The organism is Streptomyces sp. NPDC093795, assembly GCF_044764665.1.
Classification (GTDB): Bacteria; Actinomycetota; Actinomycetes; order Streptomycetales; family Streptomycetaceae; genus Streptomyces.
Genome location: NZ_JBIWIO010000006.1, coordinates 344390 through 401330, shown reverse-complemented (window position 1 = coordinate 401330; position 56941 = coordinate 344390). Strand labels below are relative to the sequence as shown.

At 71.0% G+C, this 56941-nt stretch carries 49 protein-coding genes and 1 pseudogene (2 of these 50 cut by a window edge); 19 read left to right on the top strand and 31 right to left on the bottom strand.

Features of this window, described 5'->3' with window-relative positions; genetic code table 11:
• The 6 genes from ACIRB7_RS19300 to ACIRB7_RS19275 all read right to left on the bottom strand — a co-directional run.
• Positions 1 to 891, bottom strand: the beginning of a protein-coding gene (locus ACIRB7_RS19300) for an FtsX-like permease family protein (protein WP_403599794.1). 1974 nt of this gene lie to the left of the window's left edge; only the first 891 of its 2865 coding nucleotides appear in the window; it begins with the start codon at positions 889 to 891; its stop codon lies off the left edge, out of view.
• On the bottom strand, positions 888 to 1622 hold the full coding sequence (locus ACIRB7_RS19295) for an ABC transporter ATP-binding protein (RefSeq protein WP_403599791.1): 735 nt from the start codon (positions 1620 to 1622) through the stop codon (positions 888 to 890). Before ACIRB7_RS19295 ends, ACIRB7_RS19300 begins: the two co-directional genes overlap by 4 nt.
• A gap of 68 nt (positions 1623 to 1690) precedes the next feature.
• Positions 1691 to 2413 (bottom strand): PadR family transcriptional regulator, encoded by a 723-nt coding sequence (locus ACIRB7_RS19290; protein ID WP_403599788.1) that lies wholly within the window; start codon positions 2411 to 2413, stop codon positions 1691 to 1693.
• A 95-nt stretch (positions 2414 to 2508) separates the two neighbouring features.
• Positions 2509 to 2718, bottom strand: a complete 210-nt coding sequence (locus tag ACIRB7_RS19285; protein WP_403599785.1) for a hypothetical protein — start codon at positions 2716 to 2718, stop codon at positions 2509 to 2511.
• Between the two features lie 103 nt (positions 2719 to 2821).
• Positions 2822 to 3292, bottom strand: a complete 471-nt coding sequence (locus ACIRB7_RS19280; RefSeq protein WP_403599782.1) for a hypothetical protein — start codon at positions 3290 to 3292, stop codon at positions 2822 to 2824.
• 183 nt (positions 3293 to 3475) lie between these two features.
• Positions 3476 to 5134 carry a protein kinase gene (locus ACIRB7_RS19275; protein ID WP_403599780.1) on the bottom strand — a complete coding sequence of 553 codons (1659 nt, stop codon included), beginning with the start codon at positions 5132 to 5134 and terminating at the stop codon, positions 3476 to 3478.
• 263 nt (positions 5135 to 5397) lie between these two features.
• Here ACIRB7_RS19275 and ACIRB7_RS19270 point away from each other — a divergent pair, with 263 nt between their 5' ends.
• Entirely contained in the window at positions 5398 to 7038 is a 1641-nt protein-coding gene (locus ACIRB7_RS19270) for a protein kinase (RefSeq protein ID WP_403599777.1), read from the top strand.
• A gap of 123 nt (positions 7039 to 7161) precedes the next feature.
• Here ACIRB7_RS19270 and ACIRB7_RS19265 read toward each other — a convergent pair whose 3' ends face one another.
• The 3 genes from ACIRB7_RS19265 to ACIRB7_RS19255 all read right to left on the bottom strand — a co-directional run bounded on the left by ACIRB7_RS19265 (position 7162) and on the right by ACIRB7_RS19255 (position 9437).
• Complete coding sequence (locus ACIRB7_RS19265; protein WP_403599774.1) at positions 7162 to 8217, bottom strand: phosphotransferase; 1056 nt, start codon at positions 8215 to 8217, stop codon at positions 7162 to 7164.
• A gap of 15 nt (positions 8218 to 8232) precedes the next feature.
• On the bottom strand, positions 8233 to 8685 hold the full coding sequence (locus tag ACIRB7_RS19260; protein ID WP_403599771.1) for a pyridoxamine 5'-phosphate oxidase family protein: 453 nt from the start codon (positions 8683 to 8685) through the stop codon (positions 8233 to 8235).
• A gap of 92 nt (positions 8686 to 8777) precedes the next feature.
• The gene (locus ACIRB7_RS19255) at positions 8778 to 9437 is read right to left on the bottom strand and encodes a response regulator (RefSeq protein ID WP_403599769.1); all 660 of its coding nucleotides are present in this window, start codon (positions 9435 to 9437) and stop codon (positions 8778 to 8780) included.
• A gap of 339 nt (positions 9438 to 9776) precedes the next feature.
• Here ACIRB7_RS19255 and pdhA point away from each other — a divergent pair, with 339 nt between their 5' ends.
• From pdhA to ACIRB7_RS19230, 5 genes are all read left to right on the top strand, one after another.
• The gene (pdhA, locus tag ACIRB7_RS19250; protein WP_403599766.1) at positions 9777 to 10970 is read left to right on the top strand and encodes a pyruvate dehydrogenase (acetyl-transferring) E1 component subunit alpha; all 1194 of its coding nucleotides are present in this window, start codon (positions 9777 to 9779) and stop codon (positions 10968 to 10970) included.
• A 2-nt stretch (positions 10971 to 10972) separates the two neighbouring features.
• The gene (locus tag ACIRB7_RS19245; RefSeq protein WP_403599763.1) at positions 10973 to 11953 is read left to right on the top strand and encodes an alpha-ketoacid dehydrogenase subunit beta; all 981 of its coding nucleotides are present in this window, start codon (positions 10973 to 10975) and stop codon (positions 11951 to 11953) included.
• 31 nt (positions 11954 to 11984) lie between these two features.
• Positions 11985 to 13415, top strand: coding sequence for a dihydrolipoamide acetyltransferase family protein (locus ACIRB7_RS19240; RefSeq protein WP_403599997.1), 1431 nt, complete (start codon positions 11985 to 11987; stop codon positions 13413 to 13415).
• A gap of 130 nt (positions 13416 to 13545) precedes the next feature.
• Positions 13546 to 14187 (top strand): GntR family transcriptional regulator, encoded by a 642-nt coding sequence (locus ACIRB7_RS19235; RefSeq protein WP_403599760.1) that lies wholly within the window; start codon positions 13546 to 13548, stop codon positions 14185 to 14187.
• Positions 14184 to 15542, top strand: a complete 1359-nt coding sequence (locus tag ACIRB7_RS19230; RefSeq protein ID WP_403599758.1) for a nitrate/nitrite transporter — start codon at positions 14184 to 14186, stop codon at positions 15540 to 15542. The genes ACIRB7_RS19235 and ACIRB7_RS19230 overlap by 4 nt, the downstream gene beginning before the upstream one ends.
• 4 nt (positions 15543 to 15546) lie before the next feature.
• Here ACIRB7_RS19230 and ACIRB7_RS19225 read toward each other — a convergent pair whose 3' ends face one another.
• Positions 15547 to 16374 carry a maleylpyruvate isomerase family mycothiol-dependent enzyme gene (locus ACIRB7_RS19225; RefSeq protein ID WP_403599755.1) on the bottom strand — a complete coding sequence of 276 codons (828 nt, stop codon included), beginning with the start codon at positions 16372 to 16374 and terminating at the stop codon, positions 15547 to 15549.
• A gap of 156 nt (positions 16375 to 16530) precedes the next feature.
• Between ACIRB7_RS19225 and ACIRB7_RS19220 the strand changes: the two genes are divergently transcribed.
• On the top strand, positions 16531 to 17331 hold the full coding sequence (locus ACIRB7_RS19220; RefSeq protein WP_403599752.1) for a carbon-nitrogen family hydrolase: 801 nt from the start codon (positions 16531 to 16533) through the stop codon (positions 17329 to 17331).
• A gap of 90 nt (positions 17332 to 17421) precedes the next feature.
• On the opposite strand, the gene ACIRB7_RS19215 is transcribed toward ACIRB7_RS19220, so the two are convergent.
• Both ACIRB7_RS19215 and ACIRB7_RS19210 read right to left on the bottom strand, forming a co-directional pair.
• Positions 17422 to 18018: a hypothetical protein gene (locus ACIRB7_RS19215; protein WP_403599749.1), complete on the bottom strand. Its 597-nt coding sequence runs from the start codon at positions 18016 to 18018 to the stop codon at positions 17422 to 17424.
• A 29-nt stretch (positions 18019 to 18047) separates the two neighbouring features.
• Positions 18048 to 19745 (bottom strand): aminotransferase class I/II-fold pyridoxal phosphate-dependent enzyme, encoded by a 1698-nt coding sequence (locus ACIRB7_RS19210; RefSeq protein WP_403599746.1) that lies wholly within the window; start codon positions 19743 to 19745, stop codon positions 18048 to 18050.
• A gap of 63 nt (positions 19746 to 19808) precedes the next feature.
• On the opposite strand from ACIRB7_RS19210, the gene ACIRB7_RS19205 reads away from it, so the two are divergent.
• Positions 19809 to 21041, top strand: coding sequence for a trans-sulfuration enzyme family protein (locus ACIRB7_RS19205; RefSeq protein ID WP_403599743.1), 1233 nt, complete (start codon positions 19809 to 19811; stop codon positions 21039 to 21041).
• A 17-nt stretch (positions 21042 to 21058) separates the two neighbouring features.
• Here ACIRB7_RS19205 and ACIRB7_RS19200 read toward each other — a convergent pair whose 3' ends face one another.
• Together ACIRB7_RS19200 and ACIRB7_RS19195 are read right to left on the bottom strand one after the other, a co-directional pair.
• Positions 21059 to 21553, bottom strand: coding sequence for an LURP-one-related/scramblase family protein (locus tag ACIRB7_RS19200; protein WP_403599740.1), 495 nt, complete (start codon positions 21551 to 21553; stop codon positions 21059 to 21061).
• Positions 21554 to 21585: 32 nt separating this feature from the next.
• Positions 21586 to 22335: a hypothetical protein gene (locus ACIRB7_RS19195; RefSeq protein ID WP_403599737.1), complete on the bottom strand. Its 750-nt coding sequence runs from the start codon at positions 22333 to 22335 to the stop codon at positions 21586 to 21588.
• A gap of 1580 nt (positions 22336 to 23915) precedes the next feature.
• Between ACIRB7_RS19195 and ACIRB7_RS19190 the strand changes: the two genes are divergently transcribed.
• A complete protein-coding gene (locus tag ACIRB7_RS19190) occupies positions 23916 to 25460 on the top strand; it encodes a recombinase family protein (protein WP_403599733.1) in 1545 nt (514 codons plus the stop codon).
• A gap of 91 nt (positions 25461 to 25551) precedes the next feature.
• The gene (locus ACIRB7_RS19185; protein ID WP_403599730.1) at positions 25552 to 27357 is read left to right on the top strand and encodes an NHL domain-containing thioredoxin family protein; all 1806 of its coding nucleotides are present in this window, start codon (positions 25552 to 25554) and stop codon (positions 27355 to 27357) included.
• A gap of 8 nt (positions 27358 to 27365) precedes the next feature.
• Here ACIRB7_RS19185 and ACIRB7_RS19180 read toward each other — a convergent pair whose 3' ends face one another.
• The 6 genes from ACIRB7_RS19180 to ACIRB7_RS19155 form a co-directional block, all read right to left on the bottom strand.
• Entirely contained in the window at positions 27366 to 27710 is a 345-nt protein-coding gene (locus ACIRB7_RS19180; protein WP_403599728.1) for a hypothetical protein, read from the bottom strand.
• Between the two features lie 52 nt (positions 27711 to 27762).
• Complete coding sequence (locus ACIRB7_RS19175; RefSeq protein ID WP_403599726.1) at positions 27763 to 30138, bottom strand: hypothetical protein; 2376 nt, start codon at positions 30136 to 30138, stop codon at positions 27763 to 27765.
• 110 nt (positions 30139 to 30248) lie between these two features.
• Positions 30249 to 30836 (bottom strand): hypothetical protein, encoded by a 588-nt coding sequence (locus tag ACIRB7_RS19170; RefSeq protein ID WP_403599723.1) that lies wholly within the window; start codon positions 30834 to 30836, stop codon positions 30249 to 30251.
• Positions 30837 to 31100: 264 nt separating this feature from the next.
• Positions 31101 to 31442, bottom strand: coding sequence for a hypothetical protein (locus ACIRB7_RS19165; RefSeq protein ID WP_403599720.1), 342 nt, complete (start codon positions 31440 to 31442; stop codon positions 31101 to 31103).
• Between the two features lie 149 nt (positions 31443 to 31591).
• Positions 31592 to 32923 carry a M18 family aminopeptidase gene (locus ACIRB7_RS19160; protein ID WP_403599717.1) on the bottom strand — a complete coding sequence of 444 codons (1332 nt, stop codon included), beginning with the start codon at positions 32921 to 32923 and terminating at the stop codon, positions 31592 to 31594.
• Between the two features lie 366 nt (positions 32924 to 33289).
• A complete protein-coding gene (locus ACIRB7_RS19155) occupies positions 33290 to 35119 on the bottom strand; it encodes an acyl-CoA dehydrogenase (RefSeq protein ID WP_403599714.1) in 1830 nt (609 codons plus the stop codon).
• Between the two features lie 196 nt (positions 35120 to 35315).
• On the opposite strand from ACIRB7_RS19155, the gene ACIRB7_RS19150 reads away from it, so the two are divergent.
• The 3 genes from ACIRB7_RS19150 to ACIRB7_RS19140 all read left to right on the top strand — a co-directional run bounded on the left by ACIRB7_RS19150 (position 35316) and on the right by ACIRB7_RS19140 (position 38249).
• Positions 35316 to 35813 (top strand): SseB family protein, encoded by a 498-nt coding sequence (locus ACIRB7_RS19150; protein WP_403599711.1) that lies wholly within the window; start codon positions 35316 to 35318, stop codon positions 35811 to 35813.
• Between the two features lie 170 nt (positions 35814 to 35983).
• Positions 35984 to 36952 (top strand): pirin family protein, encoded by a 969-nt coding sequence (locus ACIRB7_RS19145; protein ID WP_403599708.1) that lies wholly within the window; start codon positions 35984 to 35986, stop codon positions 36950 to 36952.
• 223 nt (positions 36953 to 37175) lie between these two features.
• Positions 37176 to 38249, top strand: coding sequence for an AI-2E family transporter (locus ACIRB7_RS19140; RefSeq protein WP_403599705.1), 1074 nt, complete (start codon positions 37176 to 37178; stop codon positions 38247 to 38249).
• A 43-nt stretch (positions 38250 to 38292) separates the two neighbouring features.
• On the opposite strand, the gene ACIRB7_RS19135 is transcribed toward ACIRB7_RS19140, so the two are convergent.
• Both ACIRB7_RS19135 and ACIRB7_RS19130 read right to left on the bottom strand, forming a co-directional pair.
• Complete coding sequence (locus ACIRB7_RS19135) at positions 38293 to 39111, bottom strand: MBL fold metallo-hydrolase (protein ID WP_403599703.1); 819 nt, start codon at positions 39109 to 39111, stop codon at positions 38293 to 38295.
• Between the two features lie 97 nt (positions 39112 to 39208).
• Complete coding sequence (locus ACIRB7_RS19130; protein ID WP_403599701.1) at positions 39209 to 41473, bottom strand: SpoIIE family protein phosphatase; 2265 nt, start codon at positions 41471 to 41473, stop codon at positions 39209 to 39211.
• Between the two features lie 172 nt (positions 41474 to 41645).
• On the opposite strand from ACIRB7_RS19130, the gene aspS reads away from it, so the two are divergent.
• Positions 41646 to 43475, top strand: coding sequence for an aspartate--tRNA ligase (aspS, locus tag ACIRB7_RS19125; RefSeq protein ID WP_403599698.1), 1830 nt, complete (start codon positions 41646 to 41648; stop codon positions 43473 to 43475).
• Positions 43476 to 43608: 133 nt separating this feature from the next.
• Here the strand turns inward: aspS and ACIRB7_RS19120 are convergent, their stop codons facing one another.
• The 8 genes from ACIRB7_RS19120 to ACIRB7_RS19085 all read right to left on the bottom strand — a co-directional run bounded on the left by ACIRB7_RS19120 (position 43609) and on the right by ACIRB7_RS19085 (position 52423).
• Entirely contained in the window at positions 43609 to 44010 is a 402-nt protein-coding gene (locus ACIRB7_RS19120; protein ID WP_403599695.1) for an Imm50 family immunity protein, read from the bottom strand.
• Positions 43997 to 44500: an Imm50 family immunity protein gene (locus ACIRB7_RS19115; protein ID WP_403599692.1), complete on the bottom strand. Its 504-nt coding sequence runs from the start codon at positions 44498 to 44500 to the stop codon at positions 43997 to 43999. Before ACIRB7_RS19115 ends, ACIRB7_RS19120 begins: the two co-directional genes overlap by 14 nt.
• A complete protein-coding gene (locus ACIRB7_RS19110) occupies positions 44481 to 49127 on the bottom strand; it encodes a putative T7SS-secreted protein (RefSeq protein ID WP_403599689.1) in 4647 nt (1548 codons plus the stop codon). Before ACIRB7_RS19110 ends, ACIRB7_RS19115 begins: the two co-directional genes overlap by 20 nt.
• Complete coding sequence (locus ACIRB7_RS19105) at positions 49127 to 49774, bottom strand: hypothetical protein (protein WP_403599686.1); 648 nt, start codon at positions 49772 to 49774, stop codon at positions 49127 to 49129. Before ACIRB7_RS19105 ends, ACIRB7_RS19110 begins: the two co-directional genes overlap by 1 nt.
• On the bottom strand, positions 49771 to 50328 hold the full coding sequence (locus ACIRB7_RS19100) for an SseB family protein (protein ID WP_403599683.1): 558 nt from the start codon (positions 50326 to 50328) through the stop codon (positions 49771 to 49773). The genes ACIRB7_RS19105 and ACIRB7_RS19100 overlap by 4 nt, the downstream gene beginning before the upstream one ends.
• A 156-nt stretch (positions 50329 to 50484) precedes the next feature.
• Positions 50485 to 50724: a hypothetical protein gene (locus tag ACIRB7_RS19095; RefSeq protein ID WP_403599681.1), complete on the bottom strand. Its 240-nt coding sequence runs from the start codon at positions 50722 to 50724 to the stop codon at positions 50485 to 50487.
• A gap of 108 nt (positions 50725 to 50832) precedes the next feature.
• A complete protein-coding gene (locus tag ACIRB7_RS19090; protein WP_403599678.1) occupies positions 50833 to 51693 on the bottom strand; it encodes a helix-turn-helix domain-containing protein in 861 nt (286 codons plus the stop codon).
• Between the two features lie 298 nt (positions 51694 to 51991).
• Positions 51992 to 52423: an ATP-binding protein gene (locus ACIRB7_RS19085; RefSeq protein ID WP_403599675.1), complete on the bottom strand. Its 432-nt coding sequence runs from the start codon at positions 52421 to 52423 to the stop codon at positions 51992 to 51994.
• A gap of 153 nt (positions 52424 to 52576) precedes the next feature.
• On the opposite strand from ACIRB7_RS19085, the pseudogene ACIRB7_RS19080 reads away from it, so the two are divergent.
• From ACIRB7_RS19080 to ACIRB7_RS19070, 3 genes and pseudogenes are all read left to right on the top strand, one after another.
• Positions 52577 to 53451, top strand: a pseudogene (locus tag ACIRB7_RS19080) (helix-turn-helix domain-containing protein).
• On the top strand, positions 53448 to 53657 hold the full coding sequence (locus ACIRB7_RS19075; RefSeq protein ID WP_403599673.1) for a DUF397 domain-containing protein: 210 nt from the start codon (positions 53448 to 53450) through the stop codon (positions 53655 to 53657). Before ACIRB7_RS19080 ends, ACIRB7_RS19075 begins: the two are co-directional and overlap by 4 nt.
• Positions 53658 to 53822: 165 nt before the next feature.
• Complete coding sequence (locus ACIRB7_RS19070) at positions 53823 to 54173, top strand: DoxX family protein (protein WP_403599670.1); 351 nt, start codon at positions 53823 to 53825, stop codon at positions 54171 to 54173.
• Positions 54174 to 54242: 69 nt separating this feature from the next.
• On the opposite strand, the gene metG is transcribed toward ACIRB7_RS19070, so the two are convergent.
• On the bottom strand, positions 54243 to 55847 hold the full coding sequence (metG, locus tag ACIRB7_RS19065) for a methionine--tRNA ligase (protein WP_403599667.1): 1605 nt from the start codon (positions 55845 to 55847) through the stop codon (positions 54243 to 54245).
• Positions 55848 to 55924: 77 nt separating this feature from the next.
• On the opposite strand from metG, the gene ACIRB7_RS19060 reads away from it, so the two are divergent.
• Together ACIRB7_RS19060 and ACIRB7_RS19055 are read left to right on the top strand one after the other, a co-directional pair.
• Entirely contained in the window at positions 55925 to 56620 is a 696-nt protein-coding gene (locus tag ACIRB7_RS19060; RefSeq protein WP_403599664.1) for a response regulator transcription factor, read from the top strand.
• Positions 56617 to 56941 carry the start of a sensor histidine kinase gene (locus ACIRB7_RS19055; RefSeq protein ID WP_403599662.1) on the top strand. Its footprint extends 791 nt past the window's final position, so the window shows 325 of its 1116 coding nt (coding positions 1-325); its start codon is at positions 56617 to 56619; its stop codon lies beyond the right edge, outside the window. Before ACIRB7_RS19060 ends, ACIRB7_RS19055 begins: the two co-directional genes overlap by 4 nt.

Here is a 56941-nt window from a genome sequence, read left to right as displayed (position 1 = left end):
TTCGGCGACGTTCGCCGCCGAGCTGTCGTTGAAGTTGCCCCAGCCCTCCTTCTGGAAGAGCGGGACCTCGGAGTCGGCCGGCGGGTCGAGCAGCACGGCACGCGAGGCGACGACCACACCCTTGGTGTTGAGCTCCTTGACCATGTTCCACGTGAAACCACCGGGCTTGCGCACCAGATACGTGGTGGAGGCGCCGGGAGCGGGCAGACCGTCCTTCTCGGCGGCCTTCGCGTACGGCGCGAGGAAGGCCCCCGGCAGCGCGTTGACCTGGTCGGCCTTCAGCGAGCCGGGAAGTTCGTAGGAGCCGACGATCCGGTACGGGCGGTCGAAGTTGCGGGCGGAAAGGTTCGAGCCGACCGCCAGGCCACTGGTCTCCAGGAAGTGAGAGGTCGCCATGACCTCGTCGTTCTTCTCCGGGAAACGCCCGTCGAGGAGCGTCATGATGCCGCGGGCGATCGGATCGCCCGCCTTGAGCTCACGGATCTCGGTCATGAGCAGACCGTGAGTCGTCGTCACCTTGGCGGAGCCGCTGCTGTCCGTGAGGATCGTGGAACCCGCCGGGAGGCTCTTGGTGACATCGGTTTCGCCGGTCGGCCAGGCCCCGTCCCCGTAGTCCTTGGCCGTCGTGTTCAACTCGCCGAGCGGATCCTGGAGGATCGGCACCCCGCCGTAGCCGGCGTCCTTGAACTGGGCGTCGGCCGCGCCGATCGTGCGGTCCGCCCGCTCGGCGGGCGACAGCTCGGAGCTGCGGATGGTCAGATCCAGGGCGCTGACACCCAGGATCGGCAGGGCGATCATGGCCAGGACGAGGGCGCTGCGGCCCTTGGAACGCCAGGCGTCACGACGGGCGATGCGTATCGCGGCCCGCCAGGAGTGGAACCAGATCTTCACGCCTCAGCCACCTGGCCCGACAGCAGGGAATCGGCCTCGCTGCGCACGGTCTGGTCGACGATGGCGCCGTCCCGCAGGAACACGACGCGGTCGGCCCAGGCGGCGAACCGCGGCTCGTGGGTGACGAGGACGCCGGCGGCGCCCGCGTCGCAGCGGCTGCGGAGGAGGGCGAGCACGGACTCGCCGGTCTCGGAGTCGAGGGCGCCGGTCGGCTCGTCGGCGAGGACGAGCCTGCGGTCGCCGACGAGGGCGCGGGCGATGGCGACACGCTGCTGCTGGCCGCCGGACATCTCGTCGGGGAAGCGGTCGGCGAGGTGGCCGAGCCCCATCTCCTCCAGAGCGCCCAGGGCCTCGACACGCGCCTTGCGGGCGGAGGTCCCGTCCAGCTCACGGGGCAGGGCCACGTTCTCGGCCGCGGTGAGCGCCGGGATGAGGTTGTAGTCCTGGAAGACGTAACCGATGCTGCGGCGGCGCAGGGCCGCCAGCTCCTTGACGCCGGCGGTGGTGATGTCGGTGTCCTCGACGATGACCCTGCCCGAGGTGGCGGTGTCGAGGCCGCCCGCGATGGTCAGGAGCGTGGACTTGCCGGAGCCGGACGGACCCATGACGGCGACGAGTTCACCGGGGTACACGGCGAGGTCGATGCCGCGCAGGGCATGCACCTCGGTGGCGCCCGCGCCATGGACACGGGTCAGGTTCTGCAGTTGCAGCACGGGCTGCTGTGCGGACATGAGGGGTCCCCCCTTGGACGTACGCGGCGGTCGGCCGGGTACGGGAACGAGCGGTGAAAGGTGGTGCGTCAGTGGTCCCGGGGCCGTGCGGCATCCGTCCGTGCGGTGGCGGATGCGGCGACGGGAGGTGCTGCCTCGGCGGGCGGCGCGTCCGGAGCGGACGCGATCGGCCCGGCCGGTGCGGCCGACGAGCTCGGGGCGGCCGACGGGCTCGGGGCGCCCGGTGCGCTCGGGGTGTTCGCGGCCGTCGCCGACAGGCGGATCAGCCGGGACTCGCAGTGGTCCAGCCAGCGCGCTTCGGCCTCGGTCTGGAAGATCAGCTGCTCCAGGACGAGCAGCCAGGCCACGTCGTCCCGTTCGCGGGCCGCGCTGCTCTCGACGGCGACGAGAGCCTGGGCCTTGAGGCGGGTGTAGTCCTGCATCGCCTTCACGGTGTGCCGGCGCTGGGACTGGATGACGGCGCGGATGTCGACACCGGGGGCGCCCACGGCCATGGCGAGCTTGATGGCCAGCTCGTCACGGGCGGGGCTGGTGCGGTCGACCGGGTTCTCGAACCAGGTCCTGAGCTCGGCGCGGCCGCTGTCGGTGATCGCGTAGAGCGCGTGCCCGGCCGCGTCCTCGCCGCCCTGGGCGACCATGCCGTCGCGCTCCAGCCGGCTCAGGGTCGTGTAGACCTGGCCGACGTTGAGCGGCCAGGTGGAGCCGGTGCGGGACTCGAACTCCGTACGGAGCTGGGAGCCGTACCGAGGGCCGCGTTCGAGGAGGGCGAGAAGCCCGTGACGGATCGACATACTCAGTATGTATACCGGGTATGCCTGCGCGAACAACCGCCCTGAGACGGAAGCGTCAGGTCCGCCTCAAGGGGGACCCCGGCGGGCCGAAGGGCTCAGCGGCGGCGCATCCGTAGCCCGAGAAAACCGATCCCGAGCCCCATCAGGGCCAGCCCCATTCCCAGGGTGAGGACAGGAATCCGCTGGTCGACGAGGGCGGGAGCGGCTTCGGCCGCCCCGCGCGGCGCGGCGGCGGGCCGGCTCGCGGGCGCCACCTCCGTCAGGACGGGGTCCTCCTCGCGTACCGCTTCGGCCTCTTCCTCCACGCCCTCCGGGGCACCCGGGTCTGTTGCCGTTTCGGTACGGGAGTCGTCGGACGAGGGCTCCGTGGCGCTCGGCGGCACGGAGCGGCCGGGCCGGGTCCGCCCCTCACCCGCCGGCCGGCCCGCGAGGGAGGCGGAGCCGCTGGGGGCGGGGGCGTCGCTGGGCTCGGCCCTCGACGCGGACGGGGCCGGCGCCCCGGTGCCGGTCGGCGCGGGCGCTGGGGGCGCGAGCGCCGGGGGTGGGGGCGTACCGGGGCCCCCGGTACGCCCCGGCGAAGCAGAGGCAGGGACAGAAGCGGAGCCGGATGCGGATGCGGAAGAGGAAGCGGACGCGGACGCGGACGCCGAAGGGGAAGAGGAACGGGACGGGCTGACGGTCGCGGACGGCGCGGCAGAGGATGAGGAAGGGGCCCCAGGCGAGGTCGAAGAAGGCGACGGCGCGGGGGTGGTGCGGGCCGCGGGCGGCGGAGCCGTGGTCGCCGCCGACGCGCCGGCGGTCGCCTCCATCCCGTACGCCAGGCCCCGCCCGTACGCCACGCCCTGCCCGTACCCGAGGGGCGCGGCGTACAGGGTGCACGCGCAGGTGAACACGCAGGTGAGCGCGGGGCCGAGAGCCCGCGCGCGCGCCCTGCGGAGTACTGGAGTCACCGGGTGACCCCCTCCCGTACCGAGCAGCCGAGATGGTCGACTCAGCGTCACATGACGGGACGTTTCCGGCATCCGGGACGGGGTCAGCAGGTGTAAGAGGGGGGCGCCAGGACTACTGCGGCGGGTTGCCCGTCGAGATCTTGAGAGTGAACTCGGCGTCCTTGGCGGCGATGTCCTCACCGGCCGGCGGGTACTGCTCCAGGACCGTGCCCTCGCCGTACGTCGCCTCGTCCACCGGGGTCTGGGTCATGATCTTCCATCCGGCGGCCTGGACGCAGTCCTTCACCGACTGGATGTTCTTGTACATGAAGTTGGGGACCTCGAACTTCTCGGGGTCGTCGCTCGACTCCCTCGGCTGGGAGCACTTCTTCGGGTCGATCGTCTTGGTCAGGTCGGGACCCTTGTGGCCCGGCGCCGCGGTCTGGCTCTGCTGTGTCTCCGTGCCGCCGGTGCCGCCCGCCTCCGTGCCCGGGTCGTCGTCCTTCATATTGGTCACCACGAGCACTCCGCCGATCGCGAGCAGCGCGGCGACGATCGCGCCCACCAGCATCGGCGTCCGCCGCGAACCGCCGCCCGTCGAGGCGGGTGCGGGCGTGTGCACCGGCGCGTACGGCGCGGGGCCCGGGGTCTGGTACGACGCCGGGGCCGGGGCGGGGGTCTGGTACGACACCGGCGCGGGCGTCGGCGCCTGCTGCGGGTAGCCGTACGACGGCGCGGGCGCGGGGGTCGCGGGGCCGTACGGTCCCGGCTGGTAGGGCTGGTGCACGCCGTGCGGGCCGGGCTGCGGGGTCGGCGGCGGGGTCTGGCCGACGGGCGGGAAGACCGCCGAGCCGACGCCCGCGCCGCTGCTGACCGGACCGCCGCCCTGGACGATCATCGGAGCGCCGGTCTGGCCTGCCGAGAGCACCCGCAGGCACTCGTCGCGCATCGCCGCCGCGCTCGGGAACCGCTCGTTCGGGTTCTTTCGCAACGCGCGGGCGACGAGCGCGTCCATCGCCGGCGTCACCGCCCGGTTGACGGTGGACGGGGCGACCGGCTCCTCCTGCACGTGCGCGTACGCGATGGCGAGGGCGGAGTCGGCGTCGAAGGGGAGACGGCCCGTGAGGAGCTGGAAGAGCATGATGCCGACCGAGTAGAGGTCGGAGCGGGCGTCCACCGGGCGCCCGAGGGCCTGTTCGGGGGAGAGGTACTGCGGAGTGCCGACGACCATGCCGGTCTGCGTCATCGACGTGACGCCGGACTGCATGGCCCGCGCGATGCCGAAGTCCATGACCTTGACCACGCCGCGCTTGGTCGTCATCACGTTGCCGGGCTTGATGTCGCGGTGGACCAGGCCCATCTCGTGGCTGACCTCGAGGGCGGCCAGCACGTCGGCCGTGACCTTCAGCGCCTTGTCGGCCGGCATCGCGCCGTACTGCCTGACGTCCGAGGCGAGGACCGAGCCGAGCGGCTGCCCCTCCACGTACTCCATGACGATGTACGGCATGACGGCACCGCCGAGGTCGTCCTCGCCGGTGTCGAAGACCGAGACGATGTTGGTGTGCGAAAGCTTCGCGACCGCCTGCGCCTCGCGCCGGAACCGCTCGCGGAACGACTGCTCCCGGCCGAGCTCGGTGTGCAGCGTCTTGATGGCGACCTGCCGGTCGAGCGCGCTGTCGTAGGCCAGGTACACCGACGCCATGCCGCCCTCGCCGAGAAGGTCACGCAGCTGGTACCGGCCGCCCGCGACCGAACCGCCCGCATAGCGGCCCTGTGCGCCGTCCTGGCTCATCTGTGCTTCCCCCTACGCGCGCGTGGCGGCGTTGATCCGGAATTTCCTGGCCAAGTCTGCCCGAGGGCAGTGACACGTCAAGCCGGGTGCCCGTTCCGTGACCCTCCGCACAGGAAGCGTTTCCGTAGCTGCGGAGGAAAGCGTCGAATTTGCACAGGTGTACGCGGAGGGGGTTGGATGGCCCGTCCATCTCGGACCGTGATGTCGTACGGAGCCTGTAGCGTGACGACTGGACACGGCACGACAGACGACGGCGAGGACTGATGGCACCCGAATCCGGATCAGGTGGCGGTGTGCCGGACGCGTCAGCGGAGTCCTGGGGCGTCGGCGGAGTCGTCGGCGACGGGCGTTACCGCCTGACCCACCGTCTGGGCCGCGGCGGCATGGCCGAGGTGTTCGCCGCCGAGGACGTACGGCTCGGCCGCACCGTCGCCGTGAAGCTCCTCCGCGCCGACCTCGCCGAGGACCCGGTCTCCAAGGCACGCTTCACCCGCGAGGCGCAGTCCGTCGCCGGGCTCAACCACCATGCCATCGTCGCCGTGTACGACTCCGGCGAGGACCTCGTGGCCGGCCGGCCCGTGCCGTACATCGTGATGGAGCTGGTCGAGGGCCGCACCATCCGCGACCTGCTGCTCAGCGCCGAGGCCCCCGGGCCCGAGCAGGCCCTCATCATCGTCTCCGGGGTCCTGGAGGCGCTGGCCTACTCGCACCAGCACGGCATCGTGCACCGCGACATCAAGCCGGCGAACGTGATCATCACCCACGGCGGCGCCGTCAAGGTCATGGACTTCGGCATCGCCCGCGCCCTGCACGGCGCGCAGTCGACGATGACCCAGACCGGCATGGTCATGGGCACCCCGCAGTACCTCTCGCCCGAGCAGGCGCTCGGCAAGGCCGTCGACCACCGCTCCGACCTGTACGCGACCGGCTGCCTCCTCTACGAACTTCTCGCGCTGCGGCCCCCGTTCACCGGTGAGACCCCGTTGTCCGTCGTGTACCAGCACGTCCAGGACGCGCCGGTCCCGCCGTCCGACGTCACGCAGTCCGTGCCGCCGGAGCTCGACGGGCTGGTGATGCGCTCGCTCGCGAAGGAGCCGGACGACCGGTTCCAGAGCGCCGAGGAGATGCGCGGCCTCATCCAGTACAGCCTGCAGATGCTCCAGCAGCAGGGCGGCCACACCGGTACGTGGAACACCGGGCCGGTCGAGACGCACGACGGCGGACACACCCCGGTCGGCGGCATGGCCGCGACGACCGCCCTGGGTCACCCGATGCACGGCGAGACCGCGTCGCACGGCCCGATCCTGCCGCCGGTCAACCCGGACGACGGCGGATACGGCTACGACGGCGGTACGGGCGGCACCGGCGGCTACGGCCAGAACGGGGCCTACAACTCGCAGGGCGGCGGGAACGGCAGGCACGGCAAGGTGTGGCTGCTCGCGGCGCTCGCGGTGATCGCGGTCGTCGCCGGAGTCGTCTTCGCGCTCGACAAGACCGGCGGGAAGGGCGGCGAGAAGGGCGTCATCACGCCGACCGTCAGCACCGCGCCGTCGTCGGCCTCCGAGGAGCCCACTCCCTCGCAGGAGACGAGCGAGGAGCCGTCGCAGGACCCGGGCACGACGGGCGGCGGCCAGAGCCAGGCTCCGTGGCCGCCGGAGACGACGTACGACCCGCCGGCCACCACGACCACGCCGCCGTCCCAGGAGCCGACGGGCGAGCCGACGACGACCCCGCCCACCACGACCGAGGGCACGCCGACGCCGACGGGCACGCCGACGGGCGGCGAGACGACGGGCGGCGGCGAGCCCACCGGCGGCGAGACGACGGGCGGCGGCGAGCCCACCGGGGGCAACGGCAACACGGGCACGACGGCACCGCCGGACGCCGGCGCCGAGACCCGCTGACGCGACTGCCGGCGCGTGCTGCCGACGCGTCCTGCCGGTGCGTCCTCCGGCACGTCCGGCGGCCGGGTGACGCGTCCGCTCACGCCGTGAACGAGCGTCCGGCGGCCGGGTTGCGCCGTCCTTTCACGCCGTGAACGCGTCGCGGACCGCCGCGTACTCGCGGGTCCACCAGACCGCCAGGGCCGACACCGCCGGAAACTGCGGGTCGGCCCTTCGGTCGTGCAGCTGGTAGCGCCAGCGCAGGGTCCAGAAGTCGTTGAGCCGCTCCCACCACACCCGGTGCGCCGCCGCCGCCAGCTCGGCGCGGTCGGCGCCCGCCGCCCGCCGGTACGCGCGCGCGTACGCCCGCACCTTCTCCAGGGCCAGCTCACCGCCCGGCCGTACGAAGAAGATCGCGGCGGCCCTGACCGCCTCCTCGGCCCTGGGGCGGACCGCGAGCCGGTCCCAGTCGACGATCGCGGCGGGCTCCGCGCCGCGGTAGAGCAGGTTCAGCGGGTGGAAGTCGCCGTGCACCCAGCCGGCGGCTGCGGCGGGCGGCGGCCGGTGGTGGGCGTGCTGGGCGAGCAGCCGGCGCCGCTCCCTGAGCCGGTGCTCGGCGAGCGCGTCGAAGCTGTCGCGGGGGCGGTGGGCGCGGGCGAGGCGGATCAGTTCGTCGATGGCCCGGAAGGTGTCCTGGAGGTCGGCGCTCGCGCAGACGTCCCCTCCGGCGGCCCCGGACGTCCCGTCCGGCCCCGGCCCCGGGGGCTCCATCACCCGGTCGAGGGCGGTGTGGACCTGCCCGAGGAGGGTGCCGAGGCGCCGGGAGCAGCCGGCGGAGAGCTGGGCGCCGTCGCGGTGGCGGCCGTCGATCCACGGGTGCAGGGCGTAGCAATGGCCGCCGATGACGGCGACCGTGCGGCCGGTGGCGTCGGGCAGCGGTGGGGCGACGGGCAGGCCGAGGGCGTGCAGTCGCTGGGTGGCGCGGTGCTGGCGGGCGATGGTGGCGCGGTCGGCGGTGGGGGCGTCCAGGTGCTGCTTGAGGAAGTAGGTGCCGCGGGTGGTGGAGAGCCGGAAGCCCCGGTTGAGGAGCCCCTCGGCGACGGGCACGCAGGCCAGGGGCTCCCCGGCATGCCGATGGCGACGCAGCAGGGCGCCGAGGGGCGGGTCGGGCGCCGGGAGTGTTTCAGATGAGCGCGGCACCCGCCAGATGTTAGATCACGCTACGTGGTGAAGATGTCGCCGTACGGAGTGGGGGGCGGGCCGGGTCGTCGGCGTCTCGCTCGCGTAGTCGAGCGCGTGCACCGTCACGAACTGCGGTTCGATCCGCATGTAGACCGGCGCGAAGGGCTCACCGTCCGCCTGCTCGGGTGCGGGACCGAAGGCCGCGAGCTCCTCCTCGGTCGGTTCGACGATCTCGGCGGTGCCGGTGAACTGCACGGACCAGAGGTTCTCGGAGCCCGAGTTGAAGTTGTCCGCGCCGTACGCGACGACGCTGCCGTTGCAGGCGCGGTGGTAGCCGAGCCCCTGGTGCATCCGGAGCACGACGCGGCCGTCGGTCACGATGTGCCGGGCGGGGGCGACGAACGGCATCGCCCGCATGCTCGTCGCCACCCGGCCGTACGACACGCGGCCGAGCATCTCGATGGCGCGGATCTCGTCGGTGGACATGGCCTCCACTCTCCGCCACCGGCACCGTGTCGGAAAGGGGCCCCTCGCCCTGCCCCAAGGGGGCCGTAAGTCCCGAATCGCCGACCCCCGGGTCAGCGGCGCTCCGCCTGGAGCCGCGCCACATAGGCCGCGGCCTGCGAGCGTCGCTCCATGCCCAGCTTCGACAGCAGGCTGGAGACGTAGTTCTTGATGGTCTTCTCCGCGAGGTGGAGCCGCTCGCCGATGACCCGGTTGGTCAGGCCCTCACCGATCAGGTCCAGGATCTTGCGCTCCTGCTCCGTCAGGTTGGAGAGCTTGTCGTCACGCTTCGGATTGTTCCCGTCGCGCAGCCGCTCCAGGACGCGGGCGGTCGCCACCGGGTCGAGCAGTGACTTGCCCGCCGCCACGTCCCGTACCGCGTTCAGCAGTTCGTTGCCCCGGATGGCCTTGAGCACGTAACCCGAGGCCCCGGCCATGATCGCGTCGAAGAGTGCCTCGTCGTCCGCGTACGAGGTCAGCATCAGGCATGTGATGCTCTCGTCCCGCGATCGGATCTCGCGGCAGACCTCCACCCCGCTGCCGTCGGGCAGGCGCACGTCGAGCACGGCCACGTCGGGACGGGTCGCGGGGATCCTGACCAGGGCATCCGCCGCCGTGCCGGCCTCGCCGACCACCTCGATGTCGTCCTCCACGGAGAGCAACTCGTGGACGCCGCGCCGGACCACTTCGTGGTCGTCCAGCAGAAATACCCGGATTTTTCCTTCTTCGCGCACGCGGTCAGTCTCACATATTGGCTCTTCCCGCGCCCGGGGTGCGCGGGATAACGTGCCGCTTGTTCCGACGACGGTGTCGGGCCGTTGTCCACGCCCTGACCAGGGCGGAGTCCCCGCTTTTCTCGATTTACTTGGAAATCCAAGCAAAATCGCAGGTCAGGTGGGGTTTCGCGGGAATGCCGCACTGTGGGTAACGTGCCTATGACGGCGTTCGTCGGGGCACCTGTCACGCCTGACCCCGACCGCGTCGCACCCACCCCGTGCGAAGGTACGGACAAGGCGGAGCCGCACTGGCCCACCCGGCGAACCCGGAGGCCGGACCGACGGAGGAGCACGCACGTGACCGTGGAGAGCACTGCCGCGCGCAAGACGACGCGACGCAGCAGCGGCACCAAGCGCACCGCAAGCGCGAGCACGAGCACCACCAAGAAGACGAGCACGCGCGCCTCGGCGGGAGCGACGGAGCCCGAGCTCGTCCAGCTGCTGACGCCCGAGGGAGAGCGCGTCCAGCACCCCGATTACGACATCGACCTGAGCGCCGATGAGCTGCGCGGTCTCTACCGCGACATGGTGCTCACCCGTCGCTTCGACGCCGAGGCCACCTCGCTGCAGCGCCAGGGCGAGCTGGGCCTGTGGGCCTCGCTGCTCGGCCAGGAGGCGGCCCAGATCGGTTCCGGCCGGGCCCTTCGGGACGACGACTACGTCTTTCCCACCTATCGCGAGCACGGTGTCGCGTGGGTCCGTGGCGTCGACCCGACGAATCTGCTGGGAATGTTCCGTGGTGTGAACCACGGTGGCTGGGATCCCAACAGCAACAATTTCCACCTGTACACGATCGTTCTCGGTTCGCAGACCCTGCACGCCACCGGCTATGCCATGGGTATCGCCAAGGACGGCGCGGATTCCGCCGTGCTCGCGTACTTCGGTGACGGCGCCTCCAGCCAGGGTGACGTCAACGAGTCGTTCGTCTTCTCCGCGGTCTACAACGCCCCCGTCGTGTTCTTCTGCCAGAACAACCAGTGGGCCATTTCCGAGCCCATCGAGAAGCAGACGCGCGTCCCGCTCTACCAGCGGGCCAGCGGCTTCGGCTTCCCCGGTGTCCGCGTCGACGGCAACGACGTCCTGGCCTGTCTGGCCGTGACCCGTTCGGCCCTCGAGCGGGCTCGCCGCGGCGAGGGCCCGACCCTCATCGAGGCGTTCACCTACCGCATGGGCGCCCACACCACCTCCGACGACCCGACGCGCTACCGCCGTGACGCGGAGCGCGCGGAGTGGGAGGCCAAGGACCCGATCCTGCGTCTCAAGGCGTACCTGGAGAACGAGGGCCACGCCGACGCGGCCTTCTTCGAGGAGCTGGAGGCGGAGAGCGAGGCGCTCGGCAAGAGCGTCCGCGAGGCCGTCCGCGCCATGCCCGTCCCGGAGCACATGGCGATCTTCGACCACACGTACGCGGACGGGCACGCGCTCGTCGACGAGGAGCGCGCGCAGTTCGCCGCCTACGAGGCGTCCTTCGCGGCCGGAGAGGACGAGTAATCATGGCTGTACAGAATCTTCCTCTCGCGAAGGCGCTCAACGAGTCGCTGCGCAAGGCCCTGGAGACCGACCCCAAGGTCGTCATCATGGGCCTGGACGTCGGCAAGCTCGGCGGAGTCTTCCGGATCACCGACGGCCTGCAGAAGGACTTCGGCGAGGACCGGGTGGTCGACACCCCGCTCGCCGAGTCCGGCATCGTCGGCACCGCGATCGGCCTCGCCCTGCGCGGCTACCGGCCGATCGTGGAGATCCAGTTCGACGGCTTCGTCTTCCCGGCGTACGACCAGATCGTCACGCAGCTGGCGAAGATGCGGGCCCGTTCGCTCGGCACGGTGAAGATGCCGGTCGTCATCCGCATCCCGTACGGCGGCGGCATCGGTGCGGTCGAGCACCACTCCGAGTCCCCCGAGTCGCTCTTCGCGCACGTCGCGGGCCTCAAGGTCGTCACCCCGGCGAACTCCTCCGACGCCTACTGGATGCTCCAGCAGGCGATCCAGAGCGACGACCCGGTCATCTTCTTCGAGCCCAAGCGCCGCTACTGGGACAAGGGTGAGGTCGACACCGAGGCCTTCCCCGGCGAGCTGCACAAGGCCCGTGTCGCTCGCGAGGGCACGGACCTCACCCTCGCCGCCTACGGCCCGATGGTGAAGACCTGCCTGGAGGTGGCCTCCGCCGCGGCCGGGGAGGGCAAGTCGATCGAGGTCGTGGACCTGCGCTCGATCTCCCCGCTCGACTTCGACACCATCCAGGCCTCGGTCGAGAAGACCCGCCGCCTGGTCGTGGTCCACGAGGCGCCCGTCTTCTTCGGCTCCGGCGCGGAGATCGCCGCCCGCATCACCGAGCGCTGCTTCTACCACCTGGAGGCCCCCGTCCTGCGGGTCGGCGGCTACCACGCGCCGTATCCGCCGGCGCGCCTGGAAGAGGAGTACCTGCCGGGTCTCGACCGTGTGCTCGACGCCGTCGACCGCTCGCTGGCGTACTGAGGAGAGCACCGTGACGATCCGCGAATTCAAGATGCCCGATGTGGGCGAGGGCCTCACCGAGGCCGAGATCCTCAAGTGGTACGTGCAGCCCGGTGACACCATCACCGACGGGCAGGTCGTGTGCGAGGTCGAGACGGCCAAGGCCGCGGTCGAGCTGCCGATCCCCTTCGACGGCACGGTCCACGAGCTGTGCTTCCCCGAGGGGACGACGGTCGACGTCGGCCAGGTCATCATCTCGGTGAACGTCGGCGGCGAGGCCGCGCCCGCGCCCGAGGCCCCGGTGGCCCAGGCCGCCCCGGTCGTGGCGGCTCCGGCCGCCCCGGCGGACGAGGACGGCGAGCCCAAGGGCCGTACGCCGGTCCTCGTCGGCTACGGCGTGGCCGCGTCCTCCACCAAGCGCCGCCCGCGCAAGGCGGTCACGGGCACGGCCCAGGCCGCGCCTGCCGCCACCGCACCCGCCGCCGCGCCCGTCGCCGTCTCCGTACCGGAGCAGCTCAACGGGCACGCGTCGGCCGGTGCCGGTGCCCGGCCGCTGGCCAAGCCGCCGGTCCGGAAGCTCGCGAAGGACCTCGGGGTCGACCTCGCGACGGTCACCCCGACCGGCCCGGACGGCATCATCACCCGTGACGACGTGCACGCGGCGGCCGCTCCGGCGCCCGCTCCGGCCGTCGAAGCCCCGGCGCCCGTGGCGGCTCCCGCCCCGGTCGCGGCTCCGGTCGCGGCGCCCGCGCCCGTCGTGCCGGCCGCCGTCTCGGCCGACGCCCGGGAGACCCGTGTGCCCGTCAAGGGCGTACGGAAGGCCACGGCGGCGGCGATGGTCGGTTCGGCCTTCACCGCTCCGCACGTCACCGAGTTCGTGACCTTCGACATCACGCGCACGATGAAGCTGGTCGAGGAGCTCAAGTCCGGCAAGGACATGGCGGGCCTGCGGGTCAATCCGCTGCTCCTCATCGCCAAGGCCGTCCTGGTCGCGGTCAGGCGCAACCCGGAGATCAACGCGGCCTGGGACGAGGCGGCGCAGGAGATCGTCCTCAAGCACTACGTGAACCTGGGCATCGCCGCGGCCACCCCGCGCGGTCTGCTCGTGCCGAACATCAAGGACGCGCACGCGCAGACCCTGCCCGAGCTCTCGGCGTCCCTGAGCGAGCTGATCTCCACCGCCCGCGACGGGAAGACGACCCCGGCGGCCATGCAGGGCGGCACCTTCACCATCACCAACGTCGGCGTCTTCGGCGTCGACACCGGTACGCCCATCCTCAACCCCGGCGAGTCCGCGATCCTCGCGGTCGGTGCGATCAAGCTCCAGCCGTGGGTCCACAAGGGCAAGGTGAAGCCGCGACAGGTCACCACGCTGGCCCTCTCCTTCGACCACCGACTGGTCGACGGCGAGCTCGGCTCCAAGTTCCTGGCGGACGTCGCCGCGATCCTGGAGCAGCCGAAGCGTCTGATCACCTGGAGCTGACCCCGGCCTGGGCATAGTGCGTGCGCGGGTTCGCCCGTTCGGGTTCGCTCGTTTCACGTGAAACATGAGGCCCCGTCCACGATGTGGACGGGGCTCTCTGTTGCACCCCTGTTGTATCTAAGCTGTGTTCATGGCATCCGCTCCCCCCGCAGCCAACCGCGTCTACACGCACGTCAAGCAGGCCGTACTCGACCGGCGCTACGAGGGAGGCACCCTCCTCACCGAGGGCGAACTCGCCCTCGCCGTCGGGGTGTCCAGGACGCCCGTCCGCGAGGCGCTCCTCAAGCTGGAGATGGAAGGGCTGCTCAAGCTCTATCCGAAGAAGGGCGCCCTCGTCCTCGCCGTCTCCGCCCAGGAGATCGCCGACGTCGTCGAGACCCGTCTGCTCGTCGAGGAGTTCGCCGTCCGCCGGGCCGTGCCCGCGCCCGCCTCGCTCGTCGAGCGCCTCGAAGAGCTCCTGGAGGAGCAGAAGCAGCGCGCCGAGGCCGGAGACCTCGCCGAGGTCGCCGTCACCGACCGCTGCTTCCACGCCGAGATCGTCCGGCACGCCGGCAACCAGATACTGTCCCGCCTCTACGACCAGCTCCGCGACCGCCAGTTGCGCATGGGCGTCGCCGTGATGCAGTCGCAGCCCGACCGCGTCGCCAAGAACATCACCGAGCACGCCGAGATCCTCGACCGGATCAAGGCCGGTGACGTGGAGGGCGCCGCGTTCTGCGTCCGCCAGCACCTCAGCTGGGTCAAGGTCCTGGTCAGGGGCGAGGACCGGTGAGCGGCGACAGCCGAAAGGGCAACGGCGGCCGGGACGGCCACGGCGGCCAGAACGCGTACGGCTCCGCAGGCACCCTCCCCGGCGACCCGCCCGGCGGCCGCCGCGCCGCCCTCGTCTGGGGCGTCGGCGTCGCCGTCTACTTCGTCGCCGTCATCTTCCGCACGTCCCTCGGCGTCGCCGGACTCGACGCCGCCGACCGCTTCGACGTCAACGCCTCCGCGCTCTCCACCTTCTCCATACTCCAGCTGCTCGTCTACGCGGGCATGCAGATACCCGTCGGCCTCATGGTCGACCGGCTCGGCACCAAGAAGGTCCTCGCCCTCGGCGTCGTCCTGTTCACCCTCGGCCAGCTGGGCTTCGCGCTCGCCCCCTCGTACGGCACGGCGCTCGCCGCCCGCGCCCTCCTGGGCTGCGGCGACGCCATGACCTTCATCAGCGTCCTGCGCCTCGGCACCCGCTGGTTCCCCGCCCGCCGCGGACCGCTGATCGCCCAGCTCGCCGGTCTCATCGGGATGGCCGGCAACCTCGTCTCCACCGTCTTCATCGCCCGCGCCCTGCACGGCCTCGGCTGGACGACCACCTTCGTCGGCAGCTCCCTCGCGGGCGTCCTCGTCCTCGTCCTGCTGCTGCTCTTCCTCAAGGACCACCCCGAGGGGTACGAGCCCCAGCCCGCCACCCACGCGGGCGCGGCCTACGTCCGCCGCCAGATCGCCGAGTCCTGGCGGGAACCCGGCACCCGCCTCGGCATGTGGGTGCACTTCACCACCCAGTTCCCCGCGATGGTCTTCCTGCTGCTCTGGGGACTGCCCTACCTCGTCGAGGCGCAGGGCCTCTCCCGGTCGGCCGCCGGGGGACTGCTCACCCTGGTCGTCCTCTCGAACATGGTGGTCGGCCTCGCGTACGGGCAGATCATCGCCCGCCACCACAGGGCCCGCGCCCCGCTCGCCCTCGGCACGGTCGCCTCCACCGCCCTGCTGTGGGGCGCCACCCTCGCGTACCCCGGCGACCACGCCCCGATGTGGCTCCTCGTCACCCTCTGCCTGGTCCTCGGCGCCTGCGGACCCGCCTCGATGATCGGCTTCGACTTCGCCCGCCCCGCGAACCCGCCGGAGCGCCAGGGCACCGCGTCCGGCATCGTCAACATGGGCGGGTTCGTGGCCTCGATGACCACGCTGCTCGCCGTCGGCCTGCTCCTCGACGCGACCGGCGACAACTACCGGATCGCGTTCTCGTCCGTCTTCGTCCTGGAAGCCCTCGGCGTCGTCCAGATCCTGCGCCTCAAGGCCCGCACCCACCGCAGGGAGCGCGAACGGCTGGTGGCCAGCCGCGTCGAGGCCGTACACGTGCCGGTCTGAGAGGTCAGTGGGGCGTCACCGCGAAGTTGTCGAGGATCGCGCGGGCCAGCTCCTCGTCGCCCTCCACCTTGACCCGGTCGGCCACATCGGCCGGCCGGACCCGGCCACAGGCGAGGCGTACGAACGTCTCCCAGTCCGTCGCGAGCGTCACCGCCGGGCCCAGCGAGGGCGCCCCGTCGATCGAACCCCGGCCCTCCGCGTCGACCCGGACCGTCCGCAGGAACTCGACCGGCCCGCTCACGTCCACGACCACCGCGGAGGACGCCGGCGCCCCCGCGTCCTTGGCGACCACCTTCGGCAGCGCCTCGAGGAGCACGTCCCGCGTCACGTGCGCGCCCGCCGAGTCCAGGTTGCCCGGCGCGCCGAGCGCCGCCCGCAGGTCCTGCTCGTGCACCCACACGTCGAAGGCGCGCATCCGGTACGCCAGTTCCAGGGACTGCTCGGCGCCGAGGGGCGCGCGGATCAGGTGCTCGGGGGAGCGGTTCTCGTTGCGGAGCTGCCGGGCCCGGCGGATCAGGATGTACTCCAGCTCCGAGGTCATCTCCGGCGCGGTGTGGTGCCGCCGCACGTCGACCTGGACCTCCATGTAGCGCGCGAAGTCACTGCGTACGTGGTACAGATCGCGCGGCAGGGAGTGGATCGGCCGCGGGTCGCCGAGCATCTCCGTCTCCATGCCGATCACATGGGACACGATGTCCCGGACCGACCAGCCTGGGCACGGTGTCGGCCGGTTCCACTCGCCCTCCACGAGCGGCTGCACCAGCTCGGCTATCGCCTCGATGGAATGGGTCCAGGCGTCGGCGTAGTTCTGGAGGCTGGGATGGACGGTCACGGGACCCCTCGGCGGTTCTTCGGTGCGCGGGCTGAATAACACGACTGGGTGGGAGGCTCGGACGCTAAGTTACGCTGCCCGAAGGCACCCCGGCAGTGCTTTCGTGTGACGATCGTAGGCCGGTGTTGACGGCTCGAATGCCAGGACGGTGGTAGTGTGCGCGCCTCGCTGATCCAGATCGCGGTAGACCCGGACGAACCGGTCGACGCCCGTCGCGCCCGCGTGGCGCGCCTCGTACGGGAGGAATCCGGCCGCGCCGACCTCGTCGTCCTGCCGGAACTGTGGCCCACGGGCGCCTTCGCGTACGAGATGTTCGCCGCCGAGTCCGAGCCGCTGAACGGCCCCACGCACCGGGAGATGGCGGCCGCCGCGCGCGACGCCGGAGTCTGGCTGCACGCCGGTTCCTTCGTCGAGGCGGAGGGCGGCGCTCTCTACAACACCTCGCTCGTCCTCTCCCCCGACGGCGAACTCGCCGCCTCCTACCGGAAGATCCACCGCTTCGGCTTCGACAAGGGCGAGGCGGTGATGATGGCCGCGGGGGAGGACCTCGTGACGGTCGACCTGCCGCACCTCACCCTCGGCGTCGGCACCTGTTACGACCTGCGCTTCCCCGAACTCTTCCGCGGCCTCGTCGACGCCGGCGCCCAGGCCTTCGTCGTCCCGGCGGGCTGGCCCGCCCGCCGCCGCGCCCACTGGACCCTCCTCGCCCAGGCACGTGCCGTCGAGAACCAGGCGTACGTCCTCGCCTGCGGTACGGCTGGCACCCACGCGGGCGTCGAGCAGGCCGGTCACTCGATCGTCGTCGACCCCTGGGGCGAGGTCCTCGCCGAGGCGGGCCCGGACGAGGAGATCCTGCGGGTCGACCTCGACCCGGCGAAGGTGACGACGACCCGCGACCAGTTCCCGGCCCTGAAGGACCGGGTCCTGGGGGTGGCGACACCGCGCACGCCCCGGTAGCGGGGTCCAGAACCGCGCGAACAGGGACACCGCCCGCTCAGGCATCCCGCTCAGGCCCGCGGCCTCAGGCATCCCCCTCAGGCATCCCCCTCAGGCCTGCGCCTCCGCCCACAGCTCCGTCACGCGGGAGAGGCCCGCGCGTACCGCCCCGCCCCGGGTGAGCGCCGCGCGGTCCACCCCCGCGAAGATCAGCGCCAGGGACAGGTCGGCCGCGCCCGCCCGGCCCGTCACCACGACGTCGAGCCGCCGCCGCTTCCCGCGCACCGACACGGTGACCCCCGGGTCCTCGGCGTCCGCGTCGCGGGCCAGCACCCAGGAGCGCCGGTTCACGGCCCACAGCCGGTAGCGGTCACCGCCGTACCGCAGGCCGAGCCCCCGCTGCCGGGAGGTCGCGCCGAACCGGTTGCGGGTCATGGAGACGACCGCGTCGCCGACGCGGAGGGTCGCCCGGTTCAGGCTCGGCAGCCGGAGCAGGTCCGTGTGGATGCCCCGGGCCTCGTACGACGCCGTCGGTATCAGCCCGCCCCGCAGCTCCGACATCACCAGCTCGGGCGCGGTCTGCCGCAGCGGGGCCTCCACGGTGATCTCGCCGAACTCGGCCGACACGCCCCGCCAGCCGGCCTGCCGCTCGTACCCCTTGCCCTCCCGCCACGGGCGCAGCGTGAACGGTGTGACGGTGCTGTGCATGGTGACCTCCCCGGCCGAGCCGTGACGCGTCAGACGACGATCGCATGCAGGGAGGCCCGTTCCGGCGCCGGGTCCGGGGTGTACTCCGCCCAGGCCGCCGCCAGCCTCCGTACCGCCTCCGTCAGGACATCGGGCGGCGCGAGGAAGTGGAGCCTGAGGTGGCGGAGGCTGCCGCCGAGCGCGTCGGCCGTCGAGCCGGGGAGGACGGCCACCCCGTGGCGGAGGGCGAGTTGCGCGAAGGAGACGCCGTCGCCGTGCGGGAGCCGTACCCACAACGTCTGACCGCCCGTGGACGGCGCGCACGACCAGGACGGCAGCCGGCGGGCGAGCTCGGCCCTGAGGTGGTCGTGGCCCGCGCGCACCGACGCCAGGCGGGCCGCGAGGACCGGGGCGAAGTCGTCGAGGAGGCGGACCGCGGCGAGTTGGGACGGCAGGTCGCTGCCCAGGTCGTGGAGGGCCTTGAGCCGGGCGAGGCGGGCGACCAGGTGCGCAGGACCGCGCAGCCAGCCGATGCGGAGTCCGCCCCACACCATCTTGCTCAGCGAACCGACCCCGATCACCTCACCGTACGAGGAGAGCGACCGCTCCGGCGGCGACGCCGGGTCGAACGCCAGGTCCGCGAGGACCTCGTCGTCCACGAGCGGTACGCCGAGCGCGTTCGCCGACTCGACGAGCCGGCGCCCGGCGAGCGGCGGCAGCACCGCGCCCGTGGGGTTCTGGAACCGGGCCATGACGTACGCCAGGGCCGGACGGTGACGTTCCATCAGTCGTACCGCCTCCGCCACGTCGATCCCGTACGGCCCGACCGCCACCGGCAGCGGTACGGCGGCCGCCTCCCGGAACAGGTCGAGCGCCCCCGGATACGTCGGCGCCTCCACGAGCACCTCGTCGCCCGGCGCGAGCAGCAGCCGCGTCAGGAGCGAGATCGCCTGCTGCGCACCGGTGGTGACCAGGATCTGCCCCGGCTCGGTCGGCACCCCGCGCGCCGCGTACCGCCCGGCGACCGCCGCCCGCAGCGCCGCGAGACCGGCCGGGTGGTAGCCGAGGTCACCGTCGGGCAGGACAAGCGAGCGGTACGCCTCCGCCAGCTCGGGCGGCGGCTGCGCCGGGGCCGCGCAGCTCAGCAGGATCACGTCGTCCGGCGCCTCCAGGAGATGCAGGAAGAGAGGGTTCGACGTCTCCGTCACGCGGGGACCGGCCGGGCGGACGGGTGCGTCGGAGCCGCGCGGGGGTGACCCTGCCGCACGGGCTGCTCCGGCCACTTGAGGCGAGCCCGGTACCTGGGGCGAGCCCGGCAGCCGGGGCGACCCCGCCACTTGAGGCGCCCCCGGCACCCGGGCCGAGCCCGCCACCTGAGGCGACCCCGTCACCTGAGTCGACCCGCCTCCGTGAGGCGACCCCGTCACCCGGGCCGCTCCCGCCACCCGTGACGGCTCCGGCGCCAGCGCAGCCCGCGCGACCCGGGTTCCGCTGCCCTGGCGCCGTACCAGCCGCCCCTCCTGGCGCAGCGTGTCGTAGGCGGCGACCACCGTCGTACGGCCCACGGCGAGGGCCTTCGCGAGCCGACGGTCCGGCGGCAGGAGCGCGCCCGGCGGCAGCGCGGCCTCGTCCATCAGCCGGCGCAGCCGGGCCGCGAGCAGCAGGTACAGCGGCCCGCGCCCGGCCGACCAGCGGCCGAGCCGGGCGACGAGGTGGTCCAGGTCCAGAGGCGCGTCGATTGGCTCCATTGCCGGACCAATCTGCCGGGATTGGCCCTGGGAAGGCAAGCGGCGGGTCCACAGACTGAACGCATGAGCCACGCCGACGACTTCGAAGCCACGCCCCTCCGACCTACGGCCGACCTCGGGACGGTCCGTCCCGAGACCCTCGCCGTCCACCCGCCGCACGTGGAGATCAAGGGCAGCAGGCCCCTCGGCGTCCCCCTCCACCAGGGCCATGTCTTCGCCTTCGACTCGGCCGACGCCCTCGCCACCGCCTTCACCTCCGCGGACGCCTTCCTCTACAGCCGCCTCGGCAACCCCACCGTCCGCACCCTGGAGGACGCCGTCGCCCGCCTCGAAGGCGGCGCCGCCGGCCTCTCCTTCGCCTCCGGCATGGGCGCCGTCAACGCCGTGCTGCTCGGCCTGCTCTCCTCCGGCGACCACGTCATCGCCCAGAGCTGCCTGTACGGCGGTACGTACGCGGTCCTCACCGATCTCGCCAGCCGCTGGGGCGTCGACGTCACGTACGTGTCGGGCACCGACCCGGAGGAGGTACGGGCGGCCCTCCGCCCCGAGACCCGGCTCCTCTACCTGGAGACCATCGCCAACCCCACCACCCGCGTCTCCGACCTGCCCGCGCTCGCCGCCGTCGCGGCCGGGGCCGGGGTCCCGGTCGCCGTCGACAACACCTTCGCCTCCCCGCTCCTGTGCCGCCCCCTCGACCACGGCGCCGACATCGTCGTCCACTCGGCCACCAAGTACCTGTCCGGGCACGCGGACGTCCTCGGCGGCGTCGCCGTCTTCAAGGACGCCGAGCTGTACGGCAGGGTCCGCCACCACGCCGTCGAACAGGGCGCCTCCACCGACCCGTTCGCCGCCTGGCTGACCCTGCGCGGCATGCAGACCCTGTCCCTGCGCATGGAGCGCCAGTGCGCGAGCGCCGCCGACCTCGCCGCCCGGCTCGCCGCGCACCCGGCGGTCGCGGCCGTGCGCCACCCCGCGCTCGCGAGCCACCCGGACCGGGAGATCGCCGCCCGTCTGCTGCCCGGCGGGGGCGGCGGGGTGATCTCGGTCGACCTGGCGGGCGGCCGGGAGGCGGGCCGTACCTTCGTCGAGGCGGTACGGCTCGCCTCCCTCAGCGTCTCCCTCGGCGACGTGAAGACCCTGGTGATGCACCCGGCCTCCACCTCCCACCACCAGCTCGACGCGGCGGCGCTCGCGGCGGCCGGGATCGGCCCCGGCACGGTACGGATCTCGGTCGGCATCGAGCACGTCGAGGACCTGTGGACTGACCTGGAGCAGGCACTCCGGAAGGCCGTCTGACCGTCCTCGGGGGGCCTCTAGTCGTCCTCCCGCTCGCGCTCGGCCATCCGGATCACGCACACCGCCACGGCGACGAGCAGCGCGGTGTCCGCGTCCTCGCGGACCACGTTCACCGCGTACGTCTCGCGGACGTGGAACCACTGCCGGGAGATGTGGGCCAGGAGTTCACCCTCGTACTCGACGGTGAACTCCCGGTCCAGGATCCGGCCGCTGACGTCCAGTTCGGTGCCCTCGACGAGCGTCACCCGGTAGTGGTTGCGCAGCAGCGACAGCCGTTTGCGGCGGACGGTCGCGAGCGGCTGCTCACCCCGCTCGATGGTCATCGCGTCCCGCAGGCTGAACATCTTCTGCCGCAGCGTGATCAGGACCTGCCCGTCCGGATCCTTCAGCTCCAGGGTGTCGCGCAGCCGCAGCGCCTTGCCGTCGACGAGGAAGGCGTGGCGGCCCTGCTCGTCCTCGATCCAGTAGTCGTCACCGATCGCGAAGATCTTGTCCCGTACGAGATATTTCACGGCGGTATGCCTGCCCGTACGATCAGCGCTTCTCACCTGAAGTAGCGGATGAACGCGTCCGGGGTCGCCCCGAGCGTCGCGCCGAACGGCGAGTCGAGCTGATGGATCAGCAGCACCGTGAACGCGATGAAGCCGGCCAGACCCATCACCATCACCACATGGGTCACGCTCCTCCTCATCCCGAAGAGGAACATGAAGGCCAGCGTCAGCGCGCCCCCGATGATCAGGCCCGTCCACAGCACCGGCGAGAGCCGCTCCTGCGCCGCCGCCTCCCGGCCGCGCCGGGCGTCGTCGACGTAGCCGAGCTGGGCGAGGACCTCCTGGGCGGCGATCTGCTGCGGCACCTTCGCGGTCTCCTCCACCTCGCCGGCCCGCCGCAGCTGTTCGAGGAGCTGCCAGCCGGCCATGTCGAGCGGCTCGCGGGCCGCCATCACCGGCCACTCGACGTCGACGACATGACCGGCGTACGTACGGGCCGCCTCGCGCAGCGGCTGCCGCCGGTCGGCGGGGAGGGCGTCCGCGAGCAGGTACATCTGGTGGAGGGCGCTCGCCTCTGCCTGTACGTGGTCGGCGGCGGAGGAGCGGGTGTCCCAGACGGAGACGAGGCAGAGACCGAGGACGACGGCGTAGAGCACCGACACCATCATGGCGATGTACTCGGCGACGTCCTCGCGGGGCTCCTCGTCCTCCCCGAGCGGGAAGAGCCTGGTCTTGGCGACGGCGGCGAGGGCGGCGACGAGCGCGACGCCGAGGACGACGACGAGCGTTTCGAGCAGGGCCACGGTCAGCTTCTCCGGTTGCCGAGGAGGGCGGCGGCGACGGCCGCCGGGATCAGGAGCAGCAACAACATCGTCACGACGCCGAACTCATTCGCCTCCCGCCCCCGCCGCCGCAGCCGCCCCAGGAACCCCTCGGAGTCGAGGGTGGCGGCACGGCGGGCGACAGGAGGACCGACAGCGGTCCCGACACCGGTACTGGCCCCGACCCCGGCGCTGGCGGTGCCACCGACCCCGGCACCGGCGGAGGCCCCGGTACCGGCGGAGGCACCGGCGCTGGCCCCGGCGGCGTCCCCGGCTCCGGGCGGCCCGACGGGCAGGACCGGGGACGCGGGTTCCAGGGGTACGGACCCGGGGGGTACGGCTCCGGGGGGCGCGGCCGGTGGGGGCGCGGCTCCTGGAGGTGCGGGGGCGCCGGGTGGGGCGGCCCCGGGTGGGGCGGCGGCACCGGGGGCGGCAGGCGCGGGTGGGGCGGCCCCGGGCGCGGCAGCCCCGGGCGGGGCGGCGGCAGCGGGCGGGACAGCCCCGGGCGCGGCAGCCCCGGGCGCGGCGGCGGCAGCGGGCGGGACAGCCCCGGGCGGGGCAACCGCAGCTCCGCCGGCTCCCGGCGCGGCAGCTCCAGGGGCGGCGGCCGCTGCTCCAGGGGCGGCGCGCCCTGCCACGGCAGGAGCCCCAGGAGCCCCGGGAGCCCCGGGAGCCCCGGGAGCCCCGGGAGCCCCGGGAGGCCCCACAGGCCCGGGAATCGGCGCCCCCAGCCCACCCGCTGCCGCACCAGCCCCTCCCACGGCACCCCCTTCGGCGCCCCCTCCAGAACCCCCTACGGCCCCCCCACCCGCTCCACCCGCTCCGGATCCCCCGCCCGGACCAACCGCTCCACCAGCCCCGCCCGCCCTGCCCGCCCCGGGGACCCCGTTGTACCCGGCGCGGGCGGTCGCGGTGAGTCGCCGCCGGAGCGACGGGACGGCACCGTCCGCGCGGACGGTGCCCCAGTGCAGCCCGGGCTCCGCGCGGAACCTGGCGACGCACTCCAGCTCCTCGAGCGCGGGCAGGGGTCCAGCCGGGCAGCGCACGGACCCGGCCGGGACTTCAGGGTCGACGACCCGAACCCCGTACAGGTCCGCCTCACCGTGGTTCACGAGGCGGTACCGCTTCACGGCCTGCCCGCCGACCCGGATGTCGGGCGGCCGCACCCCGCTGTCGCCCCGGCCGTTCACGGTCACGGTGAGCCGCAGGGCCCCGTCCCCGGACCCACCGGCCCGCGCGAGGGTCACGGGGAGGATCAGGCAGGGGAGGACGAGCAGCAGGACAAGCAGCACCGCCACGAGGAGCCCACCGCTCACCCGACGGCAGGAAAAATACGATGATCCGACCAAGCGCTCCACCATGCCCGCCATGCTCACCAGCCCCCACCCCCACCCCGCCCCCGGACACGCACCCCCGCCCCACCCGGCCCCCTCTTTCCACCCGTACGGCACCCCTCGCCGGACGGAGGCGGCTGGCCGCGCGACGAGCCGGAAGCACAAATCTCTCTGCTCGATTTGCGGAAGTAGACAACAGAGCAGCGAACGCCGCTGCAAACTGAGTGTGTGCATGAAGAGACTTTCTGTGACCTCTATCTGCGCTCGTCCCTCGACCGGGACGGCAAGACCGCGATCGAACGGCAGGAAGCCGACTGCCGGGCCTGGGCTGGACGCAACGGGCTGACTGTCCGCAAGGTCCATGTGGACAGGGGCCGCTCCGGCTACAAGACCGTTGATCGCAAAGGCTTCGACGCAGCACTGGCGGCTGTCACGGCGGGTGTCGTCGGCACCCTGATCATCTGGAAACTGGACCGGCTGTCCCGGAAGGGCATCGGCCAGGTGGGAAAGGTGCTGGACGACATCGAGCAGTCCGGCGGTCGTCTCGTCTCCGTCATGGACGGCCTCGACACCACGCACGACTCGGCCCGTGCCGCCGTCGCCATGCTCGCTGAACTCGCCAGGTCGGAGTCTCGGAATCTCGGCGAGCGCGTCGGGCATGCGAAGCGCTACCTGCGCGGCAAAGGACAGTGGATCGGCGGGCAGCCTCCGTACGGACTGCTCATCGACCCCGACGTCAAGAAGCTCATCCACGACCCGGAGCATGCCGTTTTCGCCCGGCTGATCGCGGATGAGGCGCTCGCCGGGACATCGCTGGTCAAGATCGCCCGTCTGCTCAACGAGCACGAGATCCTCTCGCCCAGGGGTGGGCAGTGGAATGCCGCCAGCATCATGCAGCTCCTGCGTTCCCCCGCGTTCGCCGGGCTGATGCCGGAAACCGAGACCGTCGAGTCGGACGACGGCGAGCGGAAGTACACGGGACGGGTCTTTCCGTACCGCGACCCCGAAAGCCTCGACACGGTGGAGATCGGTCAGGGGATCATCACCGTCGCAGAGCGCGAACGGATCATTCGCACACTGGAATCCAGAACGTTCGTGCACGCGGGCAAGCGGCGGCCGAAGTCCGAGGGGACTGCGCTGCTCACGGGGCTGGCCCACTGCGCGGTACCTGGTTGCGGGCGGCGTATGCACCGGGTGGGCGGCAGCTACCAGTGCATGGCTCGCCGCGCGGGCAACCAGTGCATGGGAGCTTCGGCGCTGGCCGAGACGGTGGACCGCTATGTGACCGAGCAGTTCCTCACCCGGCTTCCGGCGCTCCAACCCGGCGATCCGCTGCTCGTCGCGATCGCTGATCGCTGGGCGCGCCGTGCGGACCCGGAGACCTCTGCGAGACGCGACGCCCTCACAGCCGAGCTCCGGGATGTGGAATCCCGTCTCGTCGACTTGGAGGACGCACGCTATGTGCGCGGCGAGTTCGGCGATGGCGCCGCTGCGGAACGCTACGACCGCCTTTCGGGACGCCTGAGGGGGCGCATCGAAGGGCTGCGCGCTGGTCTCGGCAAGCTCTCCGTGCCGTCGGTGGACGTGTCACCGTTGCTCGACGGTCTCACCTTGCGCCGCACGTGGGCGGGTGCGACCAACGAAGAGCGGCGGGCTCGGTTGTCGCTCGCCGTGGATCGCGTCGAGGTGAGCAAGGGGGTGCGCGGACAGCGGATCGTTCCTGAGCGACGTCTCCGGATCCACTGGGCGAAGCCCGCCGACGCCGACGCCTGAGCACCGTGGTCCGTGTGCCGCTGCCCGTACGGCTGCCGCCCGAGAGGAGGTCCTGAGAGGCCCTGGGGCGGAGCGATGGCAAGCTTGAAGCATGAACGATGTCGCCTCGGCGCCCACCCCCGCGCCCGCGCCCCGCCGTGCCCGTGTCCGTGCCCCTGAGCTGATCGGGAAGGGCGGGTGGCTGAACACCGGAGGCAAGGAGCTGACCCTCGCCGACCTCCGAGGTAAGTGCGTTGTTGTTGATTTCTGGACCTTCTGCTGTGTGAACTGCCTGCACGTCCTCGACGAGCTTCGTGAGCTGGAGGAGAAGCACCGCGACACGCTCGTGATCGTCGGGGTGCACTCGCCGAAGTTCGTGCACGAGGCCGAGCACCAGGCCGTCGTCGACGCCGTCGAGCGGTACGAGGTGCACCATCCCGTACTGGACGACCCCGAGCTCGCGACCTGGAAGCAGTACGCCGTGCGGGCCTGGCCGACGCTCGTCGTGATCGACCCCGAGGGGTACGTCGTCGCCCAGCACGCCGGTGAGGGGCACGCCAACGCCATCCGGACGCTCGTCGAGGAGCTGGAGGCCGAGCACGGGGCCAAGGGGACGCTGCGGCGCGGCGACGGGCCGTACGTACCGCCCGAGCCCGTCGCCACCGACCTGCGGTTCCCCGGCAAGGCGATCCTGCTGCCCTCCGGGAACTTCCTGGTCTCCGACACCACCCGGCACCAGCTCGTGGAGCTCGCGGCCGACGGGGAGACCGTCGTGCGGCGCATCGGTGAGGGGGTCTTCCGGGAGCCGCAGGGCCTCGCGGCGCTGCCCGACGGGAGGGTCGTCGTCGCCGACACCGTGAACCACTCCCTGCGCGTCCTCGACCCGGAGAGCGGCGCCGTCGAGCTCGTCGCCGGTACCGGGAAGCAGTGGTGGCAGGGGTCTCCCACCTCCGGGCCCGCCCTCGAGGTCGACCTGTCCTCGCCGTGGGACGTGGCCTGGTGGCAGGGCAAGGTGTGGATCGCGATGGCCGGTGTCCACCAGTTGTGGACGTACGACCCGGAGAGCGGGACCGTCGAGGTCGCGGCCGGCACGACGAACGAGGGGCTCGTCGACGGACCCGCCGCCGAGGCCTGGTTCGCGCAGCCCTCCGGCCTCTCGGCCACCGAGGACCGGCTGTGGATCGCCGACTCCGAGACCAGCGCCCTGCGCTGGATCGACCCGGACGGCGTCGTCCACACCGCCGTCGGCACCGGCCTCTTCGACTTCGGCCACCGCGACGGCGACGCCGGCCAGGCCCTGCTCCAGCACCCGCTGGGCGTGACCGCCCTGCCCGACGGCTCGGTCGCCGTCAGCGACACGTACAACCACGCCCTGCGCCGCTACGACCCCGCCACCGGCGAGGTCACGACCCTCGCCACCGATCTGCGCGAGCCCAGCGACGCGGTCCTCGTCGACGGCGACATCGTCGTCGTCGAGTCCGCCCGGCACCGGCTGACCCGGCTGAGGCTTCCCGAGGAGGCCGTCCAGGTCGAGGCCGTGGCGCACCGCACCCGGCGCGAGGCCACCGAGGTCGCCCCCGGCCGCCTCCGCCTGGACGTCGTCTTCCAGGCCCCGACGGGCCAGAAGCTCGACGACCGTTACGGCCCCTCGACCCGCCTCCTGGTGTCCTCGACCCCGCCGGAACTCCTCCTCGCGGGCGAGGGCACGGGCACGGACCTCTTCCGGGAGCTCGACCTGAACCCGGAGGTCACCGAGGGCGTCCTGCACGTCTCGGCGATGGCCGCGTCCTGCGACGACGACCCGGCCAACGAGTACCCCGCCTGCCACGTCCACCAGCAGGACTGGGGCGTCCCGCTGGAGGTCACGGAGACGGGCGCGGCCCGCCTCCCCCTGATCCTCGCCGGCATGGACGCCTAGTCAGCTGGTCAGCGCACGATCCCCTGGTTCCTGGACGGGCGCCCCGCGGCCCCGTCCAGGCACCCCGCCACCCACGCCGCCGGATCGTGGACGGCCCGGTCGCCGCCCATCCCGTCCCGTTCCATGCGGGCGCACTCGCCGTCGAGCAGCGCCTTCGTCCGCGTCCCGTCCACGTCGTACCCGCGGATCCGGCTCGCCTGGACGTACCCGCCCTCGTACGCGATGTCCGTACCCCACGGGGGCCGCTCGTCGTACGTGTCGATGAGCAGCCCCGTACCCGTCAGGGCGACGAGTACGGAGACGACGGCGAACGGGACGAACTTACGCAGGGGCGGCCCCTCATGACGGTGCATGGGACGACGCTGTCAGGCGGGGCCTTTCGCGGATGTTTCGCTTGGTTGCCGCCTAGTGCTCCGCGTACGCGCCCTCGTCGTCCGCCACGTCGTCCGCCACGTCGTCGGCCACGTCGTCCTCCGCGTCGTACGGATCCTCGTCCAGGTCGTCGGCCGGGGTCCTGCGCCGCAGGTTCTCGACGTCCGTCTGGATGCCCAGCAGCAGCTTGTGGAGGTCGTCGAGCACGGTCAGCGGAGCGAGCGGGGTGTGCTCGCCGACCTCCGGCTCCAGGGCGAGGAGGCGGTCCATGGAGTCCCGGGCGGCCAGTACGTGGAGGCGCAGGTCCTTGCGGTGCTCGGCGGCACGCTGGCTCGGGAGGAGGGGCGCCTCGCCGGTCCTGGGCGACGGGATCTGGTCGGAGGCAGCGGAGGCGCCGGAAGCGGACGACCCGTCCCCGAAGAGCTGCCCTTCCAGCCCGGGAATGCCGCCCGGGTCGGTGAACGAGCTGTCCGCACCGGCTGAGGAAGACGGCCAGGCGGGCTCGGGGGCCGGTGCCGGGGCGACGGGCTTCTTGACCCGGTCGGGGTCGGACGCGGCGACGACGTCCCACTCGTAGAGCAGCACCGGAACGCCGTCGGCGGTCCGCGCGATCTTGTCCTTCGCCGCCAGATCGACCTGGAAGTAGGCGTAGGGCGTCTCGGCGGACTCGGGTGCCTCCTTGCCGGTGAGGCTCTGCTTGGTGACCGAGTTCAGCGGCAGGTCGTCGGACCGGAACGTGTTGGCGGCCGTCGCCAGGGTCCAGAGGCCCAGCTCGTTGCCCTCACGCGAGAGGCCCTCGATGATGACGCTCGTGTCGGCCCGGAACGGGACACCGCCCTTCTCCTTCGGCGCGTCGAGCGACGAGCCGACGTTCCGGGTGAGCAGCTTGTCCGCGATCAGCGCCACACCGCCGGCGACGGCCAGCGTGCAGCGGGCGTTGACGTCCCCGCGCAGGGCCGGCTCCACCAGCGTGGTGAAGTCGTCCGTGGGCACGGGGTCCCAGTCGCCGGTGACGACGCCGGTCAGCACGCCGCCGTTGTTCCACGCGTTGCGCGCCTGCTTGGTGACCAGACTCTTACGGGAGCGCCACGGCAGGTCGATCATCGGTCCGAGCAGTCCGCCGAAGGCCTTCACGCTCATGCGCTTGCCGCCCTTGATGGCCTTGGCCTGGTCCTTGAGCGCTTCGAGCAGGTCGGGCTTGGTCAGCGCGCTGACCAGGTAGACGGCACGCCAGAGCGCGGTGCCCGGGGGGCGGCCGGTGCTGCCGAACACCTCGGGGAGGTCGACCACGGGGATGCGGCCGACGGCGAGGCCGTACACGTCCTGGAGGTCGGAGGTGCTCCAGCGCGGGTCGCCGATCTGGATGACCCGCTTGAGGGCGCGGGTGATGACTTCCACGTTCTGGGCGGCGTTGTCCCACTGCTTGAACTCGACGTGGATCGAGGCGAGTACGGAGCGGATGGCGTCGTCGAAGAGGTCCTCCGGGGAGAGCAGACGCCCGGCGTGTCCGTCGATGCCGACGGCGATCTGGGCCGGCACCGCGTAGGACTGGAAGATCTGGGCCGCGCGCGGTCCGGGCACCTCTCCCTTGATCTCCTCGTCGAACTCCGTCCGGAGCTTCGCCCGCCACGCCACTCGGTCATCGGCCAGTCGTTTCCGCAGGTCAGGGCCGCTTTCTCGGGCCGCGGTGGCCGAGATGCCGCCGAGGAGGGCGTCCGTGGCCAGCGTGGCCACGGCGCTCGCCTCCTCGCCCGGCCCGGCGAGCACGGCCCAGGCGCTCGCGAGTCGCGTGATGCCGTCCCGTACGACGAGCACCTCGATCGGGGCGGTGCCGTCCTCGAACGTGATCGTGACCGGGTGGACGATCAGGTTCCGGGTCACCGACCTGGTCAGGATGGACTGGGCGTAGCTGTTGATCGACAGGGTGGCGTGAATGGTCTGCCATACGTGCTGCCGCAGGTGGGTGAGGTTTTCGTAGCGGTATTCGACGACGGCGCTCGGCTGGCCTTCGTGGGCAAGGCCCTGGACCTGGGGGTCGGGAGTCTCCATGACCGACATGCCGGTGCGGGGCTGGATGCCGGGGAAGAGCTCGCTCATCAGGACGCGGGTCACGGCTGAGCGGAGTGTGGCGCCCTCGACGTTCTCGGCCATGAGTACGCCGGTGGGGTCGGTCGGGGTGGGACGGAGCTGGACGGCCAGGGCGTCGGGGTGGGTGGTGGCGCGAGCTATGGCCGTCCAGGCGGCTTCCGGGAGGTGGCTCCCCGGGTTGCTTCGCGCGGCCGCGAGGACGTCGTTCCGCTGCTCCTCGGTGGGTTCCTGCGGGAGCTGGCGGGCGATGTTGGCGACCTGGACGGTCTCTCCCTCCCAGGGGACGTCCAGGGTGAGAGTGGTGGTGGGGTCAGTGGGCATGGTGGTGACCTCCATGGTGGAGAGACAGTCGGGAACGGGTACGGCGTGGAGGCCCCTCCCGGGGGCGGCGAAATGGCGCGATCGGCGCCCCCGGGAGGGGTGTTGGGGTGCTAGAGCTCTTCCGGGGACTCGGCGCCCGGCGGCGGCAGTGAGGGCCGACGAGGGTCGTCCGTGGCGGACGGACGGTTGCGGTACTGGTGGCTGGCCCAGGCGTGGTCCCGCGCGAGGTCGACGGCGAGCAGCGCGTCGCTCTCGGAGCACGGCAGTCCGGCGAGCAGGGGCGAACCGGACGGGAGGAGGGTCGTACGCCCCCGGGTGAGCCGGTACGAGGAGAGGCCGCCGCCACTGCTCGTGCGCAGGAGGGCGAGTGTCGAAGCGTCGCCGCCGAGACTCTCGGCGATCCGCGCCAGGGCCCGCCGGAAGGCCTCCTTCTCGGGCGTCTTGCCGGTGTGGAAGACGGTCGTCCTGGAGGAGGTGAGAGAGGTGAGGGTCCGGAAGAACTCAGCCGGGGGTCCGCCGAAGCGGCCCGGGCGGGGCCGCCTCATCGCCTTCTGGTGCAGCCTCAACCGGTCGAGGAAAGCCGGGAGTTCACCGGGCGTGAGCGAAATGACGGACATGGTGGTCGTTCGCCGCCAGCGCGAGTAGCCCATGACGAGGAGGGACGGGTGCGGGTGCGGGGCGGGCGTGTCGGGGCTCATGGCAGGCGTCTCCTGGCTCTGCAGGGCGCCGATCGCACGCAACGTGCCGTGCAGCACGCCCAGTTGGGTGCGACTCCCTATGAGCGTGGCAGGCCACAGCGTCGGTTTCCACGACTAATCAAGTTATGGCCGAAATCTGAGCAGCCCGAGAGGTGTCACTTGCCCCTTGATGCCCCGGTGGGGCGGTGTGTGAGGGGTGAAGCGCCGTCCGGGGAGATCGTACGCAAACGTGCCAGCCGTCTACCGCATCTACCCGCGCCGTCCCTAGATCAACCCCTCTTTGGCGTTCGGGTAGTTGTCGAAAAGTTGGGGAAGAGGGTTTTGGCCCAGCCTGTCAAGGTTTGCGAAGACCGCTGCCACATCGGTGACTTCGCCCAGCATGCTGGCCTTCTGGATGATCCAGACGAAATCGTTCTCGGATGTCGGAAGTGTCCGGGGGATCGTCGTCAGACCAAGTCTGCTGAGTTCTGCACTGATTTGAGTGCACAGCTCCCTGCTCAAGCGTGACCGGAGGCCCTCGGTCGCGCGATCCTTGAGGAAACGCATGCTGAGCCGCTTGGCGCCGTCGTCGCATTCGACAGCGTGCTTGATAATAGTGAGGTCCATAACTTAGTAAGTTACTGAGTTATGAGGCGGGTTGTGAAGAGGGGGCGTCCCTCACCCCTCCCACCTGCGACTTCTCTCCGAAAGAGTACCGCTCCTGGCCCAAGTCGGGGCCAGGAGCGGTGAGTTCGACGAGGCGCGCGGGGCGGCGCTCAGCCCTCCAGGAAGGCGACCAGGGCGTTCGCGAGAAGGTACGGGTCGTCGGCGCCGCAGAGTTCGCGGGCGCTGTGCATGGAGAGGATCGCGACGCCGATGTCGACGGTCTTGATGCCGTGGCGGGCGGCGGTGATCGGGCCGATCGTGGTGCCGCACGGCATGTCGTTGTTGGAGACGAACGACTGCCAGGGCACGCCCGCCCGCTCGCAGGCGGCCGCGAACACGGCACGGCCGCCGCCGTCGGTCGCGTACCGCTGGTTGACGTTCACCTTGAGGATCGGGCCGCCGTTGACGCGCGGGTGGTGCGTCGGGTCGTGGCGCTCCGCGTAGTTGGGGTGGACGGCGTGGCCGGTGTCGGAGGACAGACAGATGGTGCCGGCGAAGGCGCGGGCCCGGTCCTCGTAGGAGCCACCGCGCGCGTAGACGGAGCGCTCCAGGACGTTGCCGAGGAGGGGGCCCTGGGCGCCGGTGTCGGCCTCGGAGCCGTTCTCCTCGTGGTCGAAGGCGGCGAGGACCGGGATGTACGGGAGGTCGTCGCGGCCGGCGAGGGACGCGAGCGCGGCGACGGCCGCGTGGACGGAGAGCAGGTTGTCCATGCGGGGCCCGGCCAGGAGCTCGCGGTCGCGGCCGAGGTAGGCGGGGGCCTCGACGGCGTGGACCATCAGGTCCCAGCCGCTCACGTCCTCGGCGTCGACGCCGGCCTCGCCGGCGACGAAGGAGATCAGGTCGCCCTCGTGAACGTCGCCGATGCCCCAGATGGGCTGCATGTGGCGCTGGCGCTCCAGCTTGAGGCCGTCGTTGACCCCCCGGTCGAGGTGGATGGCGAGCTGCGGGACGCGCAGCAGGGGCCGGTCGACGTTCACGAGGTGGTGGCTGCCGTCGCGGAGGGTGAGGCGTCCGGCGAGGCCGAGGTCGCGGTCCAGCCAGGTGTTGAGGAGGGTGCCGCCGTAGATCTCGACGGCGACCTGCCGCCAGCCGTGCGCGCCCATGTCGGGCTGCGGCTTGACGCGCAGGTTGGGGGAGTCGGTGTGGGCGCCGACGATGCGGTACGGGGTGTGGGCGGCGGCGCCCTCCGGCACGTACCAGGCGATGATCGCGCCGCCCCGGATCACGTACTTCCCGCCGTGCCCCGCGGACTCGCCCGCCGACGTCACGGCGTCCCAGGCCGCGGTCTCCTCGACCTGCCGGAAACCGGCCTTCTCAAGCCGCTCGGCGGCGCTCGCGACCACGTGGTACGGCGAGGGCGACGCCGTCAGGAAGGCCATGAGGTCGTCGGTGTGTCCGCGGTCGAAGGGGCCGGCGGTGGGACGGGAAGCTGCGCTGCTCATGGCGCCACCTTACGCAGCACGACGACCGCAGATCCGCCCGGGACCGCTCACCTGAGCAGCCCGTGGCCGAGATCCACCGCGCCTTGCCCGGGCGGGGCGGAACCTTGCACGTAGGACCCGCGTGCGCTCGGACAGGCACGCCCGGGCCTCCTCACGCCCACCCCTGGGACCGGCGAGTGAGCCGAAGGGGCGCGCCGGGGGAACGGTCCCGAGCGCGCGGAGCCTCCTGAGGAACGAAGGAGGCGAGCACGGTCGGGACCGTGAGCCCGGCTCCAGCGCCCCGGAGGCGAAGGAGCCCAAAAAATACAGAACGGCCCGCCCCCCTCCCCGGGGACGGGCCGTTCCTGAATGGACGAGAGGCGTCGGTTAGAACGCGGCCTCGTCCAGGTCCATCAGCGAGCCGTCGACGGCCTCGGCGAGGGCGCGCTCGGCGGTGACGCCGGGCAGGACGTTGGCGGCGAAGAACTTCGCGGCCGCGATCTTGCCCTGGTAGAAGGCGACGTCCTTGCCGGTGGCGCCGGCGGCCAGCTTCTCGGCGGCGACGGCCGCACCGCGCAGGAGCAGGTAGCCGACGACGACGTCGCCGGAGGCGAGCAGCAGGCGGGTGGTGTTGAGGCCGACCTTGTAGATGTTCTTGACGTCCTCGCCGGTGGCGGTGAGGTCGGTGATCATCGTGCCGACGATGCCTTCGAGGTCGACGGCTGCCTTGGCGAGCGCGTCGCGGGCGCCGGCCAGGTCGTCGCCGCCGGTGCCGACCGCGAGGAACTTCTTGATCTCCTCGGACAGCGCGTTCAGGGAGGCGCCCTGGTCGCGGACGATCTTCCGGAAGAAGAAGTCCTGGCCCTGGATGGCGGTGGTGCCCTCGTAGAGGGTGTCGATCTTGGCGTCCCGGATGTACTGCTCGATCGGGTACTCCTGGAGGAACCCGGAGCCGCCGAAGGTCTGGAGCGACTGCGCGAGCTGCTCGTAGCCCTTCTCGGAGCCGTATCCCTTGACGATCGGGAGCAGCAGGTCGTTCAGGCCGTGGAGCGCCTTCGAGTCCTCGCCGGCCGCTTCCTTGACCGCGATCTCGTCCTGCACGGAGGCCGTGTAGAGGACGAGGGAGCGCATGCCCTCGGCGTACGCCTTCTGCGTCATCAGCGAGCGGCGGACGTCGGGGTGGTGGGTGATGGTGACCTTGGGCGCGGCCTTGTCCATGAAGTTGGCCAGGTCGGTGCCCTGGACGCGCTCCTTGGCGTACTCCAGGGCGTTGAGGTAGCCCGTGGAGAGGGTGGAGATCGCCTTCGTGCCGACCATCATGCGGGCGAACTCGATGATGAGGAACATCTGGCGGATGCCGTCGTGCTTGTCGCCGATGAGCCAGCCCTTGGCGGGGTGCTGGTCGCCGAAGGTCATCTCGCACGTGTTGGAGGCCTTGAGGCCCATCTTGTGCTCGACGTTGGTGGCGTAGACGCCGTTGCGCTCGCCCAGCTCGCCGGTCTCCCAGTCGAACTCGAACTTCGGGACGAGGAAGAGGGAGAGGCCCTTGGTGCCGGGGCCGGCGCCCTCGGGGCGGGCGAGGACGTAGTGGAGGATGTTCTCCTCCATGTCGTGCTCACCGGAGGTGATGAAGCGCTTGACGCCCTCGATGTGCCAGGAGCCGTCCTCCTGCTGCGTGGCCTTGGTGCGGCCCGCGCCGACGTCCGAGCCCGCGTCGGGCTCGGTGAGGACCATGGTGGAGCCCCAGCGGCGGTCGACGGCGATCTGCGCGGCCTTCTTCTGCTGCTCGTTGCCCTCGGTGTAGAGGATGCCGGCGAAGGCGGGGCCGGAGGAGTACATCCAGATGGCCGGGTTCGAGCCGAGGAGGAGCTCCGCGTAGGCCCAGATCAGGGAGCGGGGGGAGACGGTGCCGCCGATCTCTTCCGGGATCCCGAGGCGCCAGTACTCGGACTCCATGAAGGCGTTGTACGACTTCTTGAAGGTGGCCGGGACGGGGGCGGTGTTGGTCTCGGGGTCGAAGACCGGCGGGTTGCGGTCCGCGTCGGTGAAGGACTCCGCGAGCTCGTTCTCGGCGAGGCGGCGGATCTCGTCGAGGATGCTCTTGGCGGTCTCGACGTCCATCTCCTCGAACGGCCCGGTGCCGTACACCTTGTCGCGGCCGAGGACCTCGAAGAGGTTGAACTCGATGTCGCGGAGATTCGACTTGTAGTGCCCCATGGCGACGGCTCCGTTAAGGCTCGGGGAGGGGAGGTTCCTCGTACACGTACCAGCGAGTAGCAAAACGCTCTCTCCGATGATGCTACCCATCGGTAATATAAGCAACCCTCGAACGGGCACATGTGACCTGAGCCGCACGGAAAAAGGGCTCGGCCGGGCGGCCCCGCCCGGTCACCCGGTCGATAGGCTGGATCCCATGTACGGCTACGACCAGAACCCGGGTGCTCAGCAGTACGCGCCTCCCCCGCAGCAGCAGTACGACCCGCAGGGTGCGCCGCAGCCCGGTATGCAGGGCGGGTACGGGCAGCAGCAGGCGCCGCTCTACCCCGAGCCCTCGCCGCCCTCCCTCGCGGACGCCGTACGCGCCTTCACCACGGGCACGCTCGCGCCCGAGGACTTCCAGCAGATCTTCGCGACCTCCAAGGTCTACTGCCCGCGCGGTGACAACCCGGGCTTCCTCGCCCTGCACAACACCCAGCAGCCGGTCATCCCGATGTTCACCTCGCTCAAGGAGCTGCGGCGGTACGCGGGCAAGGAGTCGAAGTACTTCGTGATCACCGGCGCCGAGGTGATCGACCTGCTCCCGACGGGGTACGGCTTCGTCCTCGACATGGAGGGCGACCACCGGATGGTCTTCGACGCGAAGGCCGTGGAGCAGATGGTCGACTTCGCGATGCGACGCATGTACGGCTGACCGATCCTGGACGGATACGGCTGACCGATCCTGAACGTACGGGGGCGCCCGGGAGGAATTACTCCCGGGCGTTCCGCGTTCCTGGTGGCAGAAAGTTCATCGTTCAACTAAAGTGGTCGTACAGGCCGCCGAGGCCGTATCGAGCCGAGGCCGCACCCAGGAGGTCCGTCATGCCCGCAGTGACCGTCGAGAACCCGCTCACCCTGCCGCGCGTCGCCGCCCCCGCCGACGTCGTCTCCCGCCCCGTGCTCGCCGTGACCACGGCCCCGACGGGCTTCGAGGGCGAGGGTTTCCCGGTGCGCCGCGCGTTCGCCGGGATCAACCAGCAGTACCTCGACCCGTTCATCATGATGGACCAGATGGGTGAGGTGGAGTACGCGCCCGGAGAGCCCAAGGGCACGCCCTGGCACCCCCACCGCGGCTTCGAGACCGTCACCTACATCATCGACGGGATCTTCGACCACCAGGACTCCAACGGTGGCGGCGGCACCATCACCAACGGCGACACCCAGTGGATGACCGCCGGCGCCGGCCTCCTCCACATCGAGGCCCCGCCGGAGGCCCTCGTCGTCAGCGGCGGCCTCTTCCACGGCCTCCAGCTGTGGGTCAACCTGCCCGCGGCCGACAAGATGATGGCCCCCCGCTACCAGGACATCCGCGGCGGCCAGGTCCAGCTCCTCACCTCGCCCGACGGCGGCGCGCTGCTCCGCGTCATCGCCGGCGAACTCGACGGCCACGACGGGCCGGGCATCACCCACACCCCGATCACGATGATCCACGCGACCCTCCGGCCCGGCGCGGAGATCAGCCTCCCGTGGCGCGAGGACTTCAACGGCCTCGCGTACGTCCTCGCCGGCCGCGGCACCGTCGGCGCCGAACGGCGCCCGGTCCACATGGGCCAGACCGCCGTCTTCGGCAAGGGTGGCGCCCTCACCGTCCGCGCCGACGAGAAGCAGGACGGGAACACCCCGGACCTGGAGGTCGTCCTCCTCGGCGGGCAGCCGATCCGCGAGCCCGTGGCCCACTACGGCCCGTTCGTCATGAACACCCAGGCCGAACTCCGCCAGGCCTTCGAGGACTTCCAGGCGGGCCGCCTCGGGACGATCCCGGCGGTGCACGGGATGGGCGAGGGGGAGTAGGAGGAAGGGGTACGGGGCGGGGACCCGTACCCCTGCTCTGTACCCCCGCCCCGCACCCCCGTCTCCCGCACCCCCGTCTCCCGCACCCCCGTCTCCCGCACCCCCGTCTCCCGCACCCCCGTCTCCCGCACCTCCGCCTCCCGCCGCGCGTCGCTGACGAGCCGTCACCCGTACGGGCCGTCAGCGCGCGACGGCGCGCCGGTGGGCGTGGTCCGGTGGTCGGGTGCAGACGACGCCCGCGCTCCTCCCCGAACCCGCCCGCCGGGTCGCCGCCTGGTGCGGTGTCCTGCTGCTCGTCGCCGGGGTCACCGCCGTCGGGATCTGGCTCTGCGTCGTCTTCAAGACGGCCGTCACCCCCGTCCTGCTCGCGATCCTCGGCACCGCCCTCCTCGGGCCCCTCTACCGGCGCCTGCTCCGGATGAAGGTCCGGAAGTCGCTCGCCGCCGGGCTCACCGTCGTCGCCGTCCTCGCGGTCGTCGGCGGAGCCACGTACATCGTCGTCGCCGCCCTCATCGAGACCGGCGACCAGATCATCGCCTCGCTGCGGCAGGCGGCCACCGACATCGCGCAGCACTTCGGCGCCGCCGGGACCTCCCTCGACGACCTCGCCCTGAACGCCAAGGACCTCCTGACGAAGTTCGGCGGGACCGCCGCCTCCGGGGTCATCACCGGACTCAGCGTCGTCGGCGAGATGATCGCCACCGCCGTCCTCGCCCTCCTCCTCATCTTCTTCTTCCTGCGCGACTCCGACCGGGCCGCCGGCGCCCTGCGCTCCCTCGTCCCCGCCGCCACCGGCGACACCGTCGAGGCGATGGCGCGCCGCGCGTTCGAGGCCGTCGAGGGCTTCATGCGCGGTACGACGTTCGTCGCCCTCGTCGACGCCGTCCTCATCGGCGTCGGCCTCGTCGTCCTCGACGTGCCCGGCGCGATCGGACTCGCCGCGCTCGTCTTCGTCACCGCCTACATCCCGTACCTCGGCGCCTTCCTGTCCGGCGCGATCGCCGTCCTCGTCGCCCTCGCCGACCGGGGCATCGTCATCGCCCTGTGGGTCCTGGGGATCGTCCTGGCCGTCCAGGTCATCGAGGGGCACGTGCTCCAGCCGATGGTGCAGAGCCGGACCGTGCAGATGCACCCGGCCGCGGTCATGCTGGCGATCACGGCCGGGGCGTCCGTCGCGGGCATCCTGGGCATGCTGCTCGCCGTACCGCTGACGGCCGCGGTGACGGGGGTACTCGGCGAGCTGCGGACGCGGTACGGGACGCCACCACCGCCGAAGCCCAGGGCGGCCGGGGAGTGAGGCCGCCGCCGCTCAGGCCGCCTGTCGCTCAGGCCACCGCCGCTCAGGTCGCCGCGGGCTGGCCGCCCGGTTCGAAGGTCGCCAGCATCTGCTCAAGAGCCGCCTGGTCGGGACCGACGAACGGGTCGGTGTCCGGAGCCGCCGTGATCGTGTCGATCATCGACGTCGTCATCCGCACGGCGGGCGGCAGATGCGTGGACAGCACGATCTCCGGGGCCATCTCCCGCAGCGGGTCGATCGTCGCCCGGTACTTGACCGGGTCCACGACGTGCACCCAGGGGCTGTCCACGGACGCCCAGAGGAGTTGGGTCCGGCGCAGCTCCTCGGGCTTGAGGTCGTTCGCGTGGCCGCTCTCCGCGAGTTCCCGCGTGGGCATCGGCCCGCCGAAGCAGTCGGAGCTGAAGCAGATCCGGGTCTTCTCGTCGTAGAAGCCGACCGTGGCCGGGTTGTCGAAGAGCGGGGGCCTGAAGGCGCGCAGCATGCGGTCGCCGACGTCGAGGGACTGGCCGGGGTTGAGGAAGTACACGCGGTCCATCGGCAGTGGGCGCTCCGTGCTCAGGATGCCGGCGCCGATGAAAGTGGTGACGACCTTCGCCCGGGGCGCGGCCACGAGTAGGTCGAAGATGCCGCCCGTGTGGTCGCGGTCGGGGTGGGTGAGCCAGATCCAGAGGATGTCGGCGGGGTCGACGACCGAGCCGAGGGTGTTGACGAAGTTCCGGTCGGCGAGGGAGAGCCCCGTGTCGACGACGACGGGTTCGGTGGCGGTGAGGACGTAGGCGTTGGCGGGGATGTGCCCGATCCCGGGCACTTCGAGGCTGTCGGCCAGGACGGTGGTGTCGCTCCCGACCTTGTGGGTGTCCATGGCAAGCTCCGTGGTCCCCCCGGCGGCCGTACGACACCAGTCTGCGCCGGGGGGAGGGCGGGCGCGCGGCAGGGCCACCGGCCCGGGCGCGGGGCGCCTACGCGCAGCACCCCTCCCCCGTCGTCGACTCGCTGAGCTCGAACCAGATCGCCTTGCCCTCGCCCCGAGGGTCGACGCCCCACGCGTCCGCCAGCATCTCCATCAGGACCAGGCCGCGGCCGCTCGACGCCATCTCGCCCGGGTGGCGCTTGTGCGGCAGTTCGTCGCTGCTGTCGGAGACCTCGACGCGCAGCCGCCTGCACGTGTCGGTGCAGGCGACCTCGGCGACCAGGAGCGCGTCGCCGTCCGTGTGGACGAGGACGTTGGTGACCATTTCCGAGACCATGAGGACCGCCGAGTGGAGCTGGTCCTCGTCCGCCCAGTCGTGCAACAGCTGCCGTATCTGCTCGCGTGCCTCGGCGATCCGTTCCGGTTCCGCCTGGGCGATCGTCATGAGGGTGCGGCGCGGGGCCTGCGGCAGCGCGCCGGCGGGGCGGCGGGAGAGCAGAAGGACCGCGATGTCGTCCTCGCGGCGGTCGGCGAGCGGCCCGGTGGTGTGGTGGGAGCCGGGGCCGTGGACGGCCTCGACGAGCGTGTCGGCGAGCTGCTCCAGGTCCTCGCCGTCGTGGGACTCCAGAAGCTTCCTGACCCGCTCCCAGCCGGTGTCCAGGTCGTGCCCGCCGGTCTCCAGGAGGCCGTCGGTGCAGATCATCAGGGTCTCGCCGGGTTCCAGCGTGAGCCGGGTGGTGGGGTAGTCGGTGTCGGGGTCGATGCCGAGCGGAAGGCCGCCGGCCGTGGGGCGCAGGAGAACCGTTCCGTCGTTCATCCGTACCGCCGGGTCCGGATGCCCGGCCCGCGCGATGTCGACCGTGCCCGTCTCCAGGTCGACCTCCAGGTAGAGGCAGGTGGCGAACCGCGGACCGCCCGCGACCTTCACGGCACCCCTGCCGGCCCCGCCGACCCCATTGCCTCCGCTGACCCCGCCGTTCCCGGTGCCCCCACCGATCCCACTGTTCCCACCGACCCCGCTGTTCCCACCGACCCCACCGACCCCACCGTCCCCGTCCTCCCCGTCCTCACCGTCGTCCCCGTCGGTGATTCCGTACAGGAAGCGCGAGGCGCGGGAGAGGACCGCGTCCGGGCGATGGCCCTCGGAGGCGTACGCGCGCAGGGCGATCCGCAGCTGCCCCATCAGGCCGGCCGCCCGCACGTCGTGGCCCTGGACGTCGCCGATGACGAGGGCGATACGGCCGGGGCCGCGCCCGCCGGTGCGGGAGGTGCCGCCGGGGAGCCGGATGATGTCGTACCAGTCGCCGCCGACCTGGAGCCCGCCGCCGGTCGGCACGTACCGGGCGGCGACCTGGATGCCGGGGATCCCCGGCCCGAGGACCGGCATCATCGTCCGCTGGAGTCCGAGCGACAGTTCCCGCTCGGACTCGGCCACGCCCGCGCGTGCGAGGGCCTGCGCGAGCATCCGCGCCACCGTCGTGAGGACGGAACGCTCGTCGGGCGTGAACGCCACCGGGTGCTTGAAGGCCGCCATCCAGGCGCCCATCGTGCGCCCGGCGACGATGAGCGGCACGAAGGCCCAGGAGCGGCGCCCGAAGCGCTGCGCGAGCGGCCAGGTCACGGGGAAGCGGCGCAGGTACTCGTCCGGGCTCGGCAGATAGATCGCGCGGCCGGTCCGTACGACCTCCGCCGCCGGATAGTCGGTGTCGAGCGACATCGACGAGAAGGGGCCCTCGTCGCCGTCGCTGTGCCCGTGGTGGCCGATGATCGTCAGCCGTTCGCCCGCCACTCCGAAGACGGCGAGCCCGTCCGGCGAGAAACCGGGCATCGAGAGCGAGGCGGCCACCCGCAGCACCTCGGCCGTCGACCGCGCCTCGGCGAGCGCCCGGCCCGCGTCGAGCAGGAACGCCTCGCGGGAGCGGCGCCAGTCACCGGTGACGGGGGTACGGGCTGCGGTCCCCGGCAGCTGTTCGGCGACCTCCTGGAGGGTGCCGACGAGCTGGTAGTCGTCGCCCTCGATGAGCGGCTTCGACCTGCTCCGCACGGTACGGATCACCCGCCCGTGGCCGTCCATGATCCGCATCCGGGCCTCGGCGAGGGTGCCTTCGGCGACGGCGAGGTTGACGACCCCGTCGATCTCGTTCCAGTCGACCGGGTGAAAACGGGAGCGTACGGCCGCCTCGGTGAGCTGTACGGGCTCGGCGGGCAGCCCGAGCAGCCGGGCGGCCTCGGCGTCGAGCGAGACGATCCCGGACGCGTTGTCCCAGCGCCACAGGCCGGTCGCGATCGCGGCCAGGACGTCCTCGGTGCGCATTGCCCTACTTTATGAATATCGGACACCAGGTCGCCACCGAGAGTATTCGAAAAGCGATCACGGCCCGGCCGGTACTCTGGGTGGGTCTGCCCGCGTGTCCTGTGACATCCGTGACAGGGGCCACGGGGCGGCGGCCCACGACCCACGAATCCCGAAGACTGGATGAACGACGATGCATCGGTACAGGTCCCACACCTGCGGCGAGCTCCGCGCCTCTGACGTCGGCACCGACGTCCGGCTGAGCGGCTGGCTGCACAATCGGCGCGACCTGGGCGGCATCCTCTTCATCGATCTGCGCGACCACTACGGCATCACGCAGCTCGTCGCCCGCCCCGGCACCGCCGCGGCCGAGGTCCTCGACAAGCTGACCAAGGAGACCGTCGTCCGCGTGGACGGCAAGGTCGTCTCCCGTGGCGCGGAGAACGTCAACCCGGAGCTGTCGACCGGCGACATCGAGATCGAGGCCGCCACGGTCGAGGTCCTGGGCGCGGCGAAGCAGATCCCCTTCACGATCAACGCCGACGACGGCGTGAACGAGGAGCGGCGCCTGGAGTACCGCTTCCTCGACCTGCGCCGCGAGCGCATGCACCGCAACATCATGCTGCGCTCGGCGGTCATCGCCTCCATCCGCTCCAAGATGGTGGCCCTCGGCTTCAACGAGATGGCGACGCCGATCCTCGCCGCGACCTCCCCCGAGGGCGCCCGCGACTTCGTCGTCCCGTCCCGCCTGAACCCGGGCAAGTTCTACGCGCTGCCGCAGGCGCCGCAGCAGTTCAAGCAGCTGCTCATGATCTCGGGCTTCGACCGGTACTTCCAGATCGCGCCCTGCTTCCGCGACGAGGACGCGCGCGCGGACCGTTCGCCGGGCGAGTTCTACCAGCTCGACGTCGAGATGAGCTTCGTGGAGCAGGAGGACGTCTTCCAGCCCATCGAGAAGCTCATGACGGAGATCTTCGAGGAGTTCGGCGGCGGGCGTCACGTCACGTCCCCCTTCCCCCGTATCCCCTTCCGCGAGTCGATGCTGAAGTACGGCAACGACAAGCCGGACCTCCGCACCGCGCTCGAACTCGTCGACATCTCCGACGTCTTCGAGGCCTCCGAGTTCAAGGCCTTCGCCGGCAAGCACGTCCGCGCGCTCGCCGTCCCGAACACGGGCGACCAGCCGCGCAAGTTCTTCGACCAGCTCGGCGACTTCGCGGTCTCCCTCGGCGCGAAGGGCCTGGCCTGGGTCCGCGTCGGCGAGGGCAACGCCCTGACCGGCCCCATCGCCAAGTTCCTCACCGAGGAGAACATCAAGGTCCTCACCGAGCGCCTCGGCCTTGAGCCCGGCCACGCGATCTTCTTCGGCGCGGGCGAGTTCGACGAGGTCTCCAAGATCATGGGCCCGGTCCGGGTCGAGGCCGCGAAGCGTGCCGGCCAGTTCGAGGAGAACGTCTTCCGCTTCGCGTGGATCGTCGACTTCCCGATGTACGAGAAGGACGAGGAGACCGGCAAGATCGACTTCTCGCACAACCCCTTCTCGATGCCGCAGGGCGGCCTTGAGGCCCTGGAGACCCAGGACCCGCTGGACGTCCTCGGCTGGCAGTACGACATCGTCTGCAACGGCATCGAGCTCTCCTCCGGCGCCATCCGGAACCACGAGCCCGAGATCATGTTCAAGGCCTTCGAGATCGCGGGCTACTCGCGCGAGACGGTGGAGCACGAGTTCGCGGGCATGCTCCGCGCCTTCGAGTACGGCGCCCCGCCGCACGGCGGCATCGCCCCGGGCGTCGACCGCATCGTGATGCTCCTCGCGGACGAGCCGAACATCCGCGAGACGATCGCCTTCCCGCTGAACGGCAACGCCCAGGACCTCCTGATGGGCGCCCCGACGGAACTCGACGAGTCCCGCCTGCGCGAGCTGAACATCCAGCTCCGCAAGCCGGTGGAGAAGAAGGTCGCGGAGACCCCGTCGGACGACCGCCCGGTGACCGAGGCGGTCCACCCGGACGCGGCGCGGTAAGCCTGACGACGCTCGCACGAAGGGCCCGGGACCGCACATCGGTCCCGGGCCCTTCGTCATGCGTATGCACCTGCGGATGCAAGTCGGCTCTCACGCAACGGGGTGGGACACGAGATCACGGAACGTCGTGCAATTATGCGGCGAGATACGCCCTGGCGCGGGAAATCCTTGCCTCCTGGGCCTGGAAGGCAATGCGCTCTGTCGTGCTCTCGACGGACAGGGTGATAGCACCATCCTGTTCCGAACGTGACATCCTAACCGATCTCTTCATGCTGCCACCCCAACCTGAAATATGGAGGCCAGTTACCGGCATGAATGTGATGAAGAATTCGAAGGCGTTGACTCTCGTGTCTCCATCTCCGTGAAGAAGGGTATCCGGTGCGAGGCGCGTGTCGAACCCGAGCGTGATACTGGTGCCGCGTTCATCGATATGGAAGTAAAAAAGGCTGCACTTGTCGAGATCGGGCGGAGTCTGGAAAACATCTCGAATGCCGCGTGGATCGACAAGCAGGTCGACCCATTCAGTTGCGCTCATAGAAAGTCTTCTCATTTAGGTCCGGCAGCTGATTGAAGCGTCGTGAGTCAAGTTTCCCGACGAAAGCCCGAGGGCCACTGTCCGTCCCGTCTGCGCTTTCCTTGAAGGCGCTCATATGGCCGATAACGACGGCATCGGCGGCTTCGAAGGAAAGAGTGAAGGACGGTGATCCAGCGGTAACGTGTATTCTGTGCTCCCCGCATTTTTCAATACGAATGTCGGTGATGGACCGAGAATTCCATCCCCTCATCTCAAGGTGCTCGACGGCAAGGAACTGGAGATGGCACTGAAGGCGGTCGAAGCCGGCTTCTCGCCACTCCGGAGGAGGGTTCTGAGGGAATTCAGTCAGATCGATCCGCAGAGTCAACGTGGGGCCGTAGTAGTTCAGGTGAACGGATCGGACGGTAACGGCCACCAGTGGTGGAGGCGTTTCATAAAACCTCTGCAAGTCGCCTGGATTTACCAGCAGGTCAGCCCAGTTTAGGGTCATAGTAGTAATGCTCCTCGCAGCCCGGAATCTGTCCGTTCCGTGTGTCTTCGTACGGCCGGACGTGGAGATGTGCAGGCTGATATCCTTTTTCGCCGGGCTCTCTGTGGCCGAACCAGTGGTCTTGGAAAAGAATAGGATCGCCGTCAGCGGTCTCGTACCACTCCTCACGATAGAAGATGGGTCGGCCGTTCTTGTCCAGCTCCGCGCCGCCCCCTTGCCACTCGGGCTTGGTTGACATCGCGTAGTCAGTCGCCTCGAAAGGCTCTCGACCCTCGGGGACGCCGGCTTCGCGCAGGGCTCTGGCCTTGACTTCGGCAAGGCTGCCGAGAGGGCACGGACTGAGGCCGAGCGGGTCCGCCCAAGTATAGGGATTCTGTACGTACGTGGACGCATTCGGCGCCGGAATCAGACCCAAAGGATCCTGGCTAAGATACCGTGCTGATTCCGGCTCGTAATACCGGAAGTAGTTGTAATGAAGGCCTGATTCGGGGTCGAAGTACTGGCCCGGGAAGCGGAGGGGGGTGTAGGCGGTGGCCGTCCTGTTCCACGTCGTCGTGCCCCACAGGGTGGTGCGGGTGCGCCACGCCAAGTCGCCTGATTCGTCGACGAGTTCCGTCGGGGTGCCGATCAGGTCGGTGACGATCGCGAAGAAGCGCTCGTCCGTGGAGTCCGTGCGGCGTTCCGTTTGGGCCAGGGGGCGCAGGCCCGCGTGGTCCCAGGTGAGGGTGACGTCGGCCGTCGTCTGTTCGCAGAGGGTCGTGCCGTCCCAGGTGAAGTGGACCGTCTCGAAAGGGGACTGCTTTGATATGCGGCGGCCCAGGGGGTCGTACGCGTACCGCCAGACCGTGCCGTCCGGTGTCGTCACCGCCCTGAGCCGGTCCTCCGCGTCCCACTCGTAGCGCCAGGTGTCGGGCTTCCGGGAGAGGCGGGTCTTCTGGCGGAGGACGATCCGGCCCTGGGCGTCGTGCTCGTAGCGGACAGCGCCCGCGCCGGCGATGCGGGTGCCCTGGTAGACGCGGCCGCCCGTCGCGGAGTGGGACGGGTGCGTGGCCGGCCAGGACGCCTCCGTCTGGTTGCCCGCCTCGTCGTACGCGTACCGCTCCGTCCAGTCCTTCGCGTGGACGGCCGTCACCCGCCCCGCCGCGTCCAGGTCGAAGCGCCTGGCGCCGGAGAGCGCGTCGGTGATGCCGATGAGGCCGCCGTCCGCGCGGTACGTGTACGCCCGGTGCTGGAGGCGGCTCCCCGAAGCGCCCGTAACCTCCTGGTCGGTGAGTCGACCCATCGCGTCGAACGACGAGTTCAGGACGGCGAAGTCGGCGATATGACGGGTGGTCTCGCGGCCGAGGGCGTCGTGGGTGAAGGTCAGCGTCCGGCCCGAGGACGTCAGTTCCGTACGGCGGCCCGCCGCGTCGTACGACCACGTGCTCGTCGACCCGCCCGGCGTCGTCCGGCCCGTTCGCCGGCCTACCGCGTCGTGGGTGAAGGAGAGCGTACGGCGGTTCACCGTCTCGGAGACCAGACGACCGTAGCGGTCCCGGAGGCGCTCCAGCGACGTGTCCGGGCCCGTCGCCGACGCCAGCTGGTCGAAGACGTCGTACTCGTAGGTGCTGACCGCGCCCTCGGCGTCCTTGCGGACGATCCGGCCGAGGCTGTCGCGCTCGAACCGGATGGCCTGACCGAGCCCGTTCACGCGGGAGGTCAACCGTCCCGCCGCGTCGTAGTCGTAGCCCAGCGTCCGGCCGTCGAAGTCCGTCTCGGTGACCACCCGGCCCGCCGGGTCGTAGGCGTACTCCCAGGTCAGACCCTGCGGGTTCGTCACCTGCGTCAGCCGAAGGTTCGTGTCGTGGGCGAACTCGTACCGGACACCGTCCGGGCCCGTGCGGGAGGTCAGCAGGTCGAAGTCGGTGTACGTGAAGCGGGTCGTGGCGCCCATCGCGTCCGTGTGGCTGAGGCAGTTGCCCTCGCCGTCGTACGTCCAGGACTCCACCGTGCCGTCAGGTGCCGTTCGGCGGGACGGGCGGCCCTCGACCGTCCACTCCATCCGGGTCACCGCGCCGAGGGGGTCGGTGATCCGGACCGTACGGCCGAAGGCGTCGTACGCGTACCGGGTCGTGGCGCCCAGCGGGTCCGTGATCTCGATCGGGAGGCCCCGGGCGTCCGCCACCAGCCGGGTGGTGGCACCGAGCGGGTCCGTCACCGATGTGAGCCGGCCCGCCTCGTCGTACGTGAACTCCGTCCGGGCGCCGGACGGGTCCGTCACCGACGTGCGGTTGCCGCGCTCGTCGAAGGTCTGGCGGGTGACGTTCCCGTCCGTGCCGACGATGCTTGTCGGGAGCCCGAGTTCGTCGTACTCGGCACGCGCCTGCCGCCCGTCCGGGCGCTCAAGGACCGTCGGACGGCCCCGGTCGTCGTAGGTGGTGCGGCTGACGTTGCCCAGCGGGTCCGTCCGGGACAGCAGTCGGTTGTGGCGGTCGTACGCGAAGCGGGTGACCGCTCCCAGTGCGTCGATCTCGGCGACAACCTGGGCGCGGTCGTTGATCAGATGACGCTGGGTGTGGCCCAGACCATCGGTGAGGGTGGTCACGCGCAGGCCCGTCGCGGGGGCGACGTCGTCCCAGGTGAAGGTCGTTTCGAGGTGGCCGTTCGTGCCCGACTGGTAGGTGCAGCGGTCCTGGTCGTCGTAGACGTAGTCGAAGCGGCTGTCGTTCGTGTCGGTCCACGAGGTGATCCGGCCGTGCTCGTCGCAGCCGAAGCGCAGGGGGCGGCCGGAGGAGTTGGTGACCTCGGTCAGGTGGCCGTCCGTGTAGCCGTAACGCAGGATCTCCTGGTCGGATCCGTCCGCCGCCGCTCCCGCCAGATGGAGGGCGGTTATTCGCCCTTCGCTCGTCGTGAGCTTCAGGTGGTAGCCGCCGTGGTGGACGATCGCCGTCGGGGCGCCCGACTCGTCGTACTCGAAGGTGATCCAGCGCCCGTTGCGGTCGTCGATCTGCGCCAGGAGCGCGAGCCCGTCGCCGTGCTCGACGAAGTGCCGGACCGTTCCGGTGGCGGGATCGGTGAGGGTGTATCCGTCGTCGACCCGGTCGAGGGGCCACTGCCGGCCGTGGGTGGGCATGACCGGGACGCCGGGAGCCGGGTGGGGATAGGCGAGGAGGCTGCCCTCGTCACAACTGAAGACCACGCCCTCGGAGTCGATCTCCAGCCTCTGGTCCACCGTGCTCGACCACGTCGGGCCGAACCAGCGCCCCGAGCGGCGCGAGGAGTCGAAGGTGCGCCGGAAGAGGAGGGGGAGCGAGCCGGGCAGGGATATGTCGGTCTGCGGCAGCAGCATCCGGCCTGCGGCGATGTCGACGGGGTCCCGCTCGCACGCCGTCTCGCTCTTCTTCTTGCAGGTGGTGGGCGGGTCCTTCTCCTGGTCCTCGCGGCTGCGGTTCGGTTTCTCCAGAGGGCCGTCGCTTACCGTCTTCCTCCCGTCCGGCGCCCGCTTGGCGCTGTCCAGCCCGAGGCGCACCCCGCTGCGCGCGAGCCCCGCGCCCTTCGTCCCGATCAGCTCCGGCACCAGCCTCCCCAGGAACTCCGACGGGTCGCCCTTCGCCGCGTCCCAGGCGTTCTTCAGTGCCCGGTCGGGGTTCGCCGCCGTGGACACCAGGCCGGCGAGCGTCATGTTGACGCCCTTGTAGTACTCCGCCGGGTGGGTCAGGTTGTACGGGTCGGTGGGGTTCACCGACCGGACGAAGTTGATCAGGCCGGCCGAGCCCTTGACGATGCCCCCGCCGAAGTGGGCCAGCTCGAAGCCCTGGGCCATGCCGTGGTCCATCAGCTCCAGCTTGAGCCGCTCGCGGCCGGTCGGCTCCTGGGGCGCGTGCGCGAGTGCGGCGCTGACCGCCGCCCGCGCCGTCTCCCCGGCCTCGTTCCGGGCCTTCCGCGCGTCGTTCAGGATCTCCTGGGCGCGCTGCCGCTTGGCCTTGCCGGGGTCGGTGAACGCCCCGGGGTCCGGCAGCGGACTGTCGCCGGTGCGCGCCGCGTTGTAGGCGTCGACCTTCTTGTTGTACGAGTCGACGGCCGCCTTGGAGTCGCTGTCGCCCTCCTTGTACAGGGCGATCGCCTCACGCGCCTTGCCCTGTGCACTCACGATCGCCTGGGAGTACGTCTCCAGGGCCTTGGCCGCGTTCTCCATCGCGTCCGCCGCGTGCAGCCAGTCCGTCGGCAGGGTCTGGAACTTCTCCCGGAACGCGTCGGCCGCCTCGCCCTTCCAGTGGCCGGAGTCCAGCTTCTTCATCCCGCTGCCGACCAGGTCGAACGCCCGCTGGAAGTCCCGCAGGTTCTTCACCGTCGCGGCGATCTTCTCCGGCTTGCCGTGGACGAGCTCGTTCGCCTCCTCGGTCTGCCCGAGCTGCTGCTCCCCGACCTGTGCGCCGAGGGACGAGGCGGTCTCGTCGCCCCAGTCCTCGACCGAGTCCGCCCAGTCGTGCGCGCCGACCTTGTCCAGGCCCTGACCGACCTTGTCGGTCGCGTGGTCGACGGCCTCGCCGACGATCTCCTTGCCCTTGTCGACGCCCTCACCGATCTTGTCGATGCCCTTGTCGATGCCGGCACCGACCTTGTCGGCAAGACCTCCCCAGTCCACCATCAGCGGTTTTCCCCCCACCGCGGCTGCTCGGCCTGTTCGACGGTTGCCTGGTCAGGGTCGAGGCCGTCCTTGAGCTGCTCGTCCATGCGGTCGCGCATCGCCGGGTCGATCAGCCCGGACCGCTCCATCGAGTCCAGCTTCGCGTCCATGACGTCGTAGCCGGTGTTCTGCCAGGTCTGCTTCACCTCTTGGTGCGCGTCGGTGAACGACTCCAGGCTGTAGTCGGCGTTGTCAAAGGTGCGCTGGTCGCGGATGGTCTCCCAGCTCATCTTCTTGACGTCGTCCTCGGACAGGTGCGGGTTGCCGTTGAGGGAGTTCACGCCGATCTTGATCGAGTCCTTGATGTACTGCTCCTGCTCGGCGAAGGACCCCGCCGACAGCCCGACCGCCTGCGCGAACCCGTTCCCCCGCATGGCAAGCGCCCGGACGCCCCACTCCCACCGGTCGCAGAACGTCCCGAACTCCGACGTCAGACCGCCGTGCCCCAACTCAAGCCCTGTCAGAGCGAGATCGGAGAACCCCCGGCCCGCCGACGCCTCGCCGATCATGCCGAGCTCCTTCAGCTCGGCATGGGCCAGGTCGATGCCCTTCGCTATCTCCGCGAGCGCCGCCGCCGGCGCCGCGAGGTCGGGCTCGTTCCCGCTCATCGTGTCCCCGTCCCCGTCCCGGCCTCGATCGCCGTCTCCCCGAGATCCACCGCCACCTCATCCGGGACGATCCCCGCCACCGGCGGAAACAACATCCCGTCCGCGCTCCCCGCGTCCAGCGCGACCCCGCCGGGACCGGGCAGCATCGGCACCATCACGTCGAGCAGCCGGGCGCCCAGGATCGTCCGGTACGTCCACTCGCGCCCGGCTTCCCCGCGCGCGCCCGCGAACCGCGCCAGCGCCTCCTCGTCCGAGAACGCGCAGATCCACCGGACGCCGTTGAAGTCGGCGGTCCACAGACTCTCCTGCGCGTCGAACGGCACAAGCACGGCGGTACGCCGAAACTCCCCCAGCAAACGCGCAAACTCCCGCCGGGCCGCCGCCACTTCGTCGCCGGCCTCTGCGTCGTGCCCCGGCTCCGGCACGGCCCGCGCGACAGCGGTCACCGGGGCCGCTTCCGGTCCCGGTGGTGCCATCGGAACCGATTCCCCCGCCAAATCCGCCAGTCTCGACACCCGTCGAGGCTCCGGTATGCCCTCCCCGTTGTCATTCACCCAGGCATGCTGCCATGCGCCCGTTCACACGAGCAACGAACAAGGGCTCGATCTCGTCATGTCGGTCAGCCGACGGCCGCCAACGCCCGGCGAGCCGGGGAGGGATGCGTCGCCGGGCGGCGAGCCCGCTCTGCGCCCCTTCGAGTTCCCCGGCCGCTATTCGCTCCGGATGACCTCTGCGGCGGAGGCGGCGGTGAGGGCGCGGGTGAGCCGGGTGCGCAGGAGGTCGGAGTGGGCGCAGTGTCTGATCCGCTGGTGGACAAAGAGCGGCACCTCGATGCCTCGGTGCTCCAGGACGATCACGATTGCTTCCACACGGGCTTCGTTACGGCCTTGGGCGCGGGCTGCGTCCAGGTTCTCCTGCGGGGTGTGAACTTTGAAGAAGGAGGCGTCCATGGTCCGGCTACTCGCTTTGAAGAGGAAGAGGAAGAGGTGCGCTGTCGGGCGTCGGGCCGAGGGTCAGGCGCGGCAGATCGCGTGCTTGGTGGGTGCTTCTGTCGAGCATCACCGCGTTGACGCACATGCGCCGCAGGTTCCGGGTTCGGGGGCGCGGTAGGCGCGGTCGCAGGTGTCGCAGTTCTGGAGGGGGTGGTGGGCGGCCGGGTTCCCGGGTGCGCGGTACGGCGGCAGGGGCGGGAGCCGGTCCGTCAGGCGGTGGGCCAGGAGGGCGGCCGGGCGGTACAGGGGTTCCGCCGGGAGGTCGGCGGTCAGGGCGTTGTGCACGGCCTCGGGAGTGAGCTCCCGCTCCAGCCATGCGGCGACGCCCGGGACGAGGTGTTCGGCGTCCGTCACGGAGATCAGGAGCCGGGGGTCGGTGCGTCGCAGTCCCGAGAGGACCCCGAGGGCGGTCGCCAGCAGGTCGGGCGCGGGGTACGCGGGCTGCGGCACGGAGGGCAGGGCACGGCGCGGCGGCTTGTCCTCCCGGCGGGCGGGCCGCTTGGGCTCGGGCTTCGGCTCGTCCGTGGTGCCGGTACGGCCGGGCTGGTTGCAGGACACCGTCCGGGTGACGATGAGTCCGTCCTTCGTACGCTCGCGGGTACGGCGCAGGTACCCGTGGGCCTCCAGCTCGCGCAGCGCGCCGGCGATCCGGGTCGTCCCCTCCGGGAAGCGGGCGGCGAGGGTCCTGATGCCGATGGACGCGCCGCTGGGGAGCGACTGGATGTGCACGGCCAGTCCGATGGCGAGCAGCGACAGCTCGGCGTGTTGGGCGAGGTGGTTGCCGATCACCGTGAAGCGGGTGGTGTGGCGGGCGTTGTCGTGCGTGACGCCGCCGCGACGCGTGGCCGTACGGGTGCGCGGAGAGGGATTCTTCCCGTCGTTACGGGACTGAGCGTGCGGGCGCGCGCTAGTGTGCTGGGTACCCATCGGGAAGCCTTTACTTCCTTGATGGTCAGGCCCTCGCCTTGGGATCGCTATTCCCGGCGGGGGCCGACGCATGTCTGAGGCTGGCGGTCATATGCCAGTGGGGCAGAGCGTAAGGCAGGCAACCCACCCCAAAGCCAGCTGTGTTGGTGTTTTTCACCCGAGTGAGTGAGTGCCTGCCTGAGCGGGGGGAGGGGTGGGGCTTGGTGGGTTTCTTTCTCTCTGGTTGTTGTCTTGGGAGACCGACCGCCTCACCGAAGACCACGTTTCTGGATTCCGGTGGCTGAGTCGTTTGCGCAGGTCAGGAGCCCGGTAGATCGAGTTCCGCCCAGACGGTCTTCCGGGGTACGGGCCCGAGCCCGACGCCCCAGCGGTCGGCCAGTGCCTCGACCAGGCGCAGCCCGCGCCCCGAGTCGCTCTCGGGCGCGGTCGGTTGGGCGCGCGGAAGGTCCTCGCCCCGGGTGTCCGTCACCTCGATCCGCAACACGCCCTCGTGGTCGAGCAGCGCGAGCCGGAAGCTCCGGCCGGCGACCCGGCCGTGCGTGGCGGCGTTCGTGGCGAGTTCGGCGACGACCTGGGTGGCCGCCTCCGTCACGCCGTACGGGACCTCGTGATCCCGCATCCACTCGACGGCGAGCAGCCGGGCGAGCCGTGCTCCGCGAGGCGTGGGAGAGAGGAGGACGCTGAAGTGGCGGTTGGGCGCCTGGACTTGAGTGGTGTTCCGCTGATTCACGTCACCGAGCGTGGCCGCCCCCGGCTACCGTGAACAGTGACGGCGCCGATGCGTAGAGTCACTGTCCGGGGCTTGTCCACTGCTGTCCGGCCTGTCCGGACCTTGCCCAGGGGAGGGGCATCGCGCCACGAAGGGCGAGGGAAAGGTGCGGGTATGTCGGTGGACGGTGAGGCGCAGCGGCTCAAGAGCGAGGCTGACGAGCCGGGGTGGGAGGTCGACCCGGACGACGACTGGGGGGTTGCCGTAGTCGCCACGGTGGGAAGGCAGTTGAGGCTGCGGAGGGAAGCGGTCGGCATGCGGGCCGCCGAGCTCGGGGCGGCGACCGGTTACGGCGAGGACCTCATCTACAAGATCGAGAGCGGGAAGCGGATCCCTCGGCCTGAATTCCTGGACAAGGCGGACGAGGTCCTGGGAGCAGACGGGCTGATCTCGGCGATGAAGGAAGACGTGGCGAAGGTGCGCTACCCGAAGAAGGTGCGGGCGCTGGGGAAGCTGGAGGCCAAAGCGGTCGAGATCGGCGTGTACGAGTGCAACATCATTGCTGGGCTGTTGCAGACTCCTGAGCATGCGCGGGCCGTGATTGAGGCGGCCCAGCCGCCATACTCGCCGGACGATGTGGAACGCATGGTGGCGGCTCGTCTGGCCCGGCAGGCGGTCTTCGAACGGGATCCGGTTCCGTCTATCCACTTCGTTTGGAGGAAGCACCGCTGCGTCGACAGGTTGGGGGCACAATGGTGTGGCAACGGCAGCTCGAACGCCTGCTGGAGGTGGGGCGGTTGCGTAACGTCACCCTTCAGGTCATGCCGACCAACACCGAAGCCCATCCAGGTCTGGACGGCAGGATCGAGTTGCTGAAGTTCCCGGACGGCACGGCTGTTGGACGCGGTGATGGTGTGTTCAACGGGCGGCCGACCACCGATCCGAAACAGCTTCGCGTCATCGAGCTGCAATATGGCACCATCCGGGCGCAGGCTCTCTCACCGCGGGAGTCTCGGGCCTTTGTCGAGCAACTGCTGGGAGAAACATGATCCGCAAGACGGCTGCCGGGGACGCCTCCGAACTGGCGTGGTTCAAGAGCAGCTACAGCGGCGGCACCAACGGCGAGTCCTGCGTCGAGGTCGCGGCTGCCCCCGCCACCGTCCACGTCCGTGACTCCAAGGTCACCGACGGCCCGCAGCTCGCGCTGACACCGGCCGCCTGGGCGGGCTTCGTCTCGTACGCGACGACCGGCTGACCCCGCCACCCGCCTCCGTAACCCACACGTGTGAAGAGCCCGGATCCCACTGAAGCACCCCTGGGGGATTCGGGCGGGCGGCGCTGTCACACATTGCTCTCGGGCTCCGTCAGTGCTGTGTCCGGCTCGGTCGAGGCGGATACGGGAGAGGCCCAAGGAGCCGACATGTTCGCCGAGATGTCCACCACCGCCGTCGTCGTCACCGCCGTCGCCGCGTTCATGGCCGGGTTCTCCGGGGGCGCGATCTTCGTCAGGGCCGCGTTCGTCGTCGAGCCGCTCGCCCAGTACGGGGTCCCCCGGACGTGGTGGAACTGGCTCGGCGCCGCCAAGGTCGCCGGCGCCCTCGGGCTCCTCGTCGGGTTCTTCGTGCCCGTGATCGGGACCCTCGCCGCCGTCGGGCTCGTCCTGTACTTCACCGGGGCCTTCGTCACCGTCCTCCGCGCCCGCTCCTACGGGCACGTGGCCTTCCCGCTCGTCTACATGGCGCCCGCCGTCGCCGTCCTCGCACTCGTCTAGGCCGGACACGGCGAAGGCCGCCGTCCCCGTCCATCACGGGGGCGGCGACCTTCGCCGTACGGGAAACCGTCAGTCCTTCTTCTCCTCCAGGCGCGGGAACAGCACCGCGCCCTTCGTCACCGTCGCGCCCGCCGGGAGCTGCCCCCACGTGGCGGAGGACTGGACCGGCTGCGAGGCCAGCGCGCCCAGGGACGCCTCGGCGCCCAGCGAGTCCCACAGGGCCTGCGAGGTCTCCGGCATGATCGGGTTCAGCAGGACCGCGACCGCGCGGAGCGACTCGGCGGCCGTGTAGAGGATCGTCGCCAGGCGGGCCTGGCCCTCCTCCGACTCGTCCTTCGCGACCTTCCACGGCTCCTGCTCCGTGATGTAGCCGTTGACCTGCTTCACGAAGTCGAAGATCGCCAGGATGCCGGCCTGGAAGTCCAGCTCCTCGCCGATCTTGGCGTCGGCGGTCGCGACCGCCTTGGCCAGGCCGTCCTGGATCGCCTTCTCCGCCTCGCCGTCGGCCGCCGAGGCCGGCAGCGCGCCGCCGAAGTACTTCCCGACCATCGCCGCCACGCGCGAGGCGAGGTTGCCGTAGTCGTTCGCCAGCTCGCTCGTGTAGCGGGCGGAGAAGTCCTCCCACGAGAACGAGCCGTCCTGCCCGAACGCGATCGCCCGCAGGAAGTACCAGCGGTACGCGTCCACGCCGAAGTGCGACGTCAGGTCCTGCGGCTTGATGCCGGTCAGGTTCGACTTCGACATCTTCTCGCCGCCGACCATCAGCCAGCCGTTCGCCGCCACGCGCCCCGGTACCGGCAGGCCCTGCGCCATCAGCATCGCCGGCCAGATGATCGCGTGGAAGCGGAGGATGTCCTTGCCGATGAGGTGCACGTTCGCCGGGAAGGTCTCGTCGAACTTCGCCTGGTCGGCGCCGTAGCCGACGGCCGTCGCGTAGTTCAGGAGCGCGTCGATCCACACGTAGATGACGTGCTTCTCGTCCCACGGGACCGGGATGCCCCAGTCGAACGTCGAGCGCGAGATGGAGAGGTCCTCCAGGCCCTGCTTGACGAAGTTCAGGACCTCGTTGCGGGCCGACTCCGGCTGGATGAAGCCCGGGTTCGACTCGTAGAACTCCAGGAGCTTCGGGCCGTACTCGCTCAGCTTGAAGAAGTAGTTCTCCTCCTTGAGGATCTCCACCGGCTTCTTGTGGACGGCGCACAGCTTCGTGCCGTCCTCCGCCTCGATGAGATCGCCGGGGAGCTTGTACTCCTCACAGCCCACGCAGTACGGGCCTTCGTACCCGCCCTTGTAGATCTCGTCCTTGTCGTACAGGTCCTGCACGAACTCCTGCACGCGGTCGGTGTGACGCTTCTGCGTGGTGCGGATGAAGTCGTCGTTCGCGATGTTCAGGTGCTCCCAGAGGGGCTTCCACGCCTCCTCCACGAGCTTGTCGCACCAGGCCTGGGGCGTGACGTCGTTCGCCTCGGCCGTGCGCATGATCTTCTGACCGTGCTCGTCCGTGCCGGTGAGGTACCACACCTTCTCGCCGCGCTGACGGTGCCAGCGCGTGAGCACGTCGCCTGCGACGGTCGTGTAGGCGTGGCCCAGGTGAGGAGCGTCGTTGACGTAGTAAATGGGGGTCGTGACGTAGAACGCCTTCGCCCCCTGCTTCTCGGATCCAGTGGCCGCCATGGTCGAAATCCTAACGGTCGCACGAAGATCCACTCACATCGATAAGCGGGGGGCGCGACAGCGGGAAGATGGACGGCATGCGTGTACTCGTTGCCGAGGACGAGCGGGACCTCGCCGCGCTCGTCGCCACCGGCCTGCGGCGGGCCGGCTTCGCCGTCGACACCGTCCATGACGGGGGCGAGGCCCTGGAGCGGCTCGGACTGTACGGGGGTGCCCCCGCGCAGGGCCCGTCGCTCGGCTTCTGCCCGTACGACGTCCTCGTCCTCGATCGCGACCTGCCCCGCGTCCACGGCGACGACGTGGCCCGGCGGCTCCTCGTCGCCGGCTCTCCCACCCGCATCCTCATGCTGACCGCCGCCGCCTCCCTCGACGACCGCGTCGAAGGCCTCGACCTCGGCGCCGACGACTACCTCGGCAAGCCCTTCGAGTTCCCCGAGCTGGTCTCCCGCGTCCGGGCGCTGCGGCGGCGATCCGCCCGGCCCGCGCTCCCGCCTCTCCTGGAGCGGTACGGGCTCCGCGTGGACACCGTCCGGCGGACCGCCGACCGCGACGGGCGGGACCTCGACCTCTCCCCGAAGGAGTTCTCCGTCCTCCAGATCCTCCTGGAGGCCGACGGCGCCGCCGTCTCCGCCGAGGAGCTCCTCGAACGCGCCTGGGACGCCCACGCCGACCCCTTCACCGGAGCCGTACGGGTCTGCATGAGCAAGCTGCGCGCCAAGCTCGGCGAACCGGGGCTCATCCGGACCGTGCAGGGCGTGGGGTACGTGCTGTGAGCCCGTCCCCCGACGGATACCTGGGCGCCGGGTCCACCATCCGGGCCCGGATCGCGATCGTCTACGGAGGTGTCTTCCTCGTCCTCGGGGCGGTGCTGCTCCTCGTGGTGAACCTGCTGGTCAGGGCCGGTACGGATCAGGAAGCCGATGCCATCGTGGCGCGTGTCGACGATGTCGCCGTGGTCGAGGCGTACCGGCTCGGCGACGACATCAGCCGGGCCGCCGGCGAGCAGATGCTCATGTGGTCGGGCATGGCCCTGGTCGTGATCGCCTGCTGCGCCGTCGTGGTCGGATGGTGGACCGCAGGGCGCGTCCTGCGGC

Coding starts and splice junctions, on each gene's coding strand:
- ACIRB7_RS19295 (WP_403599791.1), bottom strand. CDS start 1,622: ATGTCCGCACAGCAGCCCGTGCTGCAACTGCAGAACCTGACCCGTGTC.
- ACIRB7_RS19290 (WP_403599788.1), bottom strand. CDS start 2,413: ATGTCGATCCGTCACGGGCTTCTCGCCCTCCTCGAACGCGGCCCTCGG.
- ACIRB7_RS19275 (WP_403599780.1), bottom strand. CDS start 5,134: ATGAGCCAGGACGGCGCACAGGGCCGCTATGCGGGCGGTTCGGTCGCG.
- ACIRB7_RS19270 (WP_403599777.1), top strand. CDS start 5,398: ATGGCACCCGAATCCGGATCAGGTGGCGGTGTGCCGGACGCGTCAGCG.
- ACIRB7_RS19260 (WP_403599771.1), bottom strand. CDS start 8,685: ATGTCCACCGACGAGATCCGCGCCATCGAGATGCTCGGCCGCGTGTCG.
- ACIRB7_RS19245 (WP_403599763.1), top strand. CDS start 10,973: ATGGCTGTACAGAATCTTCCTCTCGCGAAGGCGCTCAACGAGTCGCTG.
- ACIRB7_RS19240 (WP_403599997.1), top strand. CDS start 11,985: ATGCCCGATGTGGGCGAGGGCCTCACCGAGGCCGAGATCCTCAAGTGG.
- ACIRB7_RS19235 (WP_403599760.1), top strand. CDS start 13,546: ATGGCATCCGCTCCCCCCGCAGCCAACCGCGTCTACACGCACGTCAAG.
- ACIRB7_RS19215 (WP_403599749.1), bottom strand. CDS start 18,018: ATGCACAGCACCGTCACACCGTTCACGCTGCGCCCGTGGCGGGAGGGC.
- ACIRB7_RS19210 (WP_403599746.1), bottom strand. CDS start 19,745: ATGGAGCCAATCGACGCGCCTCTGGACCTGGACCACCTCGTCGCCCGG.
- ACIRB7_RS19205 (WP_403599743.1), top strand. CDS start 19,809: ATGAGCCACGCCGACGACTTCGAAGCCACGCCCCTCCGACCTACGGCC.
- ACIRB7_RS19185 (WP_403599730.1), top strand. CDS start 25,552: ATGAACGATGTCGCCTCGGCGCCCACCCCCGCGCCCGCGCCCCGCCGT.
- ACIRB7_RS19180 (WP_403599728.1), bottom strand. CDS start 27,710: ATGCACCGTCATGAGGGGCCGCCCCTGCGTAAGTTCGTCCCGTTCGCC.
- ACIRB7_RS19175 (WP_403599726.1), bottom strand. CDS start 30,138: ATGCCCACTGACCCCACCACCACTCTCACCCTGGACGTCCCCTGGGAG.
- ACIRB7_RS19170 (WP_403599723.1), bottom strand. CDS start 30,836: ATGAGCCCCGACACGCCCGCCCCGCACCCGCACCCGTCCCTCCTCGTC.
- ACIRB7_RS19165 (WP_403599720.1), bottom strand. CDS start 31,442: ATGGACCTCACTATTATCAAGCACGCTGTCGAATGCGACGACGGCGCC.
- ACIRB7_RS19160 (WP_403599717.1), bottom strand. CDS start 32,923: ATGAGCAGCGCAGCTTCCCGTCCCACCGCCGGCCCCTTCGACCGCGGA.
- ACIRB7_RS19155 (WP_403599714.1), bottom strand. CDS start 35,119: ATGGGGCACTACAAGTCGAATCTCCGCGACATCGAGTTCAACCTCTTC.
- ACIRB7_RS19150 (WP_403599711.1), top strand. CDS start 35,316: ATGTACGGCTACGACCAGAACCCGGGTGCTCAGCAGTACGCGCCTCCC.
- ACIRB7_RS19145 (WP_403599708.1), top strand. CDS start 35,984: ATGCCCGCAGTGACCGTCGAGAACCCGCTCACCCTGCCGCGCGTCGCC.
- ACIRB7_RS19135 (WP_403599703.1), bottom strand. CDS start 39,111: ATGGACACCCACAAGGTCGGGAGCGACACCACCGTCCTGGCCGACAGC.
- ACIRB7_RS19130 (WP_403599701.1), bottom strand. CDS start 41,473: ATGCGCACCGAGGACGTCCTGGCCGCGATCGCGACCGGCCTGTGGCGC.
- aspS (WP_403599698.1), top strand. CDS start 41,646: ATGCATCGGTACAGGTCCCACACCTGCGGCGAGCTCCGCGCCTCTGAC.
- ACIRB7_RS19120 (WP_403599695.1), bottom strand. CDS start 44,010: ATGAGCGCAACTGAATGGGTCGACCTGCTTGTCGATCCACGCGGCATT.
- ACIRB7_RS19115 (WP_403599692.1), bottom strand. CDS start 44,500: ATGACCCTAAACTGGGCTGACCTGCTGGTAAATCCAGGCGACTTGCAG.
- ACIRB7_RS19110 (WP_403599689.1), bottom strand. CDS start 49,127: ATGGTGGACTGGGGAGGTCTTGCCGACAAGGTCGGTGCCGGCATCGAC.
- ACIRB7_RS19105 (WP_403599686.1), bottom strand. CDS start 49,774: ATGAGCGGGAACGAGCCCGACCTCGCGGCGCCGGCGGCGGCGCTCGCG.
- ACIRB7_RS19095 (WP_403599681.1), bottom strand. CDS start 50,724: ATGGACGCCTCCTTCTTCAAAGTTCACACCCCGCAGGAGAACCTGGAC.
- ACIRB7_RS19090 (WP_403599678.1), bottom strand. CDS start 51,693: ATGGGTACCCAGCACACTAGCGCGCGCCCGCACGCTCAGTCCCGTAAC.
- ACIRB7_RS19075 (WP_403599673.1), top strand. CDS start 53,448: ATGATCCGCAAGACGGCTGCCGGGGACGCCTCCGAACTGGCGTGGTTC.
- ACIRB7_RS19070 (WP_403599670.1), top strand. CDS start 53,823: ATGTTCGCCGAGATGTCCACCACCGCCGTCGTCGTCACCGCCGTCGCC.
- metG (WP_403599667.1), bottom strand. CDS start 55,847: ATGGCGGCCACTGGATCCGAGAAGCAGGGGGCGAAGGCGTTCTACGTC.
- ACIRB7_RS19060 (WP_403599664.1), top strand. CDS start 55,925: ATGCGTGTACTCGTTGCCGAGGACGAGCGGGACCTCGCCGCGCTCGTC.